56 protein-coding genes and 2 riboswitches (2 of these 58 cut by a window edge) are annotated in these 56,143 nt (G+C 70.6%); of the genes, 30 read left to right on the forward strand and 26 right to left on the reverse strand.

Annotated elements, in window-relative coordinates; genetic code table 11:
* Positions 1-1,155: the 3' portion of an amidase family protein gene (locus tag ACZZ9K_RS14890; RefSeq protein WP_463444460.1), read on the forward strand. 717 nt of this gene lie to the left of the window's left edge; only the last 1,155 of its 1,872 coding nucleotides appear in the window; its start codon lies beyond the left edge, outside the window; the stop codon is at positions 1,153-1,155.
* Between the two features lie 83 nt (positions 1,156-1,238).
* Here the strand turns inward: ACZZ9K_RS14890 and ACZZ9K_RS14895 are convergent, their stop codons facing one another.
* A complete protein-coding gene (locus tag ACZZ9K_RS14895) occupies positions 1,239-2,015 on the reverse strand; it encodes an isocitrate lyase/PEP mutase family protein (protein WP_463444461.1) in 777 nt (258 codons plus the stop codon).
* 112 nt (positions 2,016-2,127) lie between these two features.
* On the opposite strand from ACZZ9K_RS14895, the gene ACZZ9K_RS14900 reads away from it, so the two are divergent.
* From ACZZ9K_RS14900 to ACZZ9K_RS14910, 3 genes are all read left to right on the forward strand, one after another.
* Complete coding sequence (locus ACZZ9K_RS14900; protein WP_260678810.1) at positions 2,128-3,315, forward strand: MalY/PatB family protein; 1,188 nt, start codon at positions 2,128-2,130, stop codon at positions 3,313-3,315.
* Between the two features lie 214 nt (positions 3,316-3,529).
* The gene (locus ACZZ9K_RS14905) at positions 3,530-3,736 is read left to right on the forward strand and encodes a type II toxin-antitoxin system HicA family toxin (protein ID WP_463444462.1); all 207 of its coding nucleotides are present in this window, start codon (positions 3,530-3,532) and stop codon (positions 3,734-3,736) included.
* The gene (locus ACZZ9K_RS14910) at positions 3,733-4,113 is read left to right on the forward strand and encodes a hypothetical protein (protein ID WP_463444463.1); all 381 of its coding nucleotides are present in this window, start codon (positions 3,733-3,735) and stop codon (positions 4,111-4,113) included. The genes ACZZ9K_RS14905 and ACZZ9K_RS14910 overlap by 4 nt, the downstream gene beginning before the upstream one ends.
* A 27-nt stretch (positions 4,114-4,140) precedes the next feature.
* Here ACZZ9K_RS14910 and ACZZ9K_RS14915 read toward each other — a convergent pair whose 3' ends face one another.
* Both ACZZ9K_RS14915 and ACZZ9K_RS14920 read right to left on the reverse strand, forming a co-directional pair.
* Positions 4,141-4,326, reverse strand: coding sequence for a hypothetical protein (locus ACZZ9K_RS14915; RefSeq protein WP_017887087.1), 186 nt, complete (start codon positions 4,324-4,326; stop codon positions 4,141-4,143).
* A gap of 80 nt (positions 4,327-4,406) precedes the next feature.
* Entirely contained in the window at positions 4,407-4,895 is a 489-nt protein-coding gene (locus ACZZ9K_RS14920; RefSeq protein ID WP_463444464.1) for a GNAT family N-acetyltransferase, read from the reverse strand.
* A gap of 68 nt (positions 4,896-4,963) precedes the next feature.
* Here ACZZ9K_RS14920 and ACZZ9K_RS14925 point away from each other — a divergent pair, with 68 nt between their 5' ends.
* Positions 4,964-5,848 carry a LysR substrate-binding domain-containing protein gene (locus ACZZ9K_RS14925; protein ID WP_463444465.1) on the forward strand — a complete coding sequence of 295 codons (885 nt, stop codon included), beginning with the start codon at positions 4,964-4,966 and terminating at the stop codon, positions 5,846-5,848.
* Between the two features lie 46 nt (positions 5,849-5,894).
* Here the strand turns inward: ACZZ9K_RS14925 and ACZZ9K_RS14930 are convergent, their stop codons facing one another.
* The 4 genes from ACZZ9K_RS14930 to ACZZ9K_RS14945 all read right to left on the reverse strand — a co-directional run bounded on the left by ACZZ9K_RS14930 (position 5,895) and on the right by ACZZ9K_RS14945 (position 7,839).
* Positions 5,895-6,149: a hypothetical protein gene (locus tag ACZZ9K_RS14930; protein ID WP_017887084.1), complete on the reverse strand. Its 255-nt coding sequence runs from the start codon at positions 6,147-6,149 to the stop codon at positions 5,895-5,897.
* Positions 6,146-6,628, reverse strand: coding sequence for an FBP domain-containing protein (locus ACZZ9K_RS14935; RefSeq protein ID WP_027464546.1), 483 nt, complete (start codon positions 6,626-6,628; stop codon positions 6,146-6,148). The genes ACZZ9K_RS14930 and ACZZ9K_RS14935 overlap by 4 nt, the downstream gene beginning before the upstream one ends.
* 85 nt (positions 6,629-6,713) lie before the next feature.
* Entirely contained in the window at positions 6,714-7,451 is a 738-nt protein-coding gene (locus ACZZ9K_RS14940; RefSeq protein WP_138802719.1) for a M48 family metalloprotease, read from the reverse strand.
* A gap of 13 nt (positions 7,452-7,464) precedes the next feature.
* On the reverse strand, positions 7,465-7,839 hold the full coding sequence (locus tag ACZZ9K_RS14945) for a BlaI/MecI/CopY family transcriptional regulator (RefSeq protein WP_027464548.1): 375 nt from the start codon (positions 7,837-7,839) through the stop codon (positions 7,465-7,467).
* Positions 7,840-7,935: 96 nt separating this feature from the next.
* A riboswitch (glycine riboswitch) is annotated at positions 7,936-8,056 on the forward strand.
* Positions 8,057-8,158: riboswitch (glycine riboswitch) on the forward strand.
* Positions 8,159-8,207: 49 nt separating this feature from the next.
* Here ACZZ9K_RS14945 and gcvT point away from each other — a divergent pair.
* The 8 genes from gcvT (at position 8,208) to ACZZ9K_RS14985 (ending at position 19,228) form a co-directional block, all read left to right on the forward strand.
* On the forward strand, positions 8,208-9,353 hold the full coding sequence (gcvT, locus tag ACZZ9K_RS14950) for a glycine cleavage system aminomethyltransferase GcvT (RefSeq protein ID WP_463444466.1): 1,146 nt from the start codon (positions 8,208-8,210) through the stop codon (positions 9,351-9,353).
* 4 nt (positions 9,354-9,357) lie between these two features.
* On the forward strand, positions 9,358-9,735 hold the full coding sequence (gene gcvH, locus ACZZ9K_RS14955) for a glycine cleavage system protein GcvH (RefSeq protein WP_027464550.1): 378 nt from the start codon (positions 9,358-9,360) through the stop codon (positions 9,733-9,735).
* Entirely contained in the window at positions 9,732-12,653 is a 2,922-nt protein-coding gene (gene gcvP, locus ACZZ9K_RS14960) for an aminomethyl-transferring glycine dehydrogenase (RefSeq protein ID WP_463444467.1), read from the forward strand. Before gcvH ends, gcvP begins: the two co-directional genes overlap by 4 nt.
* A 547-nt stretch (positions 12,654-13,200) precedes the next feature.
* Positions 13,201-14,829: a peptide ABC transporter substrate-binding protein gene (locus tag ACZZ9K_RS14965; RefSeq protein ID WP_463444468.1), complete on the forward strand. Its 1,629-nt coding sequence runs from the start codon at positions 13,201-13,203 to the stop codon at positions 14,827-14,829.
* A gap of 221 nt (positions 14,830-15,050) precedes the next feature.
* Positions 15,051-15,980 (forward strand): ABC transporter permease, encoded by a 930-nt coding sequence (locus tag ACZZ9K_RS14970; RefSeq protein ID WP_027464553.1) that lies wholly within the window; start codon positions 15,051-15,053, stop codon positions 15,978-15,980.
* Positions 15,970-16,920, forward strand: coding sequence for an ABC transporter permease (locus tag ACZZ9K_RS14975; RefSeq protein WP_027464554.1), 951 nt, complete (start codon positions 15,970-15,972; stop codon positions 16,918-16,920). Before ACZZ9K_RS14970 ends, ACZZ9K_RS14975 begins: the two co-directional genes overlap by 11 nt.
* On the forward strand, positions 16,917-18,659 hold the full coding sequence (locus tag ACZZ9K_RS14980; protein WP_214520872.1) for a dipeptide ABC transporter ATP-binding protein: 1,743 nt from the start codon (positions 16,917-16,919) through the stop codon (positions 18,657-18,659). The genes ACZZ9K_RS14975 and ACZZ9K_RS14980 overlap by 4 nt, the downstream gene beginning before the upstream one ends.
* Before the next feature lie 62 nt (positions 18,660-18,721).
* Positions 18,722-19,228, forward strand: a complete 507-nt coding sequence (locus tag ACZZ9K_RS14985) for a PH domain-containing protein (protein WP_463444469.1) — start codon at positions 18,722-18,724, stop codon at positions 19,226-19,228.
* Positions 19,229-19,332: 104 nt separating this feature from the next.
* Here ACZZ9K_RS14985 and ACZZ9K_RS14990 read toward each other — a convergent pair whose 3' ends face one another.
* The 3 genes from ACZZ9K_RS14990 to ACZZ9K_RS15000 are packed head-to-tail and all read right to left on the reverse strand — an operon-like array spanning position 19,333 to position 23,392.
* Entirely contained in the window at positions 19,333-21,477 is a 2,145-nt protein-coding gene (locus tag ACZZ9K_RS14990) for a dipeptide ABC transporter ATP-binding protein (RefSeq protein WP_463444470.1), read from the reverse strand.
* Positions 21,470-22,408, reverse strand: a complete 939-nt coding sequence (locus ACZZ9K_RS14995; protein ID WP_463444471.1) for an ABC transporter permease — start codon at positions 22,406-22,408, stop codon at positions 21,470-21,472. Before ACZZ9K_RS14995 ends, ACZZ9K_RS14990 begins: the two co-directional genes overlap by 8 nt.
* Before the next feature lie 3 nt (positions 22,409-22,411).
* Positions 22,412-23,392 carry an ABC transporter permease gene (locus ACZZ9K_RS15000; protein WP_214561384.1) on the reverse strand — a complete coding sequence of 327 codons (981 nt, stop codon included), beginning with the start codon at positions 23,390-23,392 and terminating at the stop codon, positions 22,412-22,414.
* Between the two features lie 255 nt (positions 23,393-23,647).
* Between ACZZ9K_RS15000 and ACZZ9K_RS15005 the strand changes: the two genes are divergently transcribed.
* The gene (locus ACZZ9K_RS15005; RefSeq protein WP_463444472.1) at positions 23,648-25,366 is read left to right on the forward strand and encodes an ABC transporter family substrate-binding protein; all 1,719 of its coding nucleotides are present in this window, start codon (positions 23,648-23,650) and stop codon (positions 25,364-25,366) included.
* Between the two features lie 166 nt (positions 25,367-25,532).
* Here ACZZ9K_RS15005 and ACZZ9K_RS15010 read toward each other — a convergent pair whose 3' ends face one another.
* From ACZZ9K_RS15010 to ACZZ9K_RS15020, 3 genes are all read right to left on the reverse strand, one after another.
* The gene (locus tag ACZZ9K_RS15010) at positions 25,533-25,988 is read right to left on the reverse strand and encodes a hypothetical protein (RefSeq protein WP_463444473.1); all 456 of its coding nucleotides are present in this window, start codon (positions 25,986-25,988) and stop codon (positions 25,533-25,535) included.
* A gap of 193 nt (positions 25,989-26,181) precedes the next feature.
* Positions 26,182-26,661: a peroxiredoxin gene (locus ACZZ9K_RS15015; RefSeq protein ID WP_463444474.1), complete on the reverse strand. Its 480-nt coding sequence runs from the start codon at positions 26,659-26,661 to the stop codon at positions 26,182-26,184.
* Between the two features lie 76 nt (positions 26,662-26,737).
* On the reverse strand, positions 26,738-27,487 hold the full coding sequence (locus ACZZ9K_RS15020; RefSeq protein WP_463444475.1) for a CPBP family intramembrane glutamic endopeptidase: 750 nt from the start codon (positions 27,485-27,487) through the stop codon (positions 26,738-26,740).
* Positions 27,488-27,608: 121 nt separating this feature from the next.
* Here ACZZ9K_RS15020 and typA point away from each other — a divergent pair, with 121 nt between their 5' ends.
* Positions 27,609-29,531 carry a translational GTPase TypA gene (typA, locus tag ACZZ9K_RS15025; protein WP_027464562.1) on the forward strand — a complete coding sequence of 641 codons (1,923 nt, stop codon included), beginning with the start codon at positions 27,609-27,611 and terminating at the stop codon, positions 29,529-29,531.
* Positions 29,532-29,651: 120 nt separating this feature from the next.
* Here typA and ACZZ9K_RS15030 read toward each other — a convergent pair whose 3' ends face one another.
* Positions 29,652-30,542 (reverse strand): hypothetical protein, encoded by an 891-nt coding sequence (locus tag ACZZ9K_RS15030; RefSeq protein ID WP_463444476.1) that lies wholly within the window; start codon positions 30,540-30,542, stop codon positions 29,652-29,654.
* An 84-nt stretch (positions 30,543-30,626) separates the two neighbouring features.
* Between ACZZ9K_RS15030 and ACZZ9K_RS15035 the strand changes: the two genes are divergently transcribed.
* The 6 genes from ACZZ9K_RS15035 to ACZZ9K_RS15060 all read left to right on the forward strand — a co-directional run bounded on the left by ACZZ9K_RS15035 (position 30,627) and on the right by ACZZ9K_RS15060 (position 36,636).
* On the forward strand, positions 30,627-31,820 hold the full coding sequence (locus tag ACZZ9K_RS15035) for an amidohydrolase (protein ID WP_027464563.1): 1,194 nt from the start codon (positions 30,627-30,629) through the stop codon (positions 31,818-31,820).
* A gap of 117 nt (positions 31,821-31,937) precedes the next feature.
* Positions 31,938-32,486: a hypothetical protein gene (locus tag ACZZ9K_RS15040; protein ID WP_138802731.1), complete on the forward strand. Its 549-nt coding sequence runs from the start codon at positions 31,938-31,940 to the stop codon at positions 32,484-32,486.
* Positions 32,487-32,505: 19 nt separating this feature from the next.
* Positions 32,506-33,690 carry a PIG-L family deacetylase gene (locus ACZZ9K_RS15045; RefSeq protein ID WP_463444477.1) on the forward strand — a complete coding sequence of 395 codons (1,185 nt, stop codon included), beginning with the start codon at positions 32,506-32,508 and terminating at the stop codon, positions 33,688-33,690.
* Positions 33,691-33,725: 35 nt separating this feature from the next.
* Complete coding sequence (gene fdxA / locus ACZZ9K_RS15050; protein WP_017887060.1) at positions 33,726-34,043, forward strand: ferredoxin; 318 nt, start codon at positions 33,726-33,728, stop codon at positions 34,041-34,043.
* Between the two features lie 11 nt (positions 34,044-34,054).
* The gene (dapC, locus tag ACZZ9K_RS15055; protein WP_463444478.1) at positions 34,055-35,173 is read left to right on the forward strand and encodes a succinyldiaminopimelate transaminase; all 1,119 of its coding nucleotides are present in this window, start codon (positions 34,055-34,057) and stop codon (positions 35,171-35,173) included.
* Positions 35,174-35,337: 164 nt separating this feature from the next.
* Positions 35,338-36,636, forward strand: coding sequence for a citrate synthase (locus tag ACZZ9K_RS15060; RefSeq protein ID WP_081827170.1), 1,299 nt, complete (start codon positions 35,338-35,340; stop codon positions 36,634-36,636).
* Between the two features lie 733 nt (positions 36,637-37,369).
* Here the strand turns inward: ACZZ9K_RS15060 and dapD are convergent.
* The gene (dapD, locus tag ACZZ9K_RS15065; RefSeq protein ID WP_463444479.1) at positions 37,370-38,335 is read right to left on the reverse strand and encodes a 2,3,4,5-tetrahydropyridine-2,6-dicarboxylate N-succinyltransferase; all 966 of its coding nucleotides are present in this window, start codon (positions 38,333-38,335) and stop codon (positions 37,370-37,372) included.
* 119 nt (positions 38,336-38,454) lie between these two features.
* Between dapD and dapE the strand changes: the two genes are divergently transcribed.
* From dapE to ACZZ9K_RS15085, 4 genes are all read left to right on the forward strand, one after another.
* Positions 38,455-39,537: a succinyl-diaminopimelate desuccinylase gene (dapE, locus tag ACZZ9K_RS15070; RefSeq protein WP_027464567.1), complete on the forward strand. Its 1,083-nt coding sequence runs from the start codon at positions 38,455-38,457 to the stop codon at positions 39,535-39,537.
* Positions 39,522-40,766: a hypothetical protein gene (locus ACZZ9K_RS15075; protein ID WP_463444480.1), complete on the forward strand. Its 1,245-nt coding sequence runs from the start codon at positions 39,522-39,524 to the stop codon at positions 40,764-40,766. The genes dapE and ACZZ9K_RS15075 overlap by 16 nt, the downstream gene beginning before the upstream one ends.
* A gap of 139 nt (positions 40,767-40,905) precedes the next feature.
* Positions 40,906-41,076 (forward strand): DUF3117 domain-containing protein, encoded by a 171-nt coding sequence (locus ACZZ9K_RS15080; protein ID WP_017887054.1) that lies wholly within the window; start codon positions 40,906-40,908, stop codon positions 41,074-41,076.
* A 123-nt stretch (positions 41,077-41,199) separates the two neighbouring features.
* On the forward strand, positions 41,200-41,919 hold the full coding sequence (locus tag ACZZ9K_RS15085; protein WP_027464568.1) for an AAA family ATPase: 720 nt from the start codon (positions 41,200-41,202) through the stop codon (positions 41,917-41,919).
* A gap of 27 nt (positions 41,920-41,946) precedes the next feature.
* On the opposite strand, the gene ACZZ9K_RS15090 is transcribed toward ACZZ9K_RS15085, so the two are convergent.
* Entirely contained in the window at positions 41,947-42,579 is a 633-nt protein-coding gene (locus ACZZ9K_RS15090) for an O-methyltransferase (RefSeq protein ID WP_027464569.1), read from the reverse strand.
* Between the two features lie 64 nt (positions 42,580-42,643).
* Here ACZZ9K_RS15090 and ACZZ9K_RS15095 point away from each other — a divergent pair, with 64 nt between their 5' ends.
* Complete coding sequence (locus ACZZ9K_RS15095) at positions 42,644-43,012, forward strand: Sec-independent protein translocase family protein (protein WP_027464570.1); 369 nt, start codon at positions 42,644-42,646, stop codon at positions 43,010-43,012.
* A 99-nt stretch (positions 43,013-43,111) separates the two neighbouring features.
* Here the strand turns inward: ACZZ9K_RS15095 and ACZZ9K_RS15100 are convergent, their stop codons facing one another.
* The 5 genes from ACZZ9K_RS15100 to ACZZ9K_RS15120 form a co-directional block, all read right to left on the reverse strand.
* Positions 43,112-44,410, reverse strand: a complete 1,299-nt coding sequence (locus tag ACZZ9K_RS15100) for a carbohydrate-binding protein (RefSeq protein WP_463444481.1) — start codon at positions 44,408-44,410, stop codon at positions 43,112-43,114.
* Between the two features lie 163 nt (positions 44,411-44,573).
* A complete protein-coding gene (locus tag ACZZ9K_RS15105; protein ID WP_173035779.1) occupies positions 44,574-45,422 on the reverse strand; it encodes a class I SAM-dependent methyltransferase in 849 nt (282 codons plus the stop codon).
* Positions 45,423-45,432: 10 nt separating this feature from the next.
* Positions 45,433-46,593 carry a P-loop NTPase gene (locus ACZZ9K_RS15110; protein ID WP_232749685.1) on the reverse strand — a complete coding sequence of 387 codons (1,161 nt, stop codon included), beginning with the start codon at positions 46,591-46,593 and terminating at the stop codon, positions 45,433-45,435.
* A complete protein-coding gene (locus tag ACZZ9K_RS15115) occupies positions 46,586-47,083 on the reverse strand; it encodes a DUF1003 domain-containing protein (RefSeq protein WP_042539423.1) in 498 nt (165 codons plus the stop codon). The genes ACZZ9K_RS15110 and ACZZ9K_RS15115 overlap by 8 nt, the downstream gene beginning before the upstream one ends.
* Before the next feature lie 52 nt (positions 47,084-47,135).
* Positions 47,136-48,455, reverse strand: coding sequence for a magnesium transporter MgtE N-terminal domain-containing protein (locus tag ACZZ9K_RS15120; RefSeq protein WP_138802738.1), 1,320 nt, complete (start codon positions 48,453-48,455; stop codon positions 47,136-47,138).
* Positions 48,456-48,573: 118 nt separating this feature from the next.
* On the opposite strand from ACZZ9K_RS15120, the gene ACZZ9K_RS15125 reads away from it, so the two are divergent.
* Positions 48,574-49,455 (forward strand): YflT domain-containing protein, encoded by an 882-nt coding sequence (locus tag ACZZ9K_RS15125; RefSeq protein ID WP_463444482.1) that lies wholly within the window; start codon positions 48,574-48,576, stop codon positions 49,453-49,455.
* 505 nt (positions 49,456-49,960) lie between these two features.
* On the opposite strand, the gene ACZZ9K_RS15130 is transcribed toward ACZZ9K_RS15125, so the two are convergent.
* Positions 49,961-50,431, reverse strand: a complete 471-nt coding sequence (locus ACZZ9K_RS15130; RefSeq protein ID WP_185974231.1) for a GNAT family N-acetyltransferase — start codon at positions 50,429-50,431, stop codon at positions 49,961-49,963.
* 15 nt (positions 50,432-50,446) lie between these two features.
* On the reverse strand, positions 50,447-51,931 hold the full coding sequence (locus ACZZ9K_RS15135) for an aminopeptidase P family protein (RefSeq protein ID WP_463444483.1): 1,485 nt from the start codon (positions 51,929-51,931) through the stop codon (positions 50,447-50,449).
* Positions 51,932-52,001: 70 nt separating this feature from the next.
* Here ACZZ9K_RS15135 and ACZZ9K_RS15140 point away from each other — a divergent pair, with 70 nt between their 5' ends.
* On the forward strand, positions 52,002-52,874 hold the full coding sequence (locus ACZZ9K_RS15140; RefSeq protein ID WP_463444484.1) for a PHP domain-containing protein: 873 nt from the start codon (positions 52,002-52,004) through the stop codon (positions 52,872-52,874).
* Between the two features lie 156 nt (positions 52,875-53,030).
* Here the strand turns inward: ACZZ9K_RS15140 and ACZZ9K_RS15145 are convergent, their stop codons facing one another.
* Positions 53,031-54,536, reverse strand: coding sequence for a DEAD/DEAH box helicase (locus tag ACZZ9K_RS15145; RefSeq protein WP_214520856.1), 1,506 nt, complete (start codon positions 54,534-54,536; stop codon positions 53,031-53,033).
* Between the two features lie 168 nt (positions 54,537-54,704).
* Between ACZZ9K_RS15145 and ACZZ9K_RS15150 the strand changes: the two genes are divergently transcribed.
* Positions 54,705-55,421, forward strand: a complete 717-nt coding sequence (locus ACZZ9K_RS15150; RefSeq protein WP_027464579.1) for a ferritin-like fold-containing protein — start codon at positions 54,705-54,707, stop codon at positions 55,419-55,421.
* A 44-nt stretch (positions 55,422-55,465) separates the two neighbouring features.
* Here ACZZ9K_RS15150 and ACZZ9K_RS15155 read toward each other — a convergent pair whose 3' ends face one another.
* Complete coding sequence (locus ACZZ9K_RS15155) at positions 55,466-55,762, reverse strand: hypothetical protein (RefSeq protein ID WP_463444485.1); 297 nt, start codon at positions 55,760-55,762, stop codon at positions 55,466-55,468.
* Positions 55,763-55,766: 4 nt separating this feature from the next.
* Entirely contained in the window at positions 55,767-55,991 is a 225-nt protein-coding gene (locus tag ACZZ9K_RS15160) for a DUF3107 domain-containing protein (RefSeq protein ID WP_463444486.1), read from the reverse strand.
* A gap of 127 nt (positions 55,992-56,118) precedes the next feature.
* Between ACZZ9K_RS15160 and ACZZ9K_RS15165 the strand changes: the two genes are divergently transcribed.
* On the forward strand, positions 56,119-56,143 hold the 5' portion of the coding sequence (locus ACZZ9K_RS15165; protein ID WP_463444487.1) for a PD-(D/E)XK nuclease family protein. It continues 3,131 nt past the right edge of the window; only the first 25 of its 3,156 coding nucleotides appear in the window; the start codon lies at positions 56,119-56,121; the stop codon falls past the right edge of the window.

Raw genomic sequence — 56,143 nt, forward strand, 5'->3', positions numbered from 1 at the left:
ATGGTCACCGGCCTGCGCGACGCCGGCGCCGTGATCCTGGCGAAGGCCAGCCTCGACGAGTTCGCCTTCGGCTTCGTCTCCGAGTTCTCGTCGAACCAGTCCGCCGGCTCGTCGCTCCTGGTCGCCAGCCCGTACAACACGGCGCAGACGGCCGGTGGCTCGAGCGGCGGCACCGGCGCGGCGATCTCCGCGAACCTCGCCGGGATCGGCTTCGGCACCGACACCGGCGGCTCGATCCGCGTGCCGTCGACGTACAACCAGCTCGTCGGTATCCGGCCGACGGTCGGCCTGACCAGCCGCGACGGGATCATCCCGCTCGCCCTGTCCCAGGACACCGGCGGTCCGATCACGCGCTCGGTGACGGACGCCGCGGTCGCGCTCGACGCCGTCACCGGCGTGGATGCGGCGGACCCGGCGACGAGTGCGCAGGCCGGCAAGGTGCCGACGTCGTACACGACGTCGCTCGACGCCGACTCCATGCAGGGCTCCCGCATCGGCTACGTGACGAGCATGGTCGGCACGAACGCCACGACGAAGCGCCTGTTCGACGCCTCCGTCGCGAAGCTCGAGGCCGCCGGAGCCACCGTCGTCCCGATCACGGCGACGACGGCCTTCAACCGGGTCCTGTCCGAGGGCAGCGGCAGCACGAACGAGTTCAAGCACGACCTGGACGAGTACGTGGCGAAGCACCTCGACCCCGACGTCGCCGCGCGCTCGCTGCAGGGCATCCTGGCCTCGGGCGAGTACGTGCCGAGCCGCAAGAGCACCTACCAGTCGCGCGACCTGATCACCGACGCGCAGTACCAGGCATGGGCCGGACCGACGGGGTCGCACACGACGCAGCTCGCCACCGGCAAGCAGCTCGTGACGCAGATGCTCGACGACCAGGACCTCGACGCGCTCGTCTACCCGTCGGGCACGCCGTACGGCACGCAGTCGACGAACATGCGCCTCAGCCCGAACACCGGCATGCCGGCGATCACCGTCCCGATGGGCCAGGCGACCGCTGCCGACAACACGATCACCGGTGCCGGCGTCAACCTGGAGTTCCTCGGCCGCTCGTTCGACGAGGGCACGGTCATCGGCCTCGGCTACGCCTTCGAGCAGGCGACGCACGCGCGCACCGCGCCCGCGCTGTACCCGGCGCTCGGTTGAGCTGAGCGGGTCGCGATCGCGACCATGTGATGGACGGGAGGCCCGGTGCCAGCTGGCACCGGGCCTCCCGTCCGTCTGCTCCGTCAGTTCAGGGTCGGGGTGTCCTCCGGCACGACGCCGTCGGCGTACAGGTCGGTCGCCAGGTCACGGAGCGCGCGCAGCGCGACGCGCTGCGTGAGCGGACCGTACGAGATGCGGGCGACGCCGAGTGCCTCGTACTCCGCGGCGGGCAGGGCGCCGGGCAGGCCGATGACCGAGAGCTTGCCGCGGCCCAGGCCGGCGACGAGCCGCTCGACCACGGAACGCTCGATCGCGCCGGGCACGAAGACCAGGGCGGCGCCGTTGTCCAGGAACGCCTTGCCGCGGGCGATCGCGTCCTCGATGCTCTCGTCGATCGGGCGGTCGCCGCCGCGCACGATGGCATCGGTGCGGGCGTTCAGCTGGAAGTCGACGCCCTCGGCCTGCGCCGCAGCGGTGATCGCGGCGACGCGGGCGACCGCCTCGTCGAAGGGACGCAGCCGGTCTTCGACGTTGGCGCCGACGATGCCCGAGCCGATGGCGCGGCGGATCGTCTCGGCGGGGTCCTCGTAGCCGTCGTCCAGGTCGGCGGTGACCGGCAGGTCCGTGGCGGCGGCGACGATCGCTGCCCCGGACAGGGCGAGGTCGAGGGGCATGCCGCCGTCCTCGTACCCGTACGACGCGGCGATCGAATGCCCGGCGGTGGCGATCGCCTTCGTGCCGGGCAGGTCGCTGACGACCTTCGCGGTGATCGCGTCCCACACGTTCACGACGCGCAGGATCTCGGGGGCTTCGTGCAGCTGCTTGAGGGTGACGGCCTTGTCGGCGGTGCTCGTGCTCATGCTGCCGACAGTAGGCCGACGGGGCGGCCCCCGGCCGCGAGCCCACCCGAACACGACGTGGGATGACGTCGGGAGTCGCGCCGGGCCTCCTGGCAGGGGCATGCTGGGACGCATGGCGAGCGACGAGCAGGACCCGGTCGGTACGCTCCGCGGGGTCCGGACGAGCATCAAGTGGACGCGGTACGCGCCCGACGTGCTGCCCCTGTTCGTCGCCGAGATGGACCACGACGTCGCGCCGGCGATCCGGCAGGCCCTGATCGAGCGGGTCTCGCAGTCCGACCTCGGGTACCTCGACGGCCCCGGGCCGCTCGCTCCCGCCTTCGCGCAGTTCGCGCTGGACCGCTGGGGCTGGGAGATCGATCCGTCGCGGATCCACCTGGCCACCGACGTCAGCGTCGGGATCGTCGAGTCGCTGCGGCTCGCGCTGCCCGACGGCGGCCGCGTCGCGATCACGCCGCCGGTGTACCCGCCGTTCTTCGAGCTCGTCGAAGAGGCTCGATGTCAGGTCGAGGAGGTCCCGCTGCTCGAGCAGTGGGGGCAGTACCGGCTCGACCTCGAGGGTCTCGAGCGGGCGTTCGCCGACGGGGTCGGTGTCTTCCTGCTCTGCAACCCGCACAACCCCGTCGGACTGGTCCACGACCGGGCCGACCTCGTCGCGATCGCCGAACTGGCCGCGAAGTACGACGTCCTCGTCATCAGCGACGAGATCCACGCGCCGCTGACGCACCCCGGCGTGCAGTTCACCCCGTTCGCCGCCGTCGCCGAGCCGCTCGGTGCCCGAAGCGTGTGCGTGACCTCGGCGAGCAAGGGGTGGAACCTCGCCGGCGTGAAGTGCTCGGTCATCGTCGCCGGCGATCCCCGGACCGCCGCGCTCCTCGACACCCTGTGGGAGGAGGTCGCCTGCCGCACGAGCATCCTCGGGCTGCACGCGAACCTGGCGGCGTTCACCCTGGCGACGGACTGGCTCGACGACGTCGTGGCGCGCATCGTGGCGAACGACCGGCTGCTCGCCAAGCTGCTCGTCGAGCACCTGCCCGGGGTCGTCTACACGCGGCCGCGCGCCGGGTACCTGGCGTGGCTCGACTTCCGAGGCATCGGCCTCGGCGACGACCCCGCGGTGCCGCTGCGGGAGCACGCGTACGTCGCGCTCAACTCCGGGCTGGGGTTCGGGTCGGAGGGTCGCGGGTTCGTCCGGCTCAACCTGGCGTGCTCACCGGAGACCCTGCGCGAGGCCGTGTTCCGGATCGCCGCGGCGTACCCGTCGAGCGCGCAGGAGGGGCTGGTCTGGCACGTCGCCTGACCTGCTCCTGACCCGCGCCTGACCGGCGCGTGCCGGCGACGCGGCTGGAAGGCTCGTCCTCCACAACTCGCCCTGGCTGAAATCTGTTCACAGATCGCGTTGGGTCTCCTGGGTCGCGCTCCGCGGACCGCCACGGTCGGTGCATGCAGAGATCCGATCCGACAGTGTCCAATCGAGATAGGCAGGATTGCCTAGTCATAGTTGGCCAGCTACGGTGAAGCGCACGGAGTTGCTCTGCCGGCTCGCTCGGAAGGCTGACGAGAACGACGTCGAGTTCGTGTTCCACCGCCACGGCGGGAGCCACGACCTGTTCCGCTTCGGTCGGAACACGGTCGTCGTTCCGAGACACCGAGAGGTGGAGGAGATGACGGCGCGCGGCATCCTCCGTGACTGCGACCGACGAGGAGATGGGCGACGATGAGTCGACACACGGTGCGCGCGGAGCGCGGCAAGAAGTACTGGGTGATCTGGATCGACGGCGTCATCCGGACGCAGGCGAAGCGCGAACGAGAGATCGAGCTGATGGCTCGCGACTGGCTCTCGTTGATGAACGACGACCGCGATCCGGAGTCCTTCGAACTCGTCGTCGAGGTGGCGATGCCCGAAGCGGCGCAGGCGCACCTGGACCGTGCGGTCGCCCTCCGCCAGGAGTCCGAGCGCGCACGCGTCGAGGCAGCGAAGGAGACCGCCGCCGCGGCGCTGGTGCTGCACGAGTGCGGGCTCACGGTGCGTGAGATCGGACCGCTGCTGCACGTCTCGCACCAGCGAGCACAACAGCTGGTCGCCGCCGCTCGCTGACTGCCCGGGTCATCGAGCCCGCCGGGGTCAGGCCACGTACTGGTTGCGGCCGACGACGCGGATGCGCAGGTCATCGTCGCGGTCCATCGCGAGGAGCTCGCGGGCCACGAACCCGACGGACGGCCACCGGGACACCTCGGTCACCATGAAACCGTCGATGAAGACCTGCCACGCGCCGGCCTCGCGGACCGCCTGCACCTCGTACGTCGCCATGCCGCGAGCGTACCGGGACGGTGCCGCCGTCAGTGCAGGTCGAACGTCAGTGCAGGTCGAACGTCAGTGCAGGTCGAGGGTCAGTGCAGGTCGAGGGTCATGTGCACGTCGGCCCGCACGTAGGGGCTCGGGGCGACCTCGTCCTCGCGCAGGTGCCGGAAGCCGAACGCCTCGTACAGGTGCACGGCGCTGGTGAGCTGCGCGTTGCTCTCCAGGTCGATGCGGTGTGCACCGAGTTCGCGTGCCCGGTCGAGCGCCGCGGTGATGAGCCTCCGCCCGGTGCCGTGCCCCTGGTGGTCGGGGGAGACGGCCATCTTCACGAGCTCGAACACTCCGGGGGTGGTGGGCACGACCCCGATGCACCCGATGACCTGGTCGTCGAGCCGGGCGACCAGGACGGCCCCACCCCGCTCCACGACGCGGCCGGCGGGGTCGGAGAGGAACACGCGGTCCTCGTCCTCAAGGGTGAAGTACCGGGTGATCCACGCCTCGTTGAGCGTGCGGAACGCCTCGGCGTCCGCGGGGGTGGCGAGGTCGGCGAGGGTGACGGTGGAAGTCGCTTCGGGCATGCAACCATCCTCGGGTGGTGATGCAGTCACGTCCAATACTCGTTCGCGCTGATCGATACGCTGTATGCATGGATCGAGAACCGGACGTCGACCTCCGGCAGCTGCGGGCGTTCCTGGCCGTCGCCGACGAGCTGCACTTCGGCCGTGCTGCCGAGCAGCTGCGGATCGCGCAGCCCGCGCTGTCCCAGCAGGTCCGGCGGACCGAACGCGCGCTCGGGGTCGACCTGTTCGTCCGGACCAGCCGCAGTGTGGCCCTGACCGCCGCCGGCCGGGTGCTGCAGGGGCGTGCGCGATCGCTGCTCGGGCAGGTGCGACGGGACCTCGACGAGACGGTGCGGGTCGGTCGGGGCGAGGTCGGGCGGCTCGACGTCGGGTTCGTCGTCTCCGCGCTGCCCCTCGGTCCGATCGAACGCGTGCAGGCGTTCCGGGAGCGCTACCCCCTGGTCCGGGTGGAACTGACCGAGGGGTACTCATCGACCCTGCTCGCCCGGATCGTCCGCGGCGAACTCGACCTCGCGGTCGTCCGCGATGCCGACCCGGACCCCGCCGTGCGGCTGCTGCCGTTCCGGTCCGAGGCCTTCGTCGCCGCTGTCCCGCGCGGCCACCGGCTGGCGGATCGGGATCGCATCCGCGGCACCGAGCTGGTCGACGAGCCGTTCGTGTTCTTCCCGGCGGTCGCGGGTGCCCTGGCGACCGAGCGCAACCTCGCACCGGTCACCGCCGGTGGCCGCCGTCCCGTCATCGTGCAGGAGGCCACGACCTGGGCGACCGTGCTCCACCTGGTCGGGGTGGGCCTCGGTGTCACGGTGGTGCCGGAGAGCGCCGCGCTCGCCGCACCCGACACGGTGGCGCTCCTGCCCCTCGAGGGCAGCGACCACCGCAGCGAGCTCGCCTGGGCGATACGCGCCGACGACGACCGCGAGATCCTACGCAACTTCGTTGCCGCGGACTGACCGAGCGGACCGGCTGCGCCAGCGGACGCCGCTCGGGCGTCCTCGCTCAGCCGAGCGACAGGACGGGCGCCCGGTGGTCACCGAGTTCGTCGATGCGCCACGGCCGAGCGCCGCGCAGCGTCAAGCCGAGCTGGACCAGCACGAACCCGACGTGCGGCTCGACGTCGGGGTCCCACGGCCCCTCGACGCCCAGGCCGAACGCGCCGAGTTCGTCGTCGGCCTCGTCCCGCAGCGTCAATCGCCACCGGCCGTCGCCGAGTTCCTCGACCACGGCCCAGCGGGCGGTGCCGAACCGGCTCACGCCGTCTTGGTGATGTCCGCGGTGAAGTTCTGCACGCGCTGCAGCAGGGAGGCGCCACGCATCGCGATCGTCGCCGGCGGGTTCAGGTGCGGGGGCGCGGTGCGGATCAGCATCGGGCACCCGAGGTCTTCGCAGATGTACGTGCCGATCGTGTTGCCGTTGCGCCCCGACTCACCGGCACGCGCGGCGGAGAACAGCCGGACCTGGGTCGCGGGCTGCGGCGAGTGGCAGAACGAGCACATCGCGGCGATGCCGGGGCGCAGCGAGCCACCGGCGGACCGGACGACGATGCCCACGGGGCGCTCGTCGATCCAGGACACGATGTACCCGCGGCGGGCGGCCTGCGGGTCGCGCCAGCCCAGGAACTCGCGTTCGTCCCAGAGTGTCTCGTGCAGGCCCGGGATGGGCAGCTGTGCGAGTTCGTCGGGGGTGGCGTTCACGAACGACGATCGGATGTCGGCTTCGGTCAGTGGCTTCACGGTCCGATCACCATATGCCTCGCCCCCGACACGTGGTGCGTCACGACAGCCGTGTGGTCGACGGTGCGGTCTCGGATCGCCCCGTTCAGGACAGTCTGGAGGCGCGGATCGCGCCGAGTGCGCTGCTCCCGTCCGCCACCAGCACCGCCCGGCGCAGGGCGTCGCGTCCGACGCGACGGGCCGCCGCGTCGTCCGCGGCGAACTCCACGAGCACGCGCGTCGACCGCGCCATGGCGCGCGCACCGGGCACCCACGGGACCGCACGTTCGATCGATTCTGCGACCGCGACCGCAGCCGCGTGGTGCTGGGTCAGGTGGGCACGTTCGTGGGCGACCACGGCCTCCAGTTCGTCGGTGCGCAACCGCTCTGCCAAGCCGGTGCTGACGAGGACGCCGCCGCTGCGCCCCGGCACGGCGCACGCCAGTGCGTGGTCGGCCTCGACGACGGCGACGGGGGTGCCGTCGATCTCGCGGTGCGGGGCGACCCCGGAACGCATCGCCTGCCGGACGGCCTCGTGTTCCGGGCCGGGGCGCACCCGGACCGCGACGACGAACGCGACGACCCCGAGCAGCGCGACGCCGACGTTGAAGCCGTGCGTGGGGGAGCCGTCCCCGCCGAACAGCTCGGTGACCGGACGGTCCGCGAGCACCACGAGGGTGATGCCGACCACGAAGCCGACGACGCCGAGCAGGACCGCGACCGACCAGCAGACCAGCGCAGTGCGGGGCAGGTCGATCGTCCAGGCGGAGCGGGTCAGGACCCGGGGCGCGAACACCACCACCGCGAGTGCGAGGACGATGAGCGCGATGCCGGCGACGACCACGGTGCGCAGCCGGTCAGGAGCGGGCGCGGGCGTCGAGGGCGCGGCGCAGGGCCTCGAGGTCGTCCGAGGCGAGCGAGCCGGTGAACTGCAGCAGTGCGGCCTCGCGGTCGGAGGACGCGGCCAGCGCGCTCGACATCAGCGACGCGGTCTGCTCGTCGCGACTGTGCACGGCGCGGAACGTCAGGGGAGCGTCGTCGTGCTGTTCCCGTTCCACCTGGCCCTTGCGGCCGAGCCGGTCGAGCACGGTGAGCACGGTCGTCAGCGCGGGGCGGGGCTCCGGGAACGCGTCGAGCACCTGGCGAGCGGTGAGCCCGGCGTCGGCGGAGCGGAGTGCGTCGAGCACCGCCTGCTCCAGCTGCCCGCGGGGGCGCGATCGTTGTCCGGCCATCCCCGCATTCTACGAGATGTCGAAGGCCGGGCCACGACACACGCTCGTAACGCGGTCTCGGTATGCTCTGGGCGGACAACTGAACACACCGGCCGCTCATCCGTCGCGGGAGACGCCGTGCACGTACCTCCGGGTACGTCGTGCCCTCGGGCGCACGCACGGCACCGAAGGAGCAATCCCCCCGTCAATCTCTCAGGTCCCACACCGCAGCGGACAGGCCACTCTGAAAAGCAGACGCACGGTCGTCTCGCCCACGGTGAAAGCCGCCGGACCTCACGGGCCGCGGTGAAACTCTCAGGCCCATGACAGAGGGGGAGTTCCACCCGGCGATCGTCGCCGGGCCCTGCCGATGCCAGGAGAACTCCGCCATGAGTCCGTCCCCACTGCCCACGCCGGGTCAGCGTTCGTCGCCGCTCGAAGCCGTGCACGAGGCCGCCGGTGCGACCTTCACCGACTTCGCCGGGTACCGCATGCCCGTGCGCTACTCGTCGGACCTCGCCGAGCACCACGCCGTGCGCGAGGCCGCCGGGGTCTTCGACCTGTCGCACATGGCCGAGATCGGGGTGACCGGCACCGACGCCGTCGCCTTCCTCGACCACGCGCTCGCCGGGTCCTTCGGCACGATGCCGATCGGCCGCGCCAAGTACTCGCTGCTGCTCGCCGAGGACGGCGGGATCCTCGACGACCTCGTCGTGTACCGGACCGACGACGACGTCTTCCTCGTCGTCGCGAACGCCTCCAACCGCGATGTCGCCGTCGGTGCGCTCACCGCCCGGGCCGACGGGTTCGACATCGAGGTCTCCGACGACTCCGACACCACGGCCCTCGTCGCCGTGCAGGGACCGGCGGCGGCCGGCACGCTCGACGCCCTCGTGGTCGCCGACCGTCTGCAGCCCGAGACCCCGCTCGACGAACTCGGCTACTACCGGGTGCTGCACGCGCTGTTCGACGGTGCCGACGTGCTCGTCGCGCGCACCGGGTACACCGGCGAGGACGGCTTCGAGGTCTACACCGACCCGGACACCGCGCCGGTGCTCTGGGACGCCCTGCTCGAGGCCGGTGCCGACCGCGGGGTCGTCCCCGCAGGCCTCGCCGCACGCGACACCCTGCGGCTCGAGGCCGGCATGCCCCTGTACGGGCACGAGCTCGGCACCGACGTCCGCCCGGCCCAGGCTGGCCTCGGCCGCGTCGTCGCCAAGGACGGCGACTTCGTCGGGGCGGCCGGCGTCACCCCGTCCGCGGACGCCCGCGTGCTCGTCGGCCTGGTGACCGAGGGGCGCCGTGCTCCCCGAGCCGGCTACGACGTCGTGCTCGACGGCACGGTCGTCGGCACCGTGACCTCGGGCGCGCTCTCGCCGACGCTCGGACACCCGGTCGCGATGGCCTTCGTCGACCCGGCCGCGCTCGCCGCCGTGTCCGACGGGGCACAGGTCCTCCACATCGACGTCCGCGGGACTGCCGTCCCCAGCACGGTCTCCGCGTTCCCCTTCTACCGCCGCGCCTCGAAAGGCTGACCCCATGACCGACCAGACCGCACTCCAGTACACGGCCGACCACGAGTGGCTGCTCGTCGAGGGCGACACCGTCACCGTCGGCATCACCGACCACGCCGCCGAGCAGCTCGGTGACGTCGTCTACGTCGAGCTCCCCGCCGTCGGCACCGCCACCACCGCCGGTGCGCAGATCGGCGAGATCGAGTCGACCAAGAGCGTCGGCGAGCTCTTCGCCCCGATCGAGGGCGAGGTCGTCGAGGTCAACGACGCCGTCGTCGACACCCCGGACACCGTCAACCAGGACCCGTTCGGTGCCGGCTGGCTTGTGAAGATCAAGGTCGACGGCACCTCGTTCCCCGAGGACCTGATGGACCACGACGCGTACCGGGCCTCCATCGCATGACCGCGTTCGAGAACCTCCAGACGTCCTTCGCCGACCGCCACATCGGCACCACCCCGGCAGACCAGCAGGCCATGCTCGACGTCGTCGGGCAGCCGTCGCTCGACGCCCTGGTCCGTGCGGCGATCCCGGAGTCCATCCACGTCGGCCCCGTCGCCGACTCGGTGATCCCGGCTGCCGTCGGCGAGACCGAGGCGCTCGCCGAGCTCCGTGCGAAGGCCGGCCGCAACACCGTCCGCCGCGCCATGATCGGCCTCGGGTACCACGGCACCCACACGCCCGCGGTGATCCAGCGGAACGTGCTCGAGAACCCGAGCTGGTACACGGCGTACACGCCGTACCAGCCGGAGATCTCGCAGGGCCGCCTCGAAGCACTCATCAACTTCCAGACGATGGTGTCCGACCTGACCGGCATGGCCACCGCCGGCGCCTCGATGCTCGACGAGGGCACCGCCGTGGTCGAGGGCATGCTCCTCGCCCGCCGCGCGTCCAAGGTCAAGGGCGACGCGTTCCTCGTCGACGCCGACCTGCTGCCGCAGACCCGTGCGCTGCTCGACCACCGTGCGGACGCCGTGGGCATCACGCTGCGCGCGTTCGACGCTGCCGACGGCCCGAGCGACGAGCAGCTCGACGGTGCGTTCGGCGTCATCCTGCAGTACCCGGGCGCCTCGGGCCGCGTCGTCGACCCGTCGTCGGTCATGGAGCGGGTCCACGCCGGTGGCGGCATCGCCGTCGTCGCGGCCGACCTGCTCGCGATGACCCTGCTCGCCAGCCCCGGCGACCTGGGTGCCGACGTGGCCGTCGGGACGAGCCAGCGCTTCGGCGTCCCGCTCGGCTTCGGTGGCCCGCACGCCGGCTACCTCGCGGTGCGCGCCGGCCTCGAGCGCCAGCTCCCCGGTCGCCTGGTCGGGGTGTCCTTCGACGCCGACGGCCAGATGGCCTACCGCCTCAGCCTGCAGACCCGCGAGCAGCACATCCGCCGCGAGAAGGCGACGAGCAACATCTGCACAGCGCAGGTCCTGCTCGCCGTGATGGCCTCGATGTACGCGGTCTACCACGGGCCCGAGGGCCTGCGGTTCATCGCCGGACGGGTCGCGCGGACCACCGGCGCACTCGCCGCCGTCGCGCGTGACGCCGGGGTCGAGGTCGTGCACGACGCCTTCTTCGACACGCTCACCCTGCGGGCCGTCGGTCGCGCCGAGGCGATCGTCGCGGCAGCGCAGGACGCCGGCTACCTGCTGCACGTCGTCGACGCCGACACGTTCCAGCTGTCCGTCGACGAGACGACCACGCCCGACGACGTCGTGGCGCTGGCGGGCGTGCTCGGGGCGGTGGACGTGACCGTCCCCGCGACCGAGACCGCCGTGCGCGACGTGGCCACGGGCCTCCCGGCCGCCCTGCAGCGTGAGAGCGACTACCTGACGCACCCCGTGTTCAGCGCACACCGCAGCGAGACCCGCATGATGCGGTACCTCAAGCACCTGTCCGACAAGGACTACGCGCTCGACCGCGGCATGATCCCGCTCGGCAGCTGCACGATGAAGCTCAACGCGGCGACCGAGATGGCCGCCGTGACCTGGCCGGAGTTCGCGAACATCCACCCGTTCGCACCGCGCGAGGACGTCGAGGGCTACCTCGACATGATCGGCGACCTCGAGTCGTGGCTCGCCGAGGTCACCGGCTACGACACCGTGTCCCTGCAGCCGAACGCCGGCAGCCAGGGCGAACTCGCCGGCCTGCTGGCCATCCGCGGGTACCACCAGGCCAACGGCGACAGCGAGCGCACGGTCTGCCTGATCCCGTCGAGCGCCCACGGCACGAACGCGGCGTCCGCGGTGCTCGCCGGCATGAAGGTCGTCGTCGTGGCCTGCGACGAGAACGGCAACGTCGACCTCGAGGACCTCCGGGCCCGCGTCGCCGCCCACGCCGACACCCTCGCGGCCCTGATGATCACGTACCCGTCCACCCACGGCGTCTACGAGCACGACATCCGCGAGATCTGCGACGCCGTGCACGACGCCGGCGGCCAGGTCTACGTCGACGGTGCGAACCTCAACGCGCTGCTCGGCCACGCCCGCTTCGGTGACTTCGGCGGCGACGTGTCGCACCTCAACCTGCACAAGACCTTCTGCATCCCGCACGGCGGTGGCGGCCCCGGCGTGGGACCCGTCGCCGCGAAGGCGCACCTGGCACCGTTCCTGCCCGGGCATCCGTTCGCGCAGCAGGCCGACCGGCGCTCCGGTGCGACCGTCGCCGAGGCGGACGACCGCCTGGTGCACGCCGGTGGCCCGGTCAGTGCTGCTCCGTACGGCAGCCCGAGCATCCTGCCCATCACGTGGACGTACGTCCGGATGATGGGGCTCGAGGGCCTCACCCGTGCGACCGAGGCCGCGGTCCTCGGGGCGAACTACATCGCGGCTCGTCTGCGTGATGCGTTCCCGGTGCTGTACACGGGCGACGACGGACTCGTCGCGCACGAGTGCATCCTCGACCTCCGCCCGCTGCGCGACACCACCGGCATCACGGTCGACGACGTCGCGAAGCGCCTGGTCGACTACGGGTTCCACGCGCCGACGATGTCGTTCCCGGTGGCGGGCACGCTCATGGTCGAGCCGACCGAGAGCGAGGACCTCGCCGAGCTCGACCGCTTCGTCGACGCCATGCTCGCGATCCGGGCCGAGGCCGCAGCGGTGGAGCGCGGGGAGTGGCCGGCGGACGACAACCCGCTGGTGCACGCGCCGCACACCGCCTCGTCGGTGATCTCGGGGGAGTGGGCGCACGCCTACAGCCGCGAGCAGGCCGTCTACCCGCTGCCGGGCATCAGCGGCCGGAAGTACTGGCCGCCGGTGCGTCGCATCGACCAGGCGTACGGGGACCGCAACCTGGTGTGCGCCTGCCCGCCGATCGAGGCGTTCGCCTGATCCGATCGGCGTCGACTCCCCGTCGTCGCCCCCGCTCGGTCGCCGAGCGCGTCGTGCCCCGTCCGGTCCGCCGGGCGGGGCACGGTCGCGTCCGGGCGTCCGGGCGTCCGGGCGTCCGGGCGTCCGGGCGTCCGGGCGGCCGGGCGGTCACGACACCCCGCTCAGTTCCGCCGAGCGGTCATGAACCGTCGTCCGGACCCGCTCCCACCGACAGTTCGTGACCACTCGACGCGCCACCCACGGCAGGTCCTGACCGCTCGACGCACCCACTCAGCCGTACCCCTGAGCGATGCTCGCCCGTCCCCGACTTGCACAGAAGTGTGACGGAGTGCAATGGATTTCATGCGGATGCAACAAAAACGCACGCTTCACCGGCACGCGCGCGAATGTTGCATCCTCTCGCAAGGATCGTGCAACTTGGTTACCGGCGTGTAACCGTTCGCCCCTGGGTTTGGACGCCGCTGTTCACCTTGCCTACGCTGCAAAGGTCAAACGCGCCCGGGTGACACCGCTGTGCCCTTGCGCGTCCCATGCACCAGGAGGAACCTTGATCAAGAAGCGCGCCGGGCTCTCAGCCCTCGCCGTGCTCGGGGCCACAGCACTCGCCCTGACCGCCTGCTCCAGCAACAGCTCGTCGAACGGCGGTGACTCGGGCTCGGCGAACGCGTCCGGGATCGTCACCACGAACGGTACCGAGCCGCAGAACCCGCTGATCCCGTCCAACAGCACCGAGACCGGTGGTGGCAAGATCATCGACTCGCTCTTCGAAGGGCTCGTCTCGTACGACGCCGACGGCAAGCCGGTCAACGAGGTTGCCAAGAGCATCGACACCGATGACTCGAAGACGTTCGACATCACGTTGAACACCGGCTACACCTTCACCAACGGTGAGAAGGTCACGGCCGAGTCGTTCACCAAGGCGTGGAACTGGGCAGCCCAGAAGTCGAACGCCCAGGGTGCCAGCTACTTCTTCGAGAACATCGAGGGCTACAACGCCGACAAGGACTCCGAGCTCACCGGCCTCAAGGTCGTGGACGACGACGAGTTCACCGTCACGCTGAAGTCGGCGCAGTCCGACTTCCCGCTGTCGCTCGGCTACTCGGCGTTCGTGCCGCTCCCGTCGGCGTTCTACGACGACACCAAGGCGTTCGGTGAGAACCCGATCGGAAACGGTCCGTACAAGCTCGACGGCAAGAAGGCCTGGACCCACAACCAGTCCATCAAGCTCGTCACCAACAAGGACTACGAGGGCAAGCGCAAGCCGAAGAACGGTGGTCTCACGATCACGTTCTACGCCTCGCAGGACACCGCGTACTCCGACGCCCAGGGCGGCAACCTCGACGTCCTCGACGCCGTGCCGGACAGCGCTTTCAAGACCTACAAGTCCGACTTCCCGGACTCGAACGTCAACCAGGCCGCCGCGATCTTCCAGGCGATCTACCTGCCCTACTACCTCGACCACTGGAAGGGTGAAGAGGGCAAGCTGCGTCGCGAGGCCATCTCGATGGCGATCAACCGCAAGCAGATCACCGACAAGATCTTCGACGGCACCCGCACTCCGGCCAAGGACTTCACCTCCCCGGTGATCGCCGGCTGGAACGACGACCTCGAGGGGTCGGACGTCCTGGACTACAACGAGTCCGAGGCCAAGAAGCTCTGGGCCGAGGCCGACAAGATCTCGAAGTACGACGACACGCTCACCATCACGTACAACGCCGATGGTGGCCACGAGGCCTGGGTGACCGCGGTCACGAACTCGATCTCGAACACGCTCGGCATCAAGGCCGAGGGCAACGCGATCCCGACGTTCCAGGAAGCCCTGGACCTCCAGACGAACGACAAGCTCAAGGGCGGCAGCCGCACCGGTTGGCAGGCCGACTACCCGTCGCTGTACAACTTCCTCGGCCCGACCATGGGTGAGGGCTCGTCGAACAACTACTCGCGGTACGACTCCAAGGAGTACAACGAGCTGCTCGCCAAGGGCCGTTCGGCTGCGACGGTCGAAGAGGGCAACAAGTCCTTCGACCAGGCACAGGAACTCCTGTTCCAGGACCTGCCCGAGATCCCGCTCTGGTACTCCAACGTGACCGGTGTCTGGAACGCGGACAACGTGTCGAACGTCAAGTTCGGCTGGAACTCGGTGCCGCTGTACTACGACGTCGAGGTCAAGAAGTAACACCGGTCTCCTCGAGACCAAGGCGCGAGCAGGTATCCTGCCTCGCGACCACCGGACGGGGGTTCGGGGACTGCACAGGTCCCCGAACCCCCGTAACACGGTGACAACACCCCCACACAGCGGGCGCCCTCCCGCACCGGACATCCGTGCCGACCCTCGGACCGTCCACCCCTCACCACAATGAACCTGATCGACATCGCTCCGGACCGGGCAGTGATCTGATGCTCTGGTACCTCGGCAAGCGCCTCCTGCAACTCATCCCCGTGTTCTTCGGGGCCACGTTCCTCATCTACTTCCTGGTCTTCTCGCTGCCCGGCGACCCGATCGCCGCGCTGTTCGGCGACCGGCAGCCGTCGCCGCAGGTCATCGAGACGCTGCGTCAGCAGTACAACCTCGACAAGCCGTTCATCGTGCAGTACCTGCTCTGGATCGGCGGCGTGTTCCGCGGCGACCTCGGCGTGACCTACTCAGGTCTGCCGGTCAGCCAGCAGCTCGCGTCGGCCTTCCCGATCACCGCGCGCCTGGCGATCCTCGCGCTCGTGTTCGAGGCCGTCGCCGGCATCGTCGTCGGCGTCATCGCAGGGCTGCGCAAGGGCAAGCTGTTCGACGCCACCGCGCTCGTCGTGTCGCTCCTGCTCATCTCGGTGCCGACCTTCGTCGTCGGGTTCGTGCTGCAGTACGTCTTCGGCATCAAGCTCGGGCTGTTCCGGGTCACCGTCTCCGGCGAGGCACCGTGGAGCGAACTCGTCCTGCCGGCGATCGTGCTCGCGTCGGTGTCGTTCGCGTACATCGTGCGTCTGACCCGAGCCAGCGTCGCCGAGAACATGAGCGCCGACTTCGTGCGCACCGCGACGGCAAAGGGCCTGCCCCGTCGTCGTGTCGTCGGCGTGCACATCTTCCGGAACTCGCTCATCCCCGTGGTGACCTACCTGGGTGTCGACATCGGCAACCTGATGGTCGGCGCGATCGTCACCGAGGGCATCTTCAACATCAACGGTGTCGGCGGCACGGTGTTCCGCGCCGTCAAGCTCGGCGAGGGCCCGACGGTGGTCTCCTTCGTCGCCGTGATGGTCATCATCTTCATGCTCGCCAACCTCCTGGTGGACCTGCTCTACGCCGTCCTGGACCCGAGGATCCGCTATGCCAAGTAACGCCGCACCCCGCTCGGCGACGCACTACGTCGCCCCGCTCGAAGAAACCCCCCTGCAGGCGGTCGACCAGGTCAACGAGGACGAGAAGACCCGTTCCCTGTGGACCGACGCCTGGGAGTCGATGCGGACCCGCCCGACGTTCTGGATCTCCTCGGTGCTGATCCTGCTGATCATCGTCGTCGCGGTCTTCCCGGGGCTCTTCGCCCACGTCGACCCGAGAGCGTCGAACCTGGACAACAGCGACGGCGGACCCGAGGCCGGGCACATCCTCGGCTTCACCCGTCAGGGCTCGGACGTCTACGCCCGCGTGATCTGGGGTGCCCAGAACTCGCTCATCGTCGGCATCGTCGCGACGATCCTGGTGTCGATCGTCGGCATCGTGATCGGTTCCCTGGCCGGTTTCTACGGCGGCTGGCTCGACACGATCGTGTCCCGTATCGGTGACATCTTCTTCTCGATCCCCACCGTCCTCGGTGCGATCGTGATCATGTCGGTCATCCCGGCGCGGAACGCGATCACCGTCGCGCTCGTCCTCGCTGCGTTCGCGTGGCCGCAGATCGCCCGCATCATGCGTGGCGCCGTGTTGAGCGCCAAGCAGGCCGACTACGTCATGGCGTCGGCGGCCCTGGGCGTCAGCCGGTTCCGGACGCTCCTGCGCCACGTCATCCCGAACTCGCTGGCTCCGGTCATCGTGGTCGCGACCGTGTCGCTCGGCACGTTCATCGTCGCCGAGGCGACGCTGTCGTTCCTCGGCATCGGTCTGCCGCCGTCGGCCCTCAGCTGGGGCCTCGACATCGGCACCGCCCAGACGTCGATCCGCACGAACCCGTCGACGATCTTCTGGCCGTCGGCTGCCCTGTCCATCACCGTGCTCGCGTTCCTGCTCCTCGGTGACGTGGTGCGCGACGCGCTCGACCCGAAGGCGAGGGCCCGCCGATGAGCGAGACACTGACCCAGACGAACAGCAGCCGTACCGGTGGTTCCGGCGCGCCGCTGCTCGAGATCACCGACCTGCAGGTCGGCTTCAAGACCCAGAGCGGGCTCGTGCAGGCCGTCCGTGGTGTCAACCTCACCCTCGAGCAGGGCGAGCGGCTGGCCATCGTCGGCGAGTCCGGTTCGGGCAAGTCGACGAGCGCCCAGGCGATCATCAAGCTGCTCCCCGGTACCGGTGAGGTCACCGGCGGTTCGATCAAGTTCAACGGGCGCGAGCTCGTCGGGCTGAGCGACAAGGAGATGTCGGAGATCCGTGGGAAGGAGATCGGCTACGTCCCCCAGGACCCGATGTCGAACCTCAACCCGCTGTGGTCGATCGGCTTCCAGGTCGAAGAGGCGATCCGCGCGAACGGCATGGCGACCGGCAAGAAGGCCGTCCGTGACCGTGCGGTCGAGGTTCTGCAGGAAGCTGGTCTCGGCGACGCGTCGACCCGCCTGAAGCAGTACCCGCACGAGTTCTCCGGCGGCATGCGCCAGCGCGTGCTCATCGGCATCGGTCTGTCGAGCCGCCCGCAGCTGCTCATCGCCGACGAGCCGACGAGTGCGCTCGACGTCACCGTCCAGCGTGTCATCCTCGACCACCTCGAGAGCCTGACCCGCGACTTCGGCACCTCGGTGCTGTTCATCACGCACGACCTCGGGCTCGCCGCCGAGCGCGCCGAGAAGCTCGTCGTGATGTACAAGGGCCAGGTCGTCGAGGCCGGTCCCTCGAAGGAGATCCTCGCCAACCCGCAGCACCCGTACACGCAGCGTCTCGTCGCGGCGGCCCCGTCGCTGGCCAGCCGTCGCATCCAGTCGAAGGTGCAGCACCAGCGGGTCGACATCTCCGACGCCGGCAACGACGACGCCGAGCTGATCGCCCGGGCCCAGGAACGCGAGCACCGTCCGGCCGAGGACCTCATCGTGGTGAAGAACCTCGAGAAGGTCTACAAGCTGCGCGGCAAGAGCCTCGCCACCCGCGAGCTCAAGGCCGTCGACGACGTGTCGTTCTCGATCCAGAAGGGCACCACCACGGCGCTCGTCGGCGAGTCCGGTTCGGGCAAGTCGACCGTCGCGAAGCTCGTCCTGCAGCTCGAGAGCATCACGAGCGGCACCGTGCAGTTCGACGGCATCGACATCGGCGCGCTGAAGGGCAAGGACCTCTTCGACTTCCGCCGCCGCGTGCAGCCGGTGTTCCAGGACCCGTACGGCTCCCTGGATCCGATGTACAACGTCGGGAACACGATCGCCGAGCCGCTCGCCACGCACAAGGTGGGCGACAAGGCCTCGCGTCGCGCCCGGGTGCTCGAGCTGCTCGACCAGGTCGCGCTGCCGAAGTCGATGGTGAACCGCTACCCGAACGAGCTGTCCGGCGGCCAGCGCCAGCGCATCGCCGTCGCTCGTGCGCTGGCGCTCAAGCCGGAGGTCATCGTCCTCGACGAGGCCGTCTCCGCGCTGGACGTGCTCGTGCAGGGCCAGATCCTCGACCTGCTCACCGAGCTGCAGACCGAGCTCGGCCTGACGTACCTGTTCATCACGCACGACCTCGCGGTCGTCCGCCTCGTCGCGGACAACGTCTGCGTCATGCGCCGTGGGCAGATCGTCGAGAAGGCGACGACCGACGAGGTCTTCGCCGCCCCGAAGGAGCAGTACACGAAGGACCTCCTGGCCGCCATCCCCGGCGCCGGGTTCGAGTTCGGACGCTGATCCACCTGGACACGAACGAGGCCGGACGCCCCGTCGTCCTCCGCGCTGGTCGCGGGGGTGCGGTGGCGTCCGGCCTCGTCGCCGTCCTGGGCCTGTTCCTGCTCGGCGATGCGGCGTTCCGGGGGAGCTGGGACGTCGTCCTCCGCGCCGCCGGCCCGATCGCCGTGCTCGTCTGGGCGCTCTGGGTCCTGACCTACCGCCCGTGCATCGTCATCGACGAGCGCGCGGTCACCGTGGTCAACCCGCTCCGCCGCACCGTGGTGCCGTGGCAGGCCGTCGCCGACGTCCGGCTCCGCTGGCAGATCGTGATCGAGACGGTCGCCGGCCGGAAGGTCCAGTGCTGGGGCGGCCCGTCGCTGCCACGGCCGAAGCCGGCCCGGCGGGGTGAGCGGGCGGTCCTGCGACAGCCCGACGAGATGACCGTGCTGCTCGACCGCTGGTCCGAGCACCGCGAGCGCGCCGGTGCCGGCGACGCCGTGCGTGGCTGGGACGGGCCGGCCCTGACGGTCGGCGCAGCCGCGCTGGTTCTGCTCGCCGCCTCGCTGCTCAGCCTGTGGCTGGGAGCCTGACACGGCTCGCGATCGCGACCCCAGACGGACGGGAGGCCCGGCGCACGACGTGCTCCGGGCCTCCCGTCCGTCTGCTGGTCGCGTCCACGGCGTGACCAGCGTCGTCAGACGACCGCGCCGACCCGCTCGGTGAGCAGGTGCTCCTGGTCGGTCTGGATGCAGGCGACACCACGGCCGTGCACGGGCTCGAGACCCGGGTCGATCGTGCGGCACTGCTCCTGGCGGCCCTCGTCGAGGAGCTGGTAGAGCGGGCAGCGCGTGCGGAACCGGCACCCGTCGATGCGCTCCGTGGGGGAGGGCAGGTCGCCGTCGAGCAGGATGCGCCCGCGAGCGGCCTCGGCCATGGGGTCCGGCACCGGCACGGCCGACAGCAGGGCCCGCGTGTACGGGTGCTGGGGGTCCGAGAACACCGCGTCGCCGTCGCCGTACTCGACGATGCGGCCGAGGTACATGACCGCGACGTCGTCGGCGATGTGCCGGACCACGGACAGGTCGTGCGCCACGAACAGGTACGACAGCCCGAGGCGGTGCTTGAGGTCCTCGAGCAGGTTGATCACACCGGCCTGCACCGACACGTCGAGCGCGGAGACCGGCTCGTCGAGCACCAGGATCTTCGGCTCGACGATGAGGGCACGGGCGATGCCGATACGCTGCCGCTGGCCGCCCGAGAACTCGTGCGGGTACCGGTCGATGTAGCTCGGCTCGAGCCCGACCAGCTCGAGCACCTCGCGCACCCGCCGGCGGATCTCGTCCTTCGCGACACCGTGCACGGTGAGGGGTTCACCGATCACCGAGCCGATGTCGAGCCGGGGGTCGATCGACGCCATCGGGTCCTGGAACACGACCTGGATGTCGCGGCGCAGTGCCAGACGGTCCTTCTTGGACAGCGAGGCGGTGTCGACGCCGTTCACCCGGATGGTGCCGTGCTGGGCCCCGGCGAGTTCGAGGATCTCCATGATGGTGGTCGTCTTGCCGCAGCCGGACTCGCCGACCAGGCCGAGCACCTGCCCGCGCTTGAGCGTCAGGGAGATGCCGTCGACGGCGTGCACCTCGCCGATCTGCCGGCGGAACAGTGCGCCCTTGGTGAGCGGGAACGTCTTGACCACGTCCTGCAGCTCGAGCACGACGTCGTCGCCGTGGTCGACGGCCGCCTCGGGGACGTCCTCGGGGCGGGGGAAGATCTCCGAGCGCTCGAGGGTGCCCGCGGCGATCTCGTCGCGACGGATGCACGCGGCGGTGTGGTCGTCGAGCAGGGTGCCGTTGCCGATCGTCGTGACGGCGCCGGTCAGGACCGGGTTGTCGGCGCTCTGCGGCACCGACGGAGCGACGAGGGCGGGCTCGCCGTCGCGGCAGGCGTCGATGACGGCGGGGCAGCGGTCGGCGAACGGGCAGCCCGTCGGCTTCTGCGTGAGCAGGGGCGGGCGGCCGTCCAGCGGGACGAGCCGCTCGGTGCGGGCAGACGTCATGTTCGGCATCGAGCGGAGCAGCCCGATCGTGTACGGCATCACCGGCTCGCGGAACAGGGGGAGCACCGGCGCCGTCTCGACGATCCGGCCCGCGTACATCACGGCGACGCGGTCGGCGTTGCCGGCGACGACGCCCAGGTCGTGCGTGATGAGCACGACGGCCGCGCCGGTCATGTCCTTGGCGGTCTGCAGCACGTCGAGGATCTGCGCCTGGATCGTCACGTCGAGCGCCGTGGTGGGCTCGTCCGCGATGATCAGCTTCGGGTCGTTCGCGATGGCGATGGCGATCATCGCGCGCTGTCGCATGCCGCCGGAGAACTCGTGCGGGAACGCGTCGAGTCGTCGAGCCGGGTTCGGGATGCCGACGATGCGCAGGAGTTCCTCGGCGCGGGTGCGTGCGGCGTGCTGGGTGAGGGAGCGGTCGTGCAGGCGCAGGCCCTCGATGATCTGCTGGCCGATCGTGTACACCGGCGTCAGGGCGGACAGCGGGTCCTGGAACACCATCGCGATGTCACGACCGCGCAGCGCCGACATCTCGCGGTCGTTCCTGCCGACGAGCTCCTGTCCGTCGAACCGGATGCTGCCCTGCACCTGGGCGGACGACGGCAGCAGGCCCATCACGGCCATCGAGGACACCGACTTGCCGGAGCCCGACTCGCCGACGATGCCGAGGAACGAGCCGGGAGCCACCTCGTAGTCGACACCCCGGACCGCGTAGACGGGCTTGGTCTTCGGGTTGAACGTGACCGACAGGTCGGACACGGTGAGCAGCGGCTCAGTCACGGTTGGCTCCGGAGGTGGGGTCGATGGCGTCGCGCAGGGCGTCGCCGAGCAGGCTGGTCGAGAGCACGGTCGCGACGAGCGTCGCGGCGGGCAGGACGAAGAGCCACGGGCGGGTGACGGCGGACTGGCTGCCGGCGGCGAGCAGGGTGCCGAGCGAGACGTCGGGGATCTGGATGCCGAAGCCGAAGAAGCTCAGCGAGCTCTCCGCCAGGATCGCGGCACCGACGCCGAGCGTGGCGTCGATGATGAGCAGCGACGCCACGTTCGGCAGGATGTGCCGCCGGATGATCGTGAACGCCGGGACACCCATGAACCGGGCGGCCTTGACGTAGTCGCGTTCGCGCAGCGACATCGTCTGACCGCGGATCACCCGGGCCATCACCATCCAGCTGAACACCGCGAGGCCGACGATGAGGGCCACCCACGTCAGGTTCTTGAACACCGGGCTGAGCAGCACGAGCGCGTAGAACGACGGGATCACGAGCAGCAGGTCGATGACCCACACGAGCAACCGGTCGGTGACGCCGCCGAAGTACCCGGCGATCGCGCCGACGATGCCGGCGATCAGGGTCGCCGCCGGACCGGCGATCAGGCCGATGAGCAGCGACTTCTGCAGGCCGACCAGGGTCTGCGCGTAGATGTCCTGGCCGATGTCGTTCGTGCCGAACCAGTGCGCGGCGCTCGGCGCCATGCCGAACGCCAGCCCGTCGGAGTCGACGGCGTTCCAGTGGTACGGGTACGGGCCGAGGAACGCCCAGAGGATGATGAGGAGCAGGGCGCTGCCGCCGATGCGCGCGCGCCAGGTGCCGAACACCTTGCGCCAGAGCGGGGTGCGGCCGCCCTTCACCTCGATGACGTGCGCCGGCGTACCGGCGTTGCCGTCGCCGGGGTCACCGGCGGTGGTCGTGGTCGTGGGGTCGAGAACAGACACGGGTCACACCCTCACTCGCGGGTCGAGCGCGGCGTACAGCAGGTCCGCGAGGGTCCCTGCGATGAGCACGAGGATCGCCGTGAAGAGGATCGTGCCCGACGCCGCGTTGATGTCGTTGTTGCTGATGCTCTGGACGAAGTACTCGCCCATGCCGTGCCAGCTGAAGACCAGTTCGGTGATGCTCGCACCGGTCAGGATGAGTCCGAACGAGTACGCGAAGAAGGTCGACATCGGGATGAGGGCGACCCGCACACCGTGGCGCATGATCGCCGACCCGCGGGTGCGGCCCTTCGACCGTGCGGTGCGGATGAAGTCGTTCGACAGCACGTCGAGCATCGCCGAGCGCTGGTAGCGCGAGTACGTGGCGACGGCGCCGATGGTCAGCGAGATCGTCGGTAACAACAGGTGCCCGAGCCGGTCGCCGAGCACCGGGAAGAACCCGGTCACCCCCGGCGTGTACTCGCCGGTGAACCGGATCACCTGCGTCCCGACGCCCTGGTTGAGCGTGGTCGCGAGGATCATCAGCACGACCGCGATGACGAAGGTCGGGGTGGCCAGCACCGCGAACGACAGGTACGTCGACACCTGGTCGGACGTGCGGTACTGCCGGACCGCGTTCCAGACGCCGAGCAGCACCCCGAGGATCGCGCCGAGCAACGTGCCGATCACGAGCAGCCGCAGGCTCGTGCCGGAGCGGGCGATGATGTCGGCCGTCACCTCGGTGCCGCGGCTGCTCATGCCGAGCGAGCCGTGCGTCACCAGACCGACCCACCAGTCCCAGGTACGGACGAGGAGCGGGGTGTCCGGATCGGCGCCGAGCTTGCGGAGCGACGCCTCGATGGTGCCCTGCGGCACGGCCGGGTTGCGCCCCAGGAACCGGGCGGCCGGGTTGAGCGTCGTGCTGGCGAGGATGTACCCGAGCGTGGTCGCCACGATCGTCAGGACGATGTAGTTGACGATCCGCTTTGCGATGAAGGCGAGCATGTGGTTCGTGACCTCTGGGTGCGGCCGTCCGACCGGACGGCGTTGTCGGTGGCGACAGGCTAGCCGTTCGAGCGGCTGGGTGGGACAACGGAAGTGACGCTATGCAACATTCGTTACGAGCGTGTTTCGATTCATCGCACAGACCCTTGTGCCGCCTTCGGATGTGGCTAGGGTTCTCAACCAACAGGCGCGACGGCGGGGGCCGCCGCGGTCCAGCGCGATCTGCGCGAACCACAACGAAAGGGAATCCTCGCCATGCGAAAGAGGATCAAGGGCATCGCCGTCCTGGCCACCGCTGCGGCTGCTGCCGTCGTGCTGGCCGGCTGCTCCGGCGGCGGAGAGGCCGGCGGCGACAACTCCGCGGTCGCCGAGTCGTCGCTGAAGTCGACCGGCTGGACCGTCGCGGACCGCGCGGACGTCAAGGACGGCGGGTCGATCACCCTGCCGATCGACAGCGCACCGGCGAACTTCCAGATCAACAACCTCGACTCCGGAACCGTCGACGACCAGACGATCTCCGGTGCCTACCTGCCCGGCTTCATCCAGTTCAAGGAGAACGGCGAGTGGGAGGCGAACAAGGACTACGCGACCTCGGTCGAGCTGACCAAGGACTCGCCCCAGACCGTCGAGATCAAGATCAACCCGAAGGCCGTGTGGTCGGACGGCACCCCGATCAGCGCGAAGGACGTCATCGCGAACTGGAAGGCGCTGAACGGCACGAACAAGGCCTTCGCGCCCCTCGCCACCAACGTGTGGGAGGACGTGGACTCGGTCAAGCAGGGCTCCGACGAGCGTGACGTCATCATGACGTTCTCGAAGACCAACGCCGACTGGGCGAGTGTCCTGGGGTCCATCTACCCGTCCTGGGCGGTCGACACCCCGGACCACTTCAACAAGGCCTGGGCGAAGGGCCCGTACGCGGCCGACGGCACGACCTACGTGTCCGGTGGCCCGTACATCGTGAAGTCCTTCGACGCCAACGGCGGCGTGCTCACGTTCGAGAAGAACCCGAAGTGGTGGGGCGACGAGGGCAAGCTCGACACGATCGTCTTCAAGACGGTGTCCCGTGACGGTGTCGCCCAGGCGTACGGCAACAAGGAGCTCGACGCCTTCAACCTGAACGGCAGCGCCGACAACCTCAAGACGGCGAACTCGCGCTCCGACTCGAAGATCGAGCGCTCGCTCGGCACCACGCAGCGCCAGATCACGCTGAACGGCACCTCGGACGTCTTCAAGGACCAGGACGTGCGCCAGGCGTTCGCGCAGGCGATCAACCGCAAGGTGGTCGCCCAGGCGATCCTGTCGCCGGTGAAGAGCCCGGGCGACGTGCTCAACAACCTGACCTACCTGCCTGGTCAGGACGGCTACCAGGACGACGCGTCGAGCGTCTACGGCTACAGCACCGACAAGGCGAAGTCGAAGCTCGAGGACGCGGGCTGGAAGATCGGCTCGGACGGCTACGCGACCAAGGGCGGCAAGGAGCTCGACGTCCGCTTCGTGATCCCGTCGGACAACCCGAACTCGGCGAACGTCGCGCAGCTCGTGCAGCAGCAGACCAAGCTCGCCGGGTTCAAGGTGACCATCGACACCGTGCCCACCGACGACTTCTTCACGAAGTACATCACCACGACGACGCGTGACTTCGACGCCACGTACTTCGCGTGGCAGGGCACCCCGTTCCCGATCTCGTCGCTGAAGTCGATCTACTACCCCGCCGACGCCGGCCAGAACTACTCCGGTGTGACGGACGACTCGCTCGGCGCGGCGTGGGACAAGGCGAACGCCGAGCTCGACCCGGATGCCCGCATCAAGGACGCGCAGGCCATCGACAAGAAGATCGTCGCGGTCGCCGGCACCATCCCGCTGTTCGCCGAGCCGTACGCCTGGGGCGTGCGCAAGGACCTGGTGAACTACGGTCCGGCGCAGTTCCAGCAGTACTCGGTCAAGTGGCAGGACGTCGGCTACACGAAGTAGTCGGTACCGCGTCCACGAACGACACCCCCGACGTCGCACGACGTCGGGGGTGTCGTTCTGCGTCGTGACCGCTAGAACCGTGCCGCCGCCAGCGACGCCGCGACCCCGAGGACGACCATCGCCAGGATCGTCCAGCCGTGGGTGCGGTGCGTGATCGGCGCAGCCGTCACGCTCGACGGGGCGGGCCGTCCTGCACGGCCGGTGCGGGCACGTGGGCCAGCATCCGCGCGGCCGCAGCGTCGACGTCCAGGCGATCCGGGCCTCCCGGCTGGTCACCGGAGTGCGCGGCGAGACGCGCCGTCGGGCGGGTCGCGATCCAGACGCGACGGACGCCCTCGCTGGTGACCACCTCGATGCCGTACTTCGTGCGCACCTCGCTGATGCGTGACCAGGTGTAGGTGCTGGTCCGCCGGACGTCCACGATGCGCAGGTGCTCCGGCGTCAGCTCGATCCGGGGACGCCACAGCGCTGCCCACGCGACGAACGCGACGGCGATGCTCGGGATCGGCACGAGCCAGGGGGCGCCGCCGCCGAGCAGCGCCAGTGGGACGAGCACGACGGCCACGACCCAGAGGACGACGGCGAGGGCGCGCAGGCCGGGGGCGACGATGGTGGTGGGCACCGGACGAGGGTACGAGATGCCTCCCCGGAGACGCCCGGGGAGCGGGTGTGACACACCGGCGCGTATCTCCGGACGACCCGATTCCCCGGGGAGGCAGATCCTGGACGGACCCTCGTGCCGTCCATGGTCGTCGCCCCCAGTTGGGGTGTCAATACCCCATCTCGGCGCACTCAGCGGACTCCCACGCCGGGGGCTACGAAACGAGCAGTTCGATCTGTTCGCGGATGGTCTCGGCCTTCGGGAACCGCAGGCCGACCAGGCCGACGTGCCGCCACCGGACCACGCCGTCGGGGCCGATCACGAAGACCGAGCGGCGCAGACCGATGCCCGGTGCCTGCACCCCGTAGGCGCGGACCACCGAGCCCGCGGTGTCGCTGAGCAGCGGGAACGCGAGCGAGGACCCGCGGGCGAACCCCTCGTGCGAGTTGAGTGCCTGCGGGCTGATGCCCCACACGGTCGCGCCGAGGTCGGTGAACTCGTCGAGTTCGGCCTGGTAGCTGCAGAGCTGGGCCGTGCAGACCGCCGTCGCGTCGCCCGGGTAGAAGGCCAGCACCACGGTGCGGCCGATCTCGGCGGACAGGTCGTACTCGTCGTCGGTGCGGACGCCGCCGCGCACGACCATCCCCGGCAGGGTGAACGACGGGGCGGACTCGCCGATCGCGGGGATGCTCATGGGTCTCACGGTAGGGCGACCCGGCGGGGGTTGGCCCTCGGCGCGCTGTGCGGGGGCTGTGGATGCGCTCCGCGGCCTACGAGAACAACTGCGGGAACGCGTGCGCCACCCAGGGGTACCCGACGAAGACCACCGCGTCGAGCAGCGCGTGCGTGATGACGAGCGGCAGGAGCCGGCCCCACCTCGTGTAGATCCAGCCGAACACGACGCCCATCACCGCGTTGCCGATGAACGCCCCGAACCCCTGGTACAGGTGGTAGCTGCCGCGCAGCAGGGCGGTCGACAGGATCATCTGCCAGCGGCCCCAGCCCAGGTCGCCGAGTCGGGCGTAGAGGTACCCGATCACGATCACCTCTTCCTGCAGACCCGAGCGGATCGCGGACAGCAGCAGGACCGGGACCGTCCACCAGTACGAGTTGAGCGCGGCGGGGTCGACCGCGACCGTGATGCCGAGCGCCCGCCCCGCGAAGTACAGCGCGAGCCCCGGGATCCCGATGCACAGGGCGATGAGCGCCGGGCCGCCCAGGTCCGGCTTCGCCCGGAACCGGTCGATGCCGAGCCGGCCCAGGCGCGGTCGCGACGTGCTCCAGAGCAGGTAGCAGACGAGCGCCACCGGGGCCAGGTCCACCGCGATGCCGAGGAGCTGCCGGGCGAGGTCGACGTACTGCACCGTCGTCGACGAGGTGTTCAGGGCCGTCGACTGCTCGCCGAGCGGGGTCGTCTGGGACAGGTCGTCGATGATCTGCAGGATCGAGTAGAGGGCGCTGGCGCCGAGCGAGAGCAGCAGGACGATGGTGATCTCGACCCACGTTCGCCGACGGCTCATGCGCTGTACTCCTGTCGCTTGCGAACTACCGGTAGACTGGCGTGTCGGGCGTTCTGCCCACGGGTGCGGTGCTGTGAAAACACTGGCCCGACACTCTCCCAGAAATTGAAGGATGTCCTGTATGGCGCTCGCCACCCGGTCCGACCTGCGCAACGTCGCCATCGTGGCACACGTCGACCACGGCAAGACCACCCTCGTCGACGCGATGCTCACGCAGACCAACTCGTTCGACGCCCACTTCGAGGGCGAAGACCGGATGATGGACTCGAACGACCTCGAGCGCGAGAAGGGCATCACGATCCTCGCGAAGAACACGTCGGTGCTCTACAACGGCAAGCACGCGACCGAGTTCGGCGCGGACGGCCCCATCACCATCAACGTGATCGACACGCCCGGCCACGCCGACTTCGGTGGTGAGGTCGAGCGCGGCCTCTCCATGGTCGACGGTGTCGTGCTGCTCGTCGACGCCTCCGAAGGTCCCCTGCCCCAGACCCGCTTCGTGCTGCGCAAGGCGCTCGCCGCGAAGCTCCCGGTGATCCTGCTCGTCAACAAGACGGACCGGCCCGACTCCCGCATCGACGAGGTCGTCTCCGAGTCGCAGGACCTGCTCCTCGGCCTGGCCTCGGACCTGTCGGACGAGGTCGACGACCTCGACCTCGACGCGATCCTCGACGTCCCGGTGGTCTACGCCTCGGGTCGCAACGGCGCCGCGTCGCGCAACAAGCCGAACGACGGCGAGCTGCCCGACAACGACGACCTCGAGCCGCTGTTCGAAGCGATCCTCCAGCACGTCCCGGCCCCGAAGTACGACGACGAGCACCCGCTGCAGGCGCACGTCACGAACCTCGACGCCTCCCCGTTCCTCGGTCGCCTCGCGCTCCTGCGCATCTTCCACGGCACCATGAAGAAGGGCCAGACGGTCGCGTGGGTCAAGCACGACGGCACCGTCGTCAACGCCCGCATCACCGAGCTCCTCATCACCAAGGCGCTCGACCGCTACCCGGCCGAGTCGGCCGGCCCCGGTGACATCGTCGCCGTCGCCGGCTTCGACACGATCACCATCGGCGAGACCCTGACCGACCCCGAGGACGTCCGCCCGCTGCCGACCATCACGGTCGACGACCCGGCGATCTCGATGACGATCGGCACGAACACCAGCCCGCTCGTCGGCAAGGTCAAGGGCCACAAGCTGACCGCCCGCATGGTCAAGGAGCGCCTCGACCGCGAGCTCGTCGGCAACGTCTCGCTCAAGGTCCTCGACATCGGCCGCCCCGACGCGTGGGAGGTCCAGGGTCGTGGTGAGCTCGCACTCGCCATCCTCGTCGAGCAGATGCGTCGCGAGGGCTTCGAGCTCACCGTCGGCAAGCCGCAGGTGGTCACGAAGCGTGACGAGAACGGCAAGCTGCAGGAGCCGTACGAGCACATGACGATCGACACGCCGGAGGAGTACCTCGGCGCGATCACGCAGCTCATGGCCGCTCGCAAGGGCCGCATGGAGAACATGACGAACCACGGCACCGGCTGGGTGCGCATGGAGTTCATCGTCCCGTCGCGCGGCCTCATCGGCTTCCGCACGTCGTTCCTGACCGAGACCCGCGGCACCGGCATCGCCAACGCGATCTTCCACGGCTACGACGAGTGGGCCGGCGCGATCCAGACCCGCATCAACGGCTCGATCGTCTCCGACCGCTCCGGTGTGGTGACGCCGTTCGCCATCACGAACCTCCAGGAGCGGATGTCGTTCTTCGTCAACCCGACCGAAGAGGTCTACGAGGGCATGGTCATCGGCGAGAACTCGCGCGCCGACGACATGGACGTGAACATCACCAAGGAGAAGAAGCTCACCAACATGCGGTCGGCGAACGCCGACACGTTCGAGTCGATGACGCCGTCGCGTCAGCTCTCGTTGGAGGAGTGCCTCGAGTTCGCCCGTGAGGACGAGTGCGTCGAGGTCACCCCCGCCGCCGTGCGCATCCGCAAGGTCGAGCTGGACGCGTCGGCTCGCCAGCGCTCCTACGCGCGTCTCAAGCGCCAGGACGCGTAAGCACCAGCACGAGCAACACTCGCGGAGGCCCGTCCTCCGTCCGACGGCCCGGTCACCTGCAACAGGTGGCCGGGCCGTCGTCGTCCCGACGCTGATCCGCAGCGCGGCGCAGGGTCAGCGTCAGACCACTTCGCAGGCGATGCCCGAAGCGACCTCGAACGCCTTCCCCGGCCCGTCGATGCGCACACCGAACGCGTTGACCTGCACGCGGAACTCGGTCGTCGTCCCGGTCGGGTACGCGACGAAGAGTTGCCCGCGGCGCATCGCCGGCGAGGTGCAGCGGACGTCGACGCTCCGCGCACTGGTCCAGGAGCTGCTGATGCCGGCGGTGAGCCAGTCCAACGACTGCCCCGTCGGATTGACGGACCCGTTGAGGGTGACCGAACTCGTCACCGTCTTCGTCTCGGCGATGGAGCAGGTGATGTCGTCGGTCAGGACGTGACACGAGGTCAACGGTCGGAGCTTGTCGATCACACCGGGGTGGGTCGCGATGTGCTGTACGGCTCGGTGGGCGCCGCTGGAGGACACGCCAGCTGAGCACCTCGGGTCGGAACCGGACTTGTCGAACACGAACTCGACACCCGTGCCGGATGCCTGTGCCATCGACGTCCACGGGACGCTCGACCGGGAGAGCTCGAGACCAAGGTTCTGCCACTGGCCGTTCTGCACCATTGCATCCCGCGACGGCTCCCTCTGGTCGAGGGTCGTCTGACCGACGAAGTTCTTGCCGTAGACGTACGCGTTGATGTTGCCCTTGCTCCGGCCGTTCGCGGTGATCCGGTACGAGTCGACCGTCGTCGTCCACCGGGTGCCGTCACTGGCGAGTGTCAGGCGCGCTTCGCCGGTCATGCCGCCTGCCGAGCACGACACCGTCGTCTCGGTCGAGGGCATGTCGGCGAGCGAGGTGGCGATGCCTGCTCCGGACGGAGGGGCGATGGCAGCCGCAGCGGGCGCAGCGGCGATCAGGGTGCTCGTCAGGGTGAGCGCGGACACGGCCAAGGTGGTGGTCATTGAGAATTTCACATGACACGTTCTAGCAGTGATGTGCCGACTTGTGAAGATGTTCAGCTGCCCGAGAGTTGTACCGTGGTGCGCGTGACTCTCGACCTGCTTTCGATCTACCAGGACCTGCACGCCCACCCGGAGCTCGGCTTCCAGGAGCACCGCACCGCCGGTGTCATCACTGCGAAGCTCGCCGAGATCGGTGGGATCGAGGTGACGACGGGCGTCGGCGGCACCGGCGTCGTCGGTGTCGTGTCGAACGGCGAGGGCCCCGTGGTCTGGCTCCGCGCCGACATGGACGGCCTGCCCGTGCAGGAGCGGACCGGTCTGTCCTACGCCAGCGAGCACGTCGGCACCGACGACGAGGGCCGCGAGGTCCCCACCATGCACGCCTGCGGCCACGACATCCACGTCACGTGGCTGCTCGGCACGCTCGAGCGCCTGGTCGCGACCACGGGGGACTGGCGCGGCACGGTCGTCGCCGTCTTCCAGCCCGCTGAAGAGGTCATCTCCGGCGCCCGCGCCATGGTCGAGGACGGCCTGGTCGAGCGGTTCCCGAAGCCGGACGTCGTGCTCGGGCAGCACTCCGCGCCCGCACCGGTCGGCATCGTGGCCGTCGGCACCGGCCCCGTGATGGCGTCGAGCGACCGGCTGACGGTGACCTTCAACGGTCGTGGGGCGCACGGTTCGGCACCGCAGGCCTCGCTCGACCCGGTCGTCACCGCGGCCTCGGCCGTCGTGCGGCTGCAGACCGTCGTCGCCCGCGAGGTCTCGCCGAGCGACGCGGGGGTCGTCACCGTCGGCAGCTTCCACGCCGGCACGCGGGCGAACATCATCCCCGACGAGGCCGTCATCGAGATCTCGACCCGGGCCCGCAACGAGGAGACCCGCCAGCGCATCATCGCCTCGATCGAGCGCATCGTCCGTGCCGAGAGCACGGCCGGTGGTCTGTCCGAGCCGACGATCGTGCGTGCACCGGGCGCCGAGGTCACCGTGAACGACGCCGAGGCCGCCGCCACCGTGCTCGAGGCCATCCGCGCCGAGGTGCCGGGAGCCCGCGACCTGGAGATCGGGCTCGCCATGGCGTCGGAGGACGTCGGCCAGCTCGCCACCGCCGCCGGAGCGCCGCTCGTGTACTGGTTCACGGGGATCACCGACCCGGAGCGCTTCCGTCGCGGCGAGGAGATCCCGAGCAACCACTCGCCGTTCTACGCGCCGCAGGCCGAGACCGCGATCCCGGTCGGCGTCGACGCCCTGGTCGCGGCGACGCGCGCCTACGTCGCCTGACACGTCCTTCGGGAAGGAGGCCCGGGGCGGCCCCGCCGCGCACGTGACCGCCCCGGGGACGGCACGTTCACAGCCAACTCGCGCCGGGCCTCCCGGCTCGTCCGTTACGGTCGCGCCATGCGTTCCCTCCGTACCCCGCTGATCGCCGCCGTCGCTGCCGGCATCGCCCTGGCCGGACTCACCGGCTGCTCGACCCAGGCCGTGCAGCAGGCCACCGACCTCGGGTCCTCCGTCGCGTCGAACGTCGCCGACGGGGTCGCGGGCATCGACGGCAAGGCGATCCAGGACGGCATGTCCTCGGTCGCCGGGGGCATCGACGGCGCGCTCGACACGGCGCTCAAGGGCGCGGACGTGACCTCCGACGGCAAGGTGCCGGACGGGTTCCCGTCGGCCGACGTGCCGCTCGTCGACGGCACCGTGCTCGGCGGGGGAGCCGGGCCGAACGGCTCGGGGTGGGTCGCGCAGGTCCGGGCAGCCTCGGTCGACGACTTCCAGGCCGCCGTGCAGCAGCTCACCGACGCCGGGTACACCGAGTCGGCGAAGCGTGCGGACTCATCGAGCGCGTTCGGCATGTTCCGGAGCGACGCCTACCGAGTCGTCCTGACCTTCTCGGAGAACAAGGACAGCGGCGGCGTCACCGCGACCTACATCGTCACGCCCCGCTAGTCCCGTACCCTTGGGGACGATGTCGAAGGCCCCTGCCACGCGCCCCGAGCGCGTCCTGATCGTGCACGCCCACCCCGACGACGAGACGCTCTCGTCGGGCGGGACCATCGCGACCCTGCTCGAACGTGGCGCGGAGGTGACCGTGCTCACCGCGACCCGGGGCGAGCGCGGCGAGATGCTCACGGAGCAGTTGGCCCCGCTGGCGGGCGACCCCGCGCGGGTGGCACGGCACCGGGAGACCGAGATCGCCGCGGCCCTCGCCGCCCTCGGCGGGCCGCAGCACCTGTGGCTCGGCGGGCGCGGTGCCCGGCCGACCGACCTGCCGGAGCGTCGCTACGTCGACTCCGGCATGCAGTGGGGCCCGGACGGGCGGGCCACCGCCGCGGACGACGCCCCGGCCGACTCGCTCACCGCGGCCGACCTGGGCGAGGTCGTGGACGACATCCGCGCCGCGATCCGCTCCACCGGGGCCGACGCCGTGATCAGCTACGCCGACGACGGCGGCTACGGGCACCCCGACCACGTGCGGATGCACCACGCCGCGCAGTACGCGGCTCGAGCCGAGGAAGTCCCGTTCTCGATGATCGTCGACCCCGCCAGCGGTCAGGCCGACGTCACGGTCGACGTCCTGCCGGTCCGGGCCAAGGTGCGTGCGGCGGTCGAGCAGTACCGCTCCCAGGTCGCCGTCGACCCCGTGGACCGCGCCGACCCGAGCGCTCTGTCGTGGGTGATGCCGCACGGCGTCCGGCAGCACGCCCCGGCGGTCGAGGCGTTCCGGCACGACGCGGCCCCGCAGCCGGCGGCTCCGCAGACCTACGCCGAGATGTCCGGCCAGGGCAAGGCCGCGGCGGTCGTCGTCTCGCTGCTGCTCGGGCTGCTCGCGGGCGGGCTCGGGACGGTCACGCACCAGCAGACGATCGGCGCGTTCCCGGTCGGACTCGTCGTCACCACCCTCATCGTGCTCGGCCTGACCGTGGGCGTGCGGCTCGTCTACCGCTCGCGGGCGATGGTCGCTGCGATCGGCATCGGGATCCTCGTCGCGACGCAGGTGCTCGTGTCGGTCGGCGGGGAGAGCTCGCCGCTCGTCCTCGCCAACGCGGCCGGGTACGTGTGGACGTTCGCCCCCGCGGTCATCGCCGCCCTGGTCCTCGCGTGGCCGGACCTGTCGGGGCTGCGGTCCCGGACGGCCCCGGGCCGCGAGTAGACTCGAACCCGCTCGTCGAAGGGAGCACCCGAACCGTGACCTACGTGATCGCCCAGCCCTGTGTCGACGTCAAGGACCGCGCCTGCATCGACGAATGCCCGGTCGACTGCATCTACGAGGGTGACCGCTCGCTCTACATCCACCCCGACGAATGCGTCGACTGCGGTGCGTGTGAGCCGGTCTGCCCCGTCGAGGCCATCTACTACGAGGACGACCTGCCCGACCAGTGGGCCGACTACTACAAGGCCAACGTCGAGTTCTTCGACGAGGTCGGGTCGCCCGGCGGTGCCGCGAAGGTCGGCGTGATCCACAAGGACCACCCCGTCGTCGCGGCCGAGCCCGTCCGCGGCTGACCGGACACCTCGTGGCGCTCGACCTCCCCGACTTCCCCTGGGACCAGCTCGTCCCGTTCAAGCAGCGCGCCGCGGCGTACGAGGGTGGCATCGTCGACCTCAGCGTCGGATCGCCCGTCGACCCGACGCCCGAGGTCGTCCGCACTGTCCTGGCCACCGCGACCGACGCGCACGCCTACCCGCAGGTCGCCGGCACCCCGGCGCTGCGGCAAGCCATCGCCGACTGGTACGGCCGTCGGCACGGCGTCGCCCTGACCGAGGCGAACGCGCTGCCGACGATCGGCTCGAAGGAGTTCATCGCGGGCCTCGCGCTCTGGCTCGGCATCGGCCCCGGTGACACCGTGGTGTTCCCGGCCGCCGCGTACCCGACCTACGAGCTCGGCGCCGCACTGGTCCGCGCCGATGCCCTGGCCTCGGACGACCCGACGGCGTGGCCGTCCACCACGAAGCTCGTGTGGCTGAACTCCCCGGGCAACCCCGACGGCCGCGTGCTGACCCTCGACGAACTCCGTGCCGCCGTGGTCCGGGCCCGCGAGCTCGGAGCCGTCATCGTCGGCGACGAGTGCTACGCCGAGCTCGGGTGGGACCCGGAGTACGCCACCACCCCGACGCCCACGATCCTGGACCCCCGGGTGGTCGGTGACTCGCTCGACGGCGTGCTGAGCGTGTACTCGCTGTCGAAGCAGTCGAACCTCGCCGGCTACCGTGCGGCCTTCGTCGCCGGTGACGCCGCGATCCTGGCCGACGTCCTGGCCGTCCGGAAGCACGCCGGGCTCATGCCGCCACTGCCCGTGCAGCAGGCCATGGTCGTCGCGCTGCAGGACGAGACCCACGTACAGCAGCAGAAGGCCCGCTACCGGGCCCGCCGGAACATGCTCCGGCGAGCACTCGAGGACGCCGGTTTCCGGATCGATCACAGCGAGGCCGGGCTCTACCTCTGGGCCACCCGTGGCGAACCCGCACTCGACACCGTGGCCTGGCTCGCCGACCGCGGGATCCTCGTCGCACCGGGCACGTTCTACGGCGCAGCAGGGGGCGAGCACGTCCGCGTGGCCCTGACGTCGACCGACGAACGCATCGCCGCGGCGGCGCAGCGACTGGCGAGCAGCCGTCGCCTCGGTACCGCGTAGCACGGGCACGAGTACTCCGGGCGGGGGCCGCAATCCGTGAGGACCACCAAATCGTCACCTGGGATGTGTGCACGACCGACAGGTGCCGCGATTAGGCTGTCCTCGTGACTGACACTGCCAATGACGCTCAGAAGACGGCCACACCGCCCACCACGCCCGTCCCCGTGAGTCCCGCCGCCGAACAGCAGGGCGCGACCGCGACGCTGACGTTCCCGGGCGGCACGGCGGAGTTCCCGATCCTGCAGAGCGTCGACGGCGCGTCCGCGATCGACATCTCGACCTTCAAGAAGCAGACCGGGATGAACACGCTCGACTACGGGTTCGTGAACACCGGTGCGACGAAGAGCGCGATCACCTACATCGACGGCGACCAGGGGATCCTGCGCTACCGCGGGTACCCGATCGACCAGATCGCCGGCAACTGCACCTTCCTCGAGGTCGCGTGGCTCCTGATCTACGGCGAGCTGCCGACTCCCACCGAGCTCGAGCAGTTCGACGCCCGCATCCGTCGGCACACCCTGCTGCACGAAGACCTCCGCCGCCTGTTCGACGCCCTGCCGCACTCGGCGCACCCGATGTCGGTGCTCTCGAGCGCCGTGAGCGCCCTGTCCACGTACTACGAGGACGACATGGACGTCGACGACCCCGAGAAGGTCGAGCTGCAGACCGTCCGGCTCCTCGCCAAGCTCCCGGTGATCGCGGCCTACGCCCACAAGAAGGCCATCGGGCAGGCGTTCCTGTACCCGGACAACTCGCTGTCGTTCGTCGACAACTTCCTGCGGCTGAACTTCGGCACCATGGCCGAGACCTACAAGCCCAACCCGGTGCTCTCGAAGGCTCTCGAGCGGCTCCTCATCCTGCACGAGGACCACGAGCAGAACGCCTCGACCTCGACGGTGCGCATGGTCGGCTCGACGAAGGCGAACATGTTCGCCTCGATCTCGGCTGGCATCAACGCCCTGTACGGCCCGCTGCACGGCGGTGCGAACGAGGCCGTGCTCGAGATGCTCCAGCAGATCAAGGACTCGGGCGAGCCCGTGACGCGCTTCGTCGAGCGGGTGAAGAACAAGGAGCAGGGCGTCAAGCTCATGGGCTTCGGGCACCGCGTCTACAAGAACTACGACCCGCGCGCGAAGCTCGTCAAGGAGTCCGCGCACGAGGTCCTCGAGTCCCTCGGTGTGCAGGACGACCTGCTCGACATCGCGATGGAACTCGAGCAGATCGCGCTCGAGGACGAGTACTTCGTCAGCCGCAAGCTCTACCCGAACGTCGACTTCTATACCGGCATCATCTACAAGGCGATGGGCTTCCCTCCGCGGATGTTCACCGTCCTGTTCGCGATCGGTCGTCTGCCGGGCTGGATCGCCCAGTGGCGCGAGCTGAACAACGACCCGCTGAACAAGATCGGTCGCCCCCAGCAGCTCTACGTGGGTGCGCCCGAGCGCGACGTCCCCTCGCGCTGATCGACTCCGAGCGCCCCGCCCCACGGTTCCGTGGTGCGGGGCGCTCGTGCTTGTGCGCCGCCTGGCGAGTGTCGCCGTCCCGTCCGTGCTCGTCGTTCGTTGAGCGGGCGAAACACCCGGGCAGCCTGCGTGCGCACGCTGACATTTCGCCCGCTCGCGGGGCGGCGGGACGCGCCGCTCGGCTCTGCCGAGTGGTCGTGAACTGTCGTTCGGAGGGTGTCGAACCGACGGTTCGTGCCCCCTCGGCGCCCGCGGACGGTGTGTTGTGACCGCTCGCGGGGTGGGGCAGTGGACGCAACGACCTGGAGGCTCGGTGGCGGTCTCGTGAACGGACGCAGGGCCTCCAGCGCGGGCGTGCCGGGCGCGGGGCGCCGGGACACGCCGCTTGGCTCCGCCGAGTGGTCGCGAACTGTCGTCCGGCGGGTGTCGAACCGACGGTTCGTGCGCCCTCGGCGCCCGCGGACGGGGTGTTGTGACCGCTCGCGGGGCGGGGTGGGGCAGTGGACGCGACGACCTGGAGGCCCGGTGGCGGTCTCGTGGACCGGCTCCGGGCCTCCAGGCGGGGGTTTCGGGCGCGGGCCGGCGGGACGCGCCGATTACCTTCGCGGAGTGGTCGTGAACTGTCGTTGGGCGGGTGTCGAACCGACGGTTCGTGCCCCCTCGGCGCCCGCGGACGGCGTGTCGTGACCGCTCGCGGGGCGGGCCTCCGGGCGCGCGGGCCGGGCGCGGTGCGCTACGCGTGCAGCGCGGTGTTCAGCTGGATGCCCTCGCCCTTGCGCTGCAGTGCCTCGACGGCGCCGCTGACGCTGTTGCGGCGGAACAGGATGTTCGGGGTGCCGGAGAGCTCGGCGGCCTTGACGGTCTTCGGGGTGCCGTCGGGGTTCGGGGCGGCGCCGACCAGCACGACCTTGGTGCCGGCCGTGACGTAGAGACCTGCCTCGATGACGGAGTCGTCGCCGAGCGAGATGCCGAGGCCCGCGTTCGCGCCGAGCAGCGCGCGTTCGCCGAGCGCGACACGGTGCGTGCCTCCGCCGGACAGGGTGCCCATGATCGAGGCTCCGCCGCCGATGTCGGTGCCGTTGCCGACGACGACGCCCTGCGAGACGCGGCCCTCGATCATGGCGTCGCCGAGGGTACCGGCGTTGAAGTTCACGAAGCCCTCGTGCATGACTGTCGTGCCCGGTGCCAGGTGTGCGCCGAGGCGGACCCGGTTCGCGTCGCCGATCCGCACGCGGTCCGGCACGACGTAGTCGAGCAGGCGCGGGAACTTGTCGATCGCGTGCACGGCGATGCCGGCGCGCTGCAGGGACGGGCGCAGGCGCGTCAGGGACTCGGGGTGCACCGGGCCGGCGTTCGTCCACGCGACGATCGGCAGGTGGCCGAAGACGCCGTCGAGGGAGACCTCGTTCGGGCGGACGTGCAGGTGGCTCAGCAGGTGCAGGCGGAGGTACGCGTCCGGGGTGCTCGTCGGGCCGGCGTCGATCGCGATCTCGGTGGTGACGGCCTCGATGCGGACCTCGCGGCGGGGGTCGTCACCGACGTGCGCCTGCAGCTCGGCGGGGAACACGGCGTCGGCGGGCAGCGCGCCGAGGTGCGTCTCGGGGTACCAGGTGTCGAGCGTCGTGCCGTCGGCGGCGATCGTCGCGAGGCCGTGGCCCCAGGCGTGGGTCGGGCGGTCGGTGGCAGTCGTGTCGGTCACGGCTCCAGGGTACCGAGCGCCGGTCGGCGGGCACCGTCCGTCCGGACTGCCGGGGCGGTCGGGTCGCCGACCGTCCGGACTGCCGGGGCGGTGCGAGGGGCGGCCGGTAGGCTGCCCGCATGCCGGAGCACCTCGACCTCACCGCCTCGTCCATCGACATCACCCGTGCCATCTGCGACATCGAGTCGGTGTCCGGCAACGAGCAGGCTCTCGCCGACGCGATCGAGGCCGTGCTCGCACCGCTGCCGCACCTCGAGGTGATCCGTGACGGCGACGCGATCGTGGCGCGGACGAACCTGGGCCGCGACCGCCGGGTCGTCATCGCCGGTCACATCGACACCGTCCCGCTCAACGACAACCTGCCGACCGAGTTCCGGACCGCCGAGGACGGCACCGAGATCCTCTGGGGCCGCGGCACCGTCGACATGAAGGCGGGCTGCGCGGTGCAGCTCAAGCTCGCGTACGACCTGGTCGACCCCTCGGTCGACGTCACGTGGGTCTGGTACGACCACGAAGAGGTGAGCGACGCCCTGAACGGCCTCGGCCGCCTGGCCCGGACGCGACCCGAACTCCTCGCCGCCGACTTCGCGATCCTGGGCGAGCCGTCCGGGGCGCAGATCGAGGGCGGGTGCAACGGCAACCTCCGCGCCGAGATCCGCACGTTCGGCAAGCGCTCGCACAGCGCCCGGAGCTGGATCGGCGACAACGCCATCCACAAGACCGCCCCGATCCTGGCCACCCTGGCCGCGTACGAGCCCCGTACGGTCACGGTCGACGGGCTCGAGTACCGCGAGGGCCTGAACGCGGTCGGCATCAGCGGCGGCATCGCGGGCAACATCATCCCGGACGAGGCGATGGTGCACGTGAACTACCGGTTCGCCCCCTCGCGCTCGGCCGACGAGGCCGTCGCCCACATCCGCGAGCTGTTCGACGGGTACGAGGTCACGATCGTCGACCTCGCCGCCGGTGCCCGCCCCGGTCTCGACGCCCCGCTCGCGCAGGACTTCGTCGCGGCCGTCGGCGGACCGGAGCCCCGTCCGAAGTACGGCTGGACCGACGTCGCACGCTTCTCGGCGCTCGGGGTCCCCGCGGTCAACTACGGCCCCGGCGAGCCGGTCTTCGCCCACCACGACGACGAGCAGGTCCCGGTCGCGCAGATCACCGCGGTCGAGGCCGGGCTGCGTCGGTGGCTGACGGCCTGACGACGGCGGGGGCCACCCGGAGGACCCCTGCTCGGAACCGCTGGCGGGCCCGGTACCGGGTCGTCCCGTGGTGGGTGCGCATCACGGTCGTCTACGTGCTGGCGCGGCTGGTGACCGGTGCCATGATGCTCGCGTTCGCGGGTGTGCAAGCGGCGAACTCGTTCACCGTGCAGAGCCCGGGCTACCTGTCGTTCGCGTCGATCTGGGACGGCGCCTGGTACCGCGTGATCGCCACGGGCGGGTACCCGTCGACGCTGCCGGTCGACGCCGCCGGGCACGTGACCGAGAACGCGTGGGCGTTCATGCCCGCGTACCCGTTCCTGGTGCGCGGGCTCATGCTGCTCACCGGAGCGTCGTTCGAGTTCGTCGCGGTCTCGGTGTCGTTGCTCGCGGGACTCGGTGCCGCGCTGGTGTTCCGACGGCTCATGGGCCGGTTCCTCGACCCCGCACGGGCGACGTTCGCCACGGTGCTGTTCTGCGTCGCACCGGTGTCCGCGATGTTCCAGGTGGCCTACGCGGAGTCGATGGGCCTGTTCCTGTTGCTCGTCGCGCTGCTGCTCATGGTTGATCGACGGTGGTGGGCGATGCTGCCCGTCGTGCTGCTGCTCGGCATGACGCGGCCGACGGGCCTCGCCTTCGCGTTCCTGGTGGTGCTCTTCGTGGCCGCGTGGGCGATCCGGCCGGCGTGGGTGCGCTCGTCGGAGCCGCTCACCCTCCGCCGACTCGTGCCCCCCGCGGTGGTCGCCACGGTGTCGGGCCTGGTCGGTCTGGCGTGGCCGGCGATCGCGTGGGCGGTCACCGGGGTGCCGAAGGCCTACACCGACACCGAGCTCGCCTGGCGGTCGTCGTACATCGGGTGGAAGGAACTCGTGCCGTTCGCGCCGTGGGTGCAGGGGTTCGGGTGGTGGTTCGGGCAGCCGGCCGGCGCGGTGCTGCTCGTCGTCGTGCTCGTCGGGTTCGCGGCGTTCGTTTGCATGCCCGCCGCACGCCGGATCGGTGTCGAGCTCCGGCTCTGGGGCGTGGCGTACCTCGTGTACCTGCTCGCGGTGTTCTTCCCGCAGTCGAGCACGTGGCGCATCCTCGTACCGATCGCGCCGTTGCTCGGCATCGTCGCGTTGCCACGGTCGCGGGTGTACCGCGTGGCCGTCGTCGTCGCGTTCGTCGGGCTGCAGTGGGTCTGGCTGTACTACACGTGGTGGGTCGACGGCTACGACTGGACCCCGCCGTGATCGGTGCGGGGGCCCGCGGATCCGCGTTCTGCGGAGCATCCGGACGGCACATCCGACACCCCCAACCTGGGCGGTTTCGCAGTTGCCCCCTCCATACGGGATAATGGGGCTGCATTTACTGCACGAAAGGGGACATCTGATGGCAGCCATGAAGCCGAGGACCGGTGACGGGCCGATGGAGGCTGTTAAGGAGGGTCGACTCATCATCGTGCGGGTTCCGCTCGAAGGTGGAGGCCGCCTGGTCGTCTCGGTCAACGATGCCGAGGCCAAGGAACTCCACGACGCACTCGCTGAGGTCGTCTCGGCCTAGTACGTCGAAGCACCAGAACGGAAGGCCCGGAGCGTGTACGCTCCGGGCCTTCCGTCTGTCCGCCGACGATCCCGCGGCTGGGGGATCCGCGGCGCTGCCGGTCGGCTCCGGCAGGATGGGGCCGTGCCGAGGACGAGACTGCCGATCCGCCGCGTCGAGGAGTACGCGCCAGACCCGATGCCGCGCGACGTCTGGCCCGCGACGCTCGCGCCCGTGCGGCAGCTGCTCGACGACGGGCTCGACCTCGCTCCGGTGACGGTGCTGGTCGGTGAGAACGGCGCGGGCAAGTCCACCCTGGTCGAGGCGATGGCGCTGGCCTTCGGCATGGGGCCCGAGGGTGGTTCGACGAAGTCCGGGCACAGCACCCGCCCGAGCGAATCGCAGCTCTGGGAACACATCGCCCTGCACCGGGAGCCCGGCGCGGTGCGGTCCGGCTTCTTCCTGCGCGCGGAGACCATGCACGGGGTGTTCACCTACCTCGAACAGCACCCCGGGGGAGCCGAGCCGCTGTTCCACGAGCGGAGCCACGGTGAGTCGTTCCTCGACTTCGTGATCCACCGGTCGCAGTGGCCCGGGCTCTGGATCCTCGACGAGCCGGAGTCCGCCCTGTCGTTCTCGGGGTGCCTGGCGCTGATCGGACTCCTGCAGTCCATCGTCGAGACCGGTGTCGGCCAGGTCGTGCTCTCGACCCATTCACCCGTGCTCGCCGCCTTCCCCGGTGCCGAGATCCACGAGGTCGGCGAGTGGGGCCTGCGCCGCACCGGATGGCGCGACCTCGACCTGGTGCGGAACGAGCGTGCGTTCCTCGAGTCGCCCGAGCGGTACCTGCGGCACCTGGACTGACGTGCGCGAGCGCCGGCGGGTCGAACGCTAGTTGGTGACCTTCGTCAGCTGCAGCAGTCCGTCGCCGGCGGGCGACAGTGCGCTGCGCACTGCACCCGAGGTCGAGACCTCGGTCAGGAGCAGCCGGAAGTCCGTGGTGGCGCGGTCGCGCTTCACCGGGTCGGCCACGCGTCCGCGCCAGAGGGCGTGCGGCACCAGGACGGTGCCACCCAGGCGGGCGAGCCGCAGCCCGTGCTCGACGTACTCGATCACGTGCTCGGGGTCGGCGTCGACGAGCACGACGTCGTACGAGGCCTCGTTCATGCGGGGGAGCACCTGGTTCGCCCGACCGGGGATGAGCCGGATCCGTGCGGGAGCGGTGCCGGCGCTGATGTAGGCGTCGCGGGCGAACTGCTGGTGGTCCACCTCGACGTCGATCGTGGTCAGGGTCGCGTTCGGGGCGCCGGCGAGCAGGTAGAGGCCGGAGACCCCGAGGCCGGTGCCGATCTCGATGATGCTCGTCGCACGCGATGCTGCGGCGATGACGGCGATCTGCGCACCGATCGCGGGCGAGATCGCTTCGACCCCGAGTTCCAGGGAGTGCTCACGAGCACGGGCGATCGCCTCGGTCTCCGAGACGATGTCCTCGGCGAACTTCCAGTTCGACTCTTTCTCTGACACGCACACTCCGTTCGGGAGACAACTCTAGAGGTGCAACGCAGCAGCACGCGTTAGGCTCGCTCGCGTGGACATCCCGCTCGACAAGATCCTGATCATCGGGGTCATCGGCGTCCTCTTGCTCGGGCCGCAGCGCCTGCCGATGTACGCCCAGAAGCTGGCCGAGTTCGTCAAGGCCGTTCGTCGATTCGCCGACACCGCGAAGGAGCGGATGCGCGACGAGATGGGCCCCGAGTTCGACGACATCGAGTGGCAGAAGCTCGACCCGCGTCAGTACGACCCGCGCCGCATCATCCGCGACGCCCTGCTCGACTCCGGCACGAGTGCCGCAGCCGTCCAGACCGCGCAGGTGACGGCCTCCAAGGTGCGCGCGACGGCTCCCGTCGTGCCCCTGGCCGCCGGTGAACCGGCACCCTTCGACGCCGAGGCGACCTGACGCCCGTCACGTCCCCACCTGACGGACTGGAGGCCCGGTGCCAGCTGGCACCGGGCCTCCCGTCCGTCACGGGGTCGCGTCGCGACGCCCGGTCCTTCCCTACTTCAGGGCCGCCAGGAAGCGGTCGGTCCAGGCGAGGGCCGTGGTGCCTGCCACCGAGCTGCAGGTGGGTGACGCGGTGCTCTGTGCCGTCGGGCAGGGGGTGTCGCGGTCGAGCGACCAGGTGTGCACGCCCGCGAGCCCGTGGGACTTGGCGTACGCGGCGACGGTGTCGGCGTCCGCGAGGGTGAAGACCTCGTCGGCGGTGTCGTTGACGCCGATCATCGGGGTGACCTCGATCTTCGACGAGGCGATCCCGTAGGTGTGCTGCAGGTTCGTGACCGCCTGGATCGTGGACTGCCCCATCTGACACGTCGACCCGACGATCACGCAGTTGGCCGTGGTCGCGCGTCCGAAGTCCATCGTCATGAGGTTGATCGTGTAGTTCGTGAGCGCGGAGGCCTTGATCGCCTTGACGGTGGCGTCGCCGGTGCTGTTCAGCCCGCCGAACGAACCGTCGGACGCCGCCAGCGTGGCGAGCGTGAACGAGAAGCGCAGGCCGGGGTACTTCGCCTGCGCCAGGGCCGCTGCGCTCACCAGGTTCTGCACGTCCGCGGCGGACTGCCCGCTCTCGATGTCGAAGTCGACGCCGATCATGTGCGGCGAGGCGTAGCGGGCGATGAAGGACTGCAGCGCGGTGCCGGAACACTTGAACGAGCCTGCGGCGCCACCGGTGCTGACGATGTAGTTCACCCCGGCAGCGTCGAGCTTCGCGATGTTGGCGCTGGCGAACGCGTCGGCGGCCACCCCGCCCCAGTTCTCGCTGCCGCAGGTACCGGTGGCGAAGGCGAGGGTGATGGCCTTGAGGCCGGGCTCCCGCGTCGACACGAGGCTGTTGCTCGACCCGACGACCGGGATCCGCGTGCCGGTGACCGCGGTGTTCATGACGTTCGTGTTCCAGTCGAGGTTCACGGTGATGTCCTTGTACGGGCTGAAGACCAGACCGCTCGCGGTGCCGGTGCTGCCGTTGCCGGGCGTGGTGGTCCCACCGCCGCCAGGGGTGGGGGTCCCGCCGCCGGTGCCGCCACCGGTGCAGGTGCCGGACGACGTCCACGGCTGGCCGCTGCCGGTCGCGCCGGAGTGGGTCGCCGGTTCGTCGCCCTGGGTCCACCAGTTCGCGGTGTAGTTCGAGCCGTTCTCGCTGACGGTGGCTCCGCCGTTGTAGGCGGTGCCGGCGCTCCAGGCGGTCGCGCAGGTCGTCGCAGCGAGGGCCGGCGCCGCCGTGAGCGAGCCCCCTGCGACGATGGCGGCGGCGATGGTGGCCACGAGGCCCGATCGCACGCGGGTGTTCTGGTTCACACGGTTCTCCTGTCCTCGGTCGGACGTCGTCGTCCGGCGGGTGGAGCCCTCACGTCACATTCCGCAAGGGCATTGTGTAATGCCCTTGCATAATGCGCCAGGGTAGAACGCCCTGTCCATGAACGAACACACAGGATGCGCCGAACGGACCAGGGGAGTCAGGTCAGTCGCGGGTCGCGACGATCGTGTAGGTGGTCGGCATCCGGTCACGGTCGTGATCCGGCCAGGCCCACGAACCCGTGTCGGTCTCGACCATGCGGGAGCTGAAGCGCCAGGGCAGGGTCCGGCCCTCGTCGAGCCGTCGGAGCCGGAGCCCGGCACCGAGCAGGGCGTTCACGATCTCGGACAGCGGGTGCGGCCACTCGAAGGTGCGGGTGTTCGCCACCGTGCCGTCACCGGCGTAGGTGCCGGCGTCGTCCCACTGCTGCGCGGTGCCGTCCGGGAAGTACCGGTACCGGGTGACGAGCTCGTCGGCGTCCTCGTCGAGGGCGTACAGCGCCGGGTGGCCGTCGCGGATGAAGAACACCCCGCCGGGGCGCAGCAGGCCGGCGACCTGCGCAGCCCAGCGGTCGAGGTCGGGGAGCCAGCAGATCGTGCCGATGCTCGTGTACACGACGTCGAAGTCGCCGGTGACGGCGGCTCGGGCATCGAGGACGTCGGTCTCGACCCAGGTGACGTCGAGGCCGAGGCGCGACGCGAGCCCGGCGGCCGAGGCGAGGGCGGCGGGGGAGAAGTCGACGCCGGTCAGCCGGGCACCCTCGCGGGCGAGCGACACCGTGTCGGTGCCGATGTGGCACTGCAGGTGGCAGACGTCGAGGCCCGCGAGCGAGCCGTTCGGCAACCAGGGCGTCAGGGCCGGCAGGTCGTCGCGGACGACGTCGGAGCGGTGTCCGGGGTCGGCGAGGGCGTCGATCGCGTACGCGCCCTCGTGGATCGGCACCCGGTCGTCCCAGTTCGCGCGGTTGGTGGCGCGTGCGTGGTCCCAGTCGACATCGACGTGATCGGTGCTCATGACCCCGAGCCTAGGACAGCGACAACCCGAGCTTCCGGCCGGCGAGCCCGCGTCCCATCGTGGTGATCCGGTCGGCGATCGCCGTCAGGGCGACGGCGGACGGGTCCTCCGGTGCGCCGAGCACCACCGGGACGCCCGCGTCGCCGCCCTCGCGCAGCGGCACCGACAGCGGCACGCTGCCGAGCACCGGAACGGGGGCGTCCTGCCCGCGGGAGAGCCGTGCGGCGGTCTCGGCGCCGCCACCCTCGCCGAACAGGTGCAGCACCGAGCCGTCGGGCTGCACGAGCCCGGCCATGTTCTCGACCACGCCGATGACCCGCTGCCCGGTCTGCCGGGCGACGATCCCGCTGCGCTCGGCGACGTCGGCCGCGGCGGCCTGCGGGGTCGTGACGACCAGGACCTCGGCGTGCGGCAGCAGCTGCCCCACCGAGATCGCGACGTCGCCGGTGCCCGGGGGCAGGTCGAGCAGCAGGACGTCGAGGTCGCCGAAGAACACGTCGGTCAGGAACTGGTTCACGGTGCGGTGCAGCATCGGTCCGCGCCACGACACCGCGGTCGAGACGTCGTCGACGAACATGCCGATCGACACGACCTTCACGTCGTGCGCCACCGGCGGCAGGATCATGCTGTCCACCCGGGTCGGGCGGGGTGCGACCCCGTGCTCGTCGGTCAGGCCCATCAAGCCGGGGACGCTGAAGCCGTGCACGTCGACGTCGACGACCCCGACCCGCAGACCCCGGCGGGCGAGCGCGACGGCGAGGTTCACGGTGACGGTGGACTTGCCGACGCCGCCCTTGCCGCTCGTGACGGCGATGACGCGCGTGAGCGAGTCCGCGGTGAACTGGACGCCCTTGGGGCGGCCGGCTCGCAGCCGTTCGGTCAGCGCGGAGCGCGTGGCCGGGTCCATCACGGACACGTCGACGTCGACTGCGGCGACCCCCGGGACGGACCCGGCGGCGACGCGGACGTCGCGCTCGATGGTGTCGGCGGCAGGGCACCCCACGATCGTGAGCTGCAGGTCGACGCGCACCGCGCCTCCTGGCCGCACGTCGACACCGCGGATCATGTCGAGCTCCGTGACGGGGCGGCGGATCTCGGGGTCGATGACGCGGCCGAGCGCGGCGAGGACCGCCGTGCCGAGCTGTTCGTCGGTGGGGACGGCGTCAGCCACGGGTGGAGCTGTCGTGTTCGTCCGCGTAGCCGGCCTCGTCGGCGTCGCGGCGGTCGAGCTCCTCGAGCAGGGAGCGGAGCTCGGCGCGGATGAAGTCCTTCGACGCCATGTCCCGCATCGCCAGGCGCAGGGCCACGACCTCGCGGGCCAGGTACTCGGTGTCGGCCAGGTTGCGTTCGGCGCGCTGGCGGTCCTGCTCGAACTGCACGCGGTCGCGGTCGTCCTGCCGGTTCTGCGCGAGCAGGATCAGCGGGGCGGCGTACGAGGCCTGCAGCGAGAGCACGAGCGTCAGAGCCGTGAAGCCGATGGCCGCCGAGTCGAACTGCCACGGCTTCGGCGCCAGGGTGTTGTAGCCCATCCAGACCACGCAGAACAGCGTGAGCCCGATGAGGAACCAGGGCGTGCCCATGCCGCGGGCGATGCCCTCGGTCGCGCGACCGAAGGTGTCCCCGCGACCACGGCGGCGGCTGGGGAGCACACGCGTGCGCATGCCCTTCGGGGAGTCGAGCCGGACCTCTTGCCGGTCACGGTCGCGACGGTTGTCATCCGTTCGGGCCACGGGTGGTCCTCCTTCCCGTCGTCACGGGTGTCCTGCGCGGGCGTTGGCGTGGAAGCGGTGAGGGTTCCCCCTCGCCCTGACTTCGCCAGTCGTCCGGCAGGACGTGGTCGAGGACATCGTCGATCGTCACCACCCCGACGAGACGGTGGGCGTCGTCGACCACGGGGACGGACAGCAGGTTGTAGGTCGCCATGATGCGGGTGACCTCGGCGGCGCTCGCGTCGACCCGGACCGGTTCGGTCTGCTGGTCGATGAGCGTGCCGAGCCGCTCGTTCGGCGGGTAGCGGAGCATCCGCTGGAAGTGCACGAGCCCGAGGAACCGACCGGTCGGCGGCTCGTACGGCGGCAGGGTGACGCAGACGGCGGCGCCGAGCACCGGCGCGAGCTCGTGGCGGCGGACCAGCGCGAGGCCCTCGGCCACGGTGGCGTCTGCCGAGACGATCACCGGTTCGGTGGTCATCAGACCACCGGCGGTGTCCGGCTCGTACTCCAGGAGCATGCGGACGTCCTGCGCCTCCTCCGGCTCCATGAGCTGCAGGAGAGCTTCGCTCCGCTCGTCGGAGAACTGGGCGAGGACGTCGGCCGCGTCGTCCGGCTGCATCTGGTCGAGGACGTCGGCGGCGCGGGCGTCGACCAGCCGGGTGAGGATCTCGATGCGCTCCTGGTCGGGCATCTCCTCGAGCACGTCGGCGAGTCGGTCGTCCGGGAGTTCCTCGGCGACCTCGAACCGGCGCTCGGCGGGCAGGTCGAGCAGCGTCGACGCGAGGTCGGCGGGCAGCAGGTCGGAGTAGGCGGCGATGACGTGCTCGGCGGACTGGGCCTCGCCGGGGAGCTCGTCCTCGGTGACCTCGTTCCACGTCGCGAACGTCGTCGGGCCCTTGCCGAACGGCGACGGCGTGGTCTTCGGCTTGCGGAGGAAGAGCTGCGCGACCTCCCAGTCGCCCTGCCCGCGGTCCTCGATCGCGACGTCCTCGATGGTGGCGCGGATCCGCTGGTTCTTGACGAGTACCTTGCGGCCGAGCATCTCCGCGATGACGCGGACCTCGCCGCCGCGCTGCTCGAAGCGGCGCATGTTCACCAGGCCGGTCGTGATGACCTGCCCGGCACCGATCGAGGTGATGCGGCCGATGCTCACGAAGATGCGGCGCTTGCCGGGCACCTCGACGATGAGCCCGACGACGTGCGGGGGATCGGCCCGGCGGTAGACGACCAGGACGTCCCGGACCCTGCCGACGCGGTCGCCCGCGGGGTCGAAGACGGAGCACCCGGCGAGGCGGGCGACGAAGACCTTCGTGGCGCTCACCCGACCCAGCGTAGTCGCTCGGGTGTGGGCGTTCGCGCGCGCCGGTCGGCTGCTTCCGATCGGCTGCTTCCCTGAGAGTGCACGTGCGATTGCAAGGTGTGCGGTGAATGATGGCTGTGTGAGCAATCAGAGCCCCTTCGCCGGCAGGACCGCCCAGGCGTTCCCGACGCTGCCCAAGGGCGACGTCCTGGGAACGTACGACAGCTACCCCGACGCGCAGCGCGTGGTGGCGAAGCTGGCCGAGGCCGACTTCCCCGTCAACCAGCTCTCGATCGTCGGCAACGACCTGAAGACGGTCGAGCGGGTCACCGGCAAGATGACCTACGGCCGTGCCGCCATCGCCGGCGCGCTGTCCGGCCTGTGGCTCGGCATCTTCTTCGGCATCGTGCTCACGCTCTTCTCGCCGAGCGCCGGCGGCCTGATCCTGGCGGCCGCGATCATCGGTGCCGCGTTCGGCATGCTCTACGGCATCGTCTCGTTCGCGATCACGAAGCGACAGCGCGACTTCACGAGCGTGCACCAGGTGCTCGCCACGAACTACCAGATCGTCGTCAACCCGCAGCTGACCGGGCAGGCGCAGCGGATCCTCGGCGAGCACGGGGCGACTCCGTCCACGCACTGGAACGACGCTCCCCAGCAGCAGCAGCAGCAGCAGCAGTGGCGTCCCGGCCCCGGTGGGGTCCCGCCGCAGCAGCAGTCGCCGTACGGCGAGCACGCCACGCCGCACCAGCAGCCGGGAGGCCCGCAACACCCCGGCACGTCGGCCTCCGGCGCGCAGACCGGTGCGCCTTCGGGCCCGCCGCGCTACGGGACGAACGACGGACCCCGGTACGGGGAGACCCCCGAGACGGCCGCCGCCCCCGCGGCCCCGCCGGTGCCGGAGCGTCGACCCGAGGAGCCGCCGCGCTACGGCGAGCGGGTCGTCGGTGCCACGCCGCCGGAGCCCTCGTCCTCGCCGGACGCCCAGCGCGACGGGGACGGGGACAGCGACCGCCCCTAGCCGCGCTCCGGCTGCTGCGCTCGGGCTCCGACGGGCGTGATCGGTGGCCGGTGATGCGGTCGGGCGTCGGGTCGTTCGACACGCCGCTCACGTCCGCCGAGGTCGCACGAAGTGTCGCCGCCGAGTGCCCCGGGCGGCGCTGCGGCGACCGCAGCGGTGGAGTCCGGGCGGTCCGGGTGGTCCTGGCGGTCCGAGTGGTCGCAAAACCCCGCGCGCACGGCGTCGAGCGGTCAGAGATCGTCGTTCGGCGCCGGCCAAGACGACGGTTCGTGACCGCTCGGCCTCGGGCAGACGGCACGTCGTGACCGGGAGCGGTGCGGGCCCCGGGCGTGGCGGCACGGCACGGCACGGCACAATACGGCACCGCACCGCGGCGGACGGCATCGCACGGCACCGCATCGCCCGGTAGCGCACCGGACGGCACCGCACCGGACCGCATCGCACGGCACCGCACCGGACGGAGCCGCGCGGCACCGGACGGCATCGCCGGCCAGGCTCGGTCTGGCTAGAGGACCTTCGAGTAGCAGACCGACAGGGGCGCCCCGACGTAGGGCCCGAAGTTCGCGATCCGCCGGAACCCCTCGCGCTGGTAGAACCCGACGGCGCGCTGCTGCGCCGTGCCCGTCTCGAGGACGAGCGCCGGGGACCCGAGGTCGAGCGCGGCCTCTTCCAGCCGTCGCAGCAACGCGGCCGCGACACCGGACCCGCGGGACTCCGGTCGGACGTACATCCGCTTGATCTCCGCGATGCCGTCGTCGACGATGCGCAGCCCCCCGCACCCCAGGGGAGTACCGGACTCGTCCCGCGCGACGAAGAACACCGCGATCGAGTCGGCGGTCGGCTTCTCACCCGGTTCGGTGTCGCCGCCGTGCGCCCGGTCGATCTCCAGTCGCTGCGCGGCGCGGAGTCGCTGGGCGTCAGGGGAGTCGAAGTGCTCGACCTCGATCGAGAAGGTGTTCGGGGAGGCCTCGGGCATGGTCACCCGATCAGGCTAGCGGCCCGAGCGGGCGATCCACCCCTCCACTTCCGAGGGGGTCCGGGGGATGCCGACGGACAGGTTCTCGGCGCCGTCCTCGGTCACCAGGATGTCGTCCTCGATGCGGACACCGATGCCGCGGAACTCCTCCGGCACGGTCAGGTCGTCCTGCTGGAAGTACAGCCCGGGCTCGATCGTGAAGACCATGCCGGCCTGCACCGTGCCGTCGAGGTACATCTCGCGGCGGGCCTTCGCGCAGTCGTGCACGTCGAGCCCGAGGTGGTGGCTCGTGCCGTGCACCATGTAGCGGCGGTGGAACTGGTTGTCCGGCTCGAGCGACTCGGCAGCCGAGACCGGCAGGAAGCCCCACTCGGCGGTCTTCCGCGCGATGACCTCCATCGCCGTCGCGTGCACCTGGCGGAACGTGATGCCCGGCTTGACGATCGCGAACGCGGCGTCGGCGGCTTCGAGCACGGCTTCGTAGACCATGCGCTGCACGGGCGAGAACGTGCCGCTCACCGGGAGCGTGCGGGTGATGTCGGCGGTGTAGAACGAGTCGACCTCGACCCCGGCGTCGATGAGGATGAGGTCGCCCGGCTGCACGGCGCCGTCGTTGCGGGTCCAGTGCAGGATGCAGGCGTGGTGGCCGGAGGCGGCGATGGTGTCGTAGCCCACGGTGTTGCCGTCCGCGCGCGCCCGGCGGTTGAACGTGCCCTCGACGATGCGCTCACCGCGCGGGTGCGCGAGCACGGCGTCGAAGTCGCCGATGACGTCGTCGAACCCGTGCTTCGTGGCGTCGACGGCCTTGCGGAGCTCACGGACCTCGTACGCGTCCTTGACGAGTCGCAGCTCGGACAGGTCACGGGAGAGCAGGTCGTCGGTGGCCGGCGACCCCTCGGTCTCGTCCGCGCCACCGATCGCCGCGCCGATGCGGGCGTCGAGGGAACGGGTCAGGTCGTCGTCGGCTTCACGCACGAGCAGCGCCGACGTGTCGAGTGCATCGGCGACGGCCGTGAACGCCCCGAGGTCGGCGGTGGTCAGCCCGAGGTCGGCTGCGACGGCGTCGAGCGAGGGGCGCGGACCGACCCAGAACTCCCCGATCTCGGGGTTGGCGTAGAACTCTTCCGAGTCGCGGCCTGCGGTGGCGCGGAAGTACAGCGTGGCGTCGTGCCCGGAGCCGTTCGGCGTCATGACGAGCACGGAGCCGACGACGGTGTCGGTGCCCCAACCGGTCAGGTGGGCGAAGGTGGAGTGCGGGCGGAACGGGTAGTCGCAGTCGTTCGAGCGGACCTTGGCCTGCCCGGCCGGCACCACGATGGTGCGGCCCGGGTGCAGCTCGGAGATGCGCGCGCGACGCTCGGCGGCGAACGCGGCCTGCTCGCGGGGCTCGGGCTGCGCCTCCGAGCGCTCCGCCCACTGCGACCCGATGAAGTCCTTGAAGGTCGAGGACCCGGGGGTCGTGGATCGGTTGCTCGTCGCGCGGGGAGTCGTGTCGGCCATGCGTCCATCATCGCACCGCCCGGGGACACCCGGCCTGTGCGGCCGCTCACCTGTGGATAGCATTGGCCACGTGCCAGACCCGTTCATCGACCTGCACGCGCACTCCAGTGTCTCCGACGGCACCGAGCGTCCCGCGGAGCTCGTCCGAGCGGCCGCGGCCGCCGGACTCGACGCCGTCGCGCTGACCGACCACGACACGACCGCGGGGTGGGCGGACGCCACGGCCGCGGCGCACGAGCTGCCCCTGACCCTGCTGCCCGGCCTCGAGCTGAGCACCCGGATCGGCTACCGCAGCGTGCACGTGCTCGGCTACCTGGTGGACCCCGAGCACCCCGGACTGGTCGAGGAGACGACCCGGATCCGCGACGGCCGGCTCTCCCGCGCGCACCGCATGGTCGACCGCATCGCCGAGGACCACCCGATCACCTGGGCGGACGTCCTGGCCCAGTCCAGCCCCGGCGCCACGATCGGCCGTCCGCACATCGCCGACGCCCTGGTCGCCCGCGGGCTCGAGGCCGACCGGTCTGCGGCGTTCCGCGGCATCCTGCACCCGGCGTCCGGCTACTACGAACCCCACGAGGCACCGTCGCCCCTGCGCGGCGTCGAACTCATCCGGCAGGCGGGCGGCGTGCCCGTCATCGCGCACCCGGCGGCGTCCTCGCGCGGGATCGTCATCGACGAGCCGATGCTCCGCGACCTGGTCGACGCCGGGCTCGGCGGGCTCGAGGTCGACCACCGCGAGAACCTGGCACACGGCAAGCGCACCCTGCTCGACTGGGCAACGCGCTACGGACTGTTCGTCACCGGTTCGAGCGACTACCACGGCACCGGCAAGCCGAACCGGCTGGGAGAGCACCGCACCGCACGCGTCTCGTTCGACGCGATCCTGTCCGAGGCCACCGGCAGCGCCCCGGTCGTCGGCCCCGGTTCGCGTCTGGCCTGACCGCAGACCGAACGACCGGCCACCGAGTCTTCGGCCTGGCCGACAGTCCACGCGTCGGCGTGTGCGTGAACTGTCGCTGCGCGCGTGACGCCGGTCCGCGGGTGGAGACGGCGAAGGGCCCGTCGCGTCAGCGACGAGCCCTTCGGCCTGGAGGCGCTACTCGCCGTCCGACGTACCCTGCGGTGCCGAGGCGGTCGCCGAGGCATCACCGGTGCCGGCTCCGCGACGACGGCGACGACGGCGACGCTTCGCGGCGCCGTCGGTGGAACCACCTTCGACGGCCGAGCCGTCCTCGGTGCCCGCGGCGGCGGTGGGGGCGACCGACTCGGTGGCCGGAGCCTGCGGGGCGGACTGCTCCGAGCCTCCTGACCGGGTGCGGCTGCGCGACCGCGAACGCGACGCGTCACGCGAACCCGAGGCCGGGCGGTCGCTGCTGCGCTTCTCGACGGGGGCGCCGGCCGAGGCGGCGTGCGACGACGAGCCGGGCAGGCGGCCCTTGGTGCCCTTGGGGATGTCGAGTTCCTCGAACAGGTGGGGCGACGACGAGTAGGTCTCGACGGGCTCGGGGATGCCGAACTCGAGGGCCTTGTCGATCAGCGTCCACTTGTGCAGGTCGTCCCAGTCGACGAACGTGACCGCGATGCCGGTCTTGCCGGCGCGGCCCGTGCGGCCGGCACGGTGCAGGTACGTGTCCGGGTCGTCCGGGATCGTGTGGTTGATCACGTGCGTGACGTCGTCCACGTCGATGCCGCGGGCAGCGACGTCGGTGGCGATGAGCACGTCACGCTTGCCGGCCTTGAACGCCGCCATCGCGCGCTCGCGCTGCTCCTGGTTGAGGTCGCCGTGCACCGCTGCGGCGTTGAACCCGCGGTCCTTCAGCTCCTCGACGAGCTTCGCCGCGGCCCGCTTGGTGCGGGTGAAGATCACGGTCTTGCCGCGGCCCTCGGCCTGGAGGATGCGGGCGATGACCTCGTCCTTGTCCAGGGAGTGCGCACGGTAGATGAGGTGCTTGATGTTGGCCTGCATGAGGCCCTCGTCCGGGTCGGTCGCCCGGATGTGCACCGGACGGCTCATGAACCGGCGGGCGAGGGCGACGATCGGCGCGGGCATCGTCGCCGAGAACAGCATCGTGTGCCGCACCTCGGGGACGGCCTGGAAGATGCGCTCGATGTCCGACAGGAACCCGAGGTCGAGCATGCGGTCGGCCTCGTCGAGCACGACCTCCTGCACGTGGGAGAGGTCGAGCAGACGCTGCCGCTGCAGGTCGATGAGCCGCCCGGGCGTGCCGACGACGATCTGGGCACCGGCCTTGAGCTGCTCCACTTGGCCCTCGTAGGCCTTGCCGCCGTAGATCGAGACGACCGTGGTCGGGCGGTTCGAGGCCGCGAGCTCGAGGTCCTCGGTGACCTGGACCGCGAGTTCACGGGTCGGGACGACGACGAGCGCCTTCACGCCGTGCGCCGGATCGGCACCGAGTCGCTGGATCAGCGGCAGGCCGAAGCCGAGCGTCTTGCCGGTACCGGTCTTGGCCTGGCCGATGATGTCCTGGCCGGTCAGGCCGAGCGGGATGGTCTGTTCCTGGATCGGGAAGGGCTCGATGATGCCCTTGCCGGCCAGTGCATCGACGATGTCCTGGTCGATGTTGAGGTCTGAGAAAGTCAAAGAATCACCTTAGTTCTGGTGGAAGTCCCGGCCAGTCTACCGACGGGCGCGTGGTCCGGGGCGCTCCGGCCACCGGCGGGCGCGTGGTCCGGGGTGCTCCGGGGTGCGTCGGGGCGTCCGGGCGGGCGACCGGCGGGTGCCACGGGACGTGCCCTCTATGCTGGTCCGGTGGTCTCGTGGTGGAACCGGAAGCGCGCGGCGCAGCTCGCTGCCGCATGGCTCGCGTCGCGGAACCCGCGCGGAGCCGCGCAGGTCAAGCGGCTCGCACTCGACGACGTCACACCGGAGCTCGACGTCTACCTGGGGCAGGCCGCGTACCTGCAGCTCTCCGTCTACGAGACGATGGGACGGGCCGGTGCTTCGGCACCGACGCTCTCCGGCCGTCTGGTCACCGGGGTCCTCGCGACCACGGCGCTCGAGCGGCACCGCACCATCGTGGCCGAGATCGAGCGCAGCGGCGGAGACCCGGCGGCGCTGATGGCCCCGCACCGCGAGGCGATCGACCTGTTCCTCGAACGGACGAGCGGTGCCGACTGGTACGAGTCGATGCTGACCGGCTACGTGACGGCCGGCATCCTGAACGACCTGTTCGGCAACCTGCTCCGCTCGCTGCCGACCGACGTGCGGCAGCGGCTGCGTTCGGTGTTCGACGCCCGCGAGGAAGCAGCGGTCGTGGAAGAACTGACGGCCCACATCGAGAACGACCCGCGGATCGGTTCGCGCCTGGCGATGTGGGGACGGCGCCTGGTGGGCGACACCCTGCTGGTCGCCCGGTCGGCGCTGGCGTCGCACGCCCGAGAGGACCAGGAGCGGCTCGAGCCGGTCTGGACCGAACTCATCGCCGCGCACACCCGACGGATGGACGCGCTCGGCCTGACGGCCTGACGGCCTGAGCGGTCAGTCTGCTCGATGGTCAGGCTGCGCGAGTGTCAGGCGCCGCGGGTCTTGAGCTGCTCGTAGTACTCGGCGTCGCGCTTCTCGCGCTGCGTGCCGAGGAGCCACTCGACGACGAGGGCGGCCAGGCCGGACCCCACGAGGGCCACGACCCAGATCCAGGTGCCGTCGTACCGCCACCCGGCCCAGGTGAGCGCTTCCCAGAGGACGGCTGCGGCGATGCCGCCGACCGCGGGGCCGACGAGCACGCCGCGGTTCGACCGCCACGGCAGGATCACGTGCGCGACCGCACCGATGATGACGCCGCCGAGGACGGCGAAGAGCAGTTCCACGTCGTCAGGCGACGAAGCCGATGCGCCGTGCCTCTTCCGCGCCGACCTCGACGTACGCCAGAGCCGAGACAGGGACGATGAAGCGACGGCCCTTGTCGTCCTGCAGCGACAGGTGCGTCGACTGCGCGGTGAGCGCGTCGGACACGGCCTTCTCGACCTGGTCCGCGGTCTGGGCGGTCTCGAAGGCGATCTCGCGAGGGCTGTTGATGATGCCGATCTTGATGTCCACGAACACAGCGTATCCGAGCGGTCCCGTGCGGTATCGGGCGTTCGCCGCGGGCGCACTCGACGGCGTGACGACCGGTGCCCCGCGCGTCCGCAGCGGTGCTGTCGGCGGTCCTGGGTACCGTACGAGCGTGCCGCAGACCACGCTGATGCCCG

This window comes from Curtobacterium sp. AC268, assembly GCF_979258745.1.

What these genes read in the sequence shown, in the direction of transcription:
- ACZZ9K_RS14895 (WP_463444461.1), bottom strand. Translation starts at nt 2,015, where the DNA reads ATGAGCACGAGCACCGCCGACAAGGCCGTCACCCTCAAGCAGCTGCAC.
- ACZZ9K_RS14900 (WP_260678810.1), top strand. Translation starts at nt 2,128, where the DNA reads ATGGCGAGCGACGAGCAGGACCCGGTCGGTACGCTCCGCGGGGTCCGG.
- ACZZ9K_RS14910 (WP_463444463.1), top strand. Translation starts at nt 3,733, where the DNA reads ATGAGTCGACACACGGTGCGCGCGGAGCGCGGCAAGAAGTACTGGGTG.
- ACZZ9K_RS14915 (WP_017887087.1), bottom strand. Translation starts at nt 4,326, where the DNA reads ATGGCGACGTACGAGGTGCAGGCGGTCCGCGAGGCCGGCGCGTGGCAG.
- ACZZ9K_RS14920 (WP_463444464.1), bottom strand. Translation starts at nt 4,895, where the DNA reads ATGCCCGAAGCGACTTCCACCGTCACCCTCGCCGACCTCGCCACCCCC.
- ACZZ9K_RS14925 (WP_463444465.1), top strand. Translation starts at nt 4,964, where the DNA reads ATGGATCGAGAACCGGACGTCGACCTCCGGCAGCTGCGGGCGTTCCTG.
- ACZZ9K_RS14945 (WP_027464548.1), bottom strand. Translation starts at nt 7,839, where the DNA reads ATGGCCGGACAACGATCGCGCCCCCGCGGGCAGCTGGAGCAGGCGGTG.
- gcvT (WP_463444466.1), top strand. Translation starts at nt 8,208, where the DNA reads ATGAGTCCGTCCCCACTGCCCACGCCGGGTCAGCGTTCGTCGCCGCTC.
- gcvH (WP_027464550.1), top strand. Translation starts at nt 9,358, where the DNA reads ATGACCGACCAGACCGCACTCCAGTACACGGCCGACCACGAGTGGCTG.
- gcvP (WP_463444467.1), top strand. Translation starts at nt 9,732, where the DNA reads ATGACCGCGTTCGAGAACCTCCAGACGTCCTTCGCCGACCGCCACATC.
- ACZZ9K_RS14970 (WP_027464553.1), top strand. Translation starts at nt 15,051, where the DNA reads ATGCTCTGGTACCTCGGCAAGCGCCTCCTGCAACTCATCCCCGTGTTC.
- ACZZ9K_RS14975 (WP_027464554.1), top strand. Translation starts at nt 15,970, where the DNA reads ATGCCAAGTAACGCCGCACCCCGCTCGGCGACGCACTACGTCGCCCCG.
- ACZZ9K_RS14980 (WP_214520872.1), top strand. Translation starts at nt 16,917, where the DNA reads ATGAGCGAGACACTGACCCAGACGAACAGCAGCCGTACCGGTGGTTCC.
- ACZZ9K_RS15000 (WP_214561384.1), bottom strand. Translation starts at nt 23,392, where the DNA reads ATGCTCGCCTTCATCGCAAAGCGGATCGTCAACTACATCGTCCTGACG.
- ACZZ9K_RS15005 (WP_463444472.1), top strand. Translation starts at nt 23,648, where the DNA reads ATGCGAAAGAGGATCAAGGGCATCGCCGTCCTGGCCACCGCTGCGGCT.
- ACZZ9K_RS15015 (WP_463444474.1), bottom strand. Translation starts at nt 26,661, where the DNA reads ATGAGCATCCCCGCGATCGGCGAGTCCGCCCCGTCGTTCACCCTGCCG.
- ACZZ9K_RS15020 (WP_463444475.1), bottom strand. Translation starts at nt 27,487, where the DNA reads ATGAGCCGTCGGCGAACGTGGGTCGAGATCACCATCGTCCTGCTGCTC.
- typA (WP_027464562.1), top strand. Translation starts at nt 27,609, where the DNA reads ATGGCGCTCGCCACCCGGTCCGACCTGCGCAACGTCGCCATCGTGGCA.
- ACZZ9K_RS15030 (WP_463444476.1), bottom strand. Translation starts at nt 30,542, where the DNA reads ATGACCACCACCTTGGCCGTGTCCGCGCTCACCCTGACGAGCACCCTG.
- ACZZ9K_RS15040 (WP_138802731.1), top strand. Translation starts at nt 31,938, where the DNA reads ATGCGTTCCCTCCGTACCCCGCTGATCGCCGCCGTCGCTGCCGGCATC.
- ACZZ9K_RS15045 (WP_463444477.1), top strand. Translation starts at nt 32,506, where the DNA reads ATGTCGAAGGCCCCTGCCACGCGCCCCGAGCGCGTCCTGATCGTGCAC.
- dapE (WP_027464567.1), top strand. Translation starts at nt 38,455, where the DNA reads ATGCCGGAGCACCTCGACCTCACCGCCTCGTCCATCGACATCACCCGT.
- ACZZ9K_RS15080 (WP_017887054.1), top strand. Translation starts at nt 40,906, where the DNA reads ATGGCAGCCATGAAGCCGAGGACCGGTGACGGGCCGATGGAGGCTGTT.
- ACZZ9K_RS15105 (WP_173035779.1), bottom strand. Translation starts at nt 45,422, where the DNA reads ATGAGCACCGATCACGTCGATGTCGACTGGGACCACGCACGCGCCACC.
- ACZZ9K_RS15115 (WP_042539423.1), bottom strand. Translation starts at nt 47,083, where the DNA reads ATGCGCACGCGTGTGCTCCCCAGCCGCCGCCGTGGTCGCGGGGACACC.
- ACZZ9K_RS15130 (WP_185974231.1), bottom strand. Translation starts at nt 50,431, where the DNA reads ATGCCCGAGGCCTCCCCGAACACCTTCTCGATCGAGGTCGAGCACTTC.
- ACZZ9K_RS15135 (WP_463444483.1), bottom strand. Translation starts at nt 51,931, where the DNA reads ATGGCCGACACGACTCCCCGCGCGACGAGCAACCGATCCACGACCCCC.